This is a genomic window from Pseudomonas sp. Q1-7 (assembly GCF_028010285.1).
Classification (GTDB): Bacteria; Pseudomonadota; Gammaproteobacteria; order Pseudomonadales; family Pseudomonadaceae; genus Metapseudomonas.
The window spans coordinates 3,028,022-3,081,609 of sequence record NZ_CP116304.1; the positions used below are offsets into that span (position 1 = coordinate 3,028,022).

Here is a 53,588-nt window from a genome sequence, read left to right on the forward strand (position 1 = left end):
GACCCAGATCGTCGGCGGCGTGCTGACCGCCACCAACAACAACTACGCCGTGCTCTTCACCATGATCCCGGCCATGTACTTCATCGCCCTCACCTGGCTGTACTTCATGGCCCCGCGCAAGATCGAACAGGCCCAGGGCTGATCCACCCTCGCGGAGGTCCGGCCGGGCCTCCGCCTCCCCTTCTCCGCTTGCCCCTTTTCTCCAACCCACGCCCCGAAGCTCAACCCCTGCGCTGCAACCACGCCGCGCCCAGGCCGCTCAGGCAGATGATGGCAATGCCCACCAGGCTGGTGGCATCCGGTCGCTGGGAAAAGAGCACGAAGCCCAACAGCCCGGCGAAGACGATCTGGCAGTAGCCAAAAGGCGCCAGCAAGGCCGGTGCCGCCACGCGGAAAGCCTGGGTCAGCAGCAGGTGCGCGGTCATGCCGGCCCCGCCGAGAAGCAGCATCAGCACGCCATGCTCCAGGCTTGGCAGTTGCCAGAAGAACGGCACCATCGCGCTCATCGCCAGGGTGTTGCACAGCCCCGCGAAGAAGTTGCTGGTGGTCGGGCTGTCGTGGGCCGCGACCTTGCGCGTGAGCAACTGGTAGAAGCAGAAGCCCAAGGCCGAGCAGAAGGGAAACAGGATGGCCGGCGTGAAGAGTTCGCCGCCGGGGTGCACCACCACCAACACACCCAGGAAACCCAGCACAACGGCCAGCCACTGGCCAGGACTGACCTTTTCCTTCAGCAAGGGTACCGACAGTGCCGTGACCAGCACCGGAGCGAGGAAGTTGACTGCCGTGGCTTCCGCCAGAGGGATGTATTGCAGGCCGGCGGTGAACAGCAGGCTGGTACTCAGCAGACTCAGGGCCCGCAGCAACTGAAGCCCTGGCCGCCCGGTGCGCAGCACGCGCAAACCGGCCTGGGGCAGGAAGATCCCGGCCATCAGCAAGGTATGCACCAGGTAACGGGCCCAGACGATCATGACGACCGGATAGAGGCCACCGAGGAACTTGGACAGGGCGTCATGCCCCGCGAAGAGAAAGGTCGCCAGCACCACCAGCAGGATGCCCCGCAGCGGTTGGTTAACTCCGGACAAAGGGGCATTAGTGGTCATGGGGCACTCGAAGAAAGCTCGCGGCCCAGCCGACCGCGCGAAAGTTGAGGGCAAGGGTTCAGTGGCGACTCAGCGGCAACCGAGCCTTACCCAGGGCCATCCGCACCCGCTCACGGGGGCCGACGCCCTGCCCCAGCAAATACCACGAGGCAATTTCCAGACTCAGGGGCAGTTTCGCCGGCAACGTCCGCAGCCAGCCGGAGAGGTCGCACGGTCGGGCGTTACCCGGGCGAGTAGGTGCGGGGGTCGTCAGGGCGGCAAGGAAGAGAACGTGCTCAGTCATGCTCTTCTCGGAATCCAGTTCCAGAATTGAATTTGCGATATTTAGAACGTGGTTCCACATTAGCGCAAGTGGAAAATGCGCCACGTCGACAGCGAGGCTGATTCATCGCCGGGCAGGACAGTGTTCAAGGGTGCTGAGGGAACTCTTTCACTCGTGAAGCAGGCCACAGGCCCGCGCTATCGCGCGTCCAGCGTCAATCACGAAGGAGTCCGCGCCCTCGAGGCAGAGCGCGGGGACCGGCAGAAAGTCGTCTTCCTGGTTCAGACGAAGAATTCGGACGCCTGGCTGGCTGCCGATAGTTCGTCCACCGCCGCCAGCAATTGCGGCGCCACTTCGTGCAGGCGCGCTTCGGGCAGGCGCGCGCTGGGACCGGCGACACTGAGTACGCCTATCGCCTTGCCGGTGCGTGGAGCACGCACCACGGCGGCCAACGCCGACATGCCGACCGACGAACTTTCCATCACCCAGGCATAGCCGTGCTCCCGCGCCAGACGCAGGCGCTCGAGCAGTTCGATGTTGGAACGCGGCGCGTTGGGGCCGAAGTCCCGCGGATCGGCGATGCCCTGGCGCTCCACCAGCACCAGGGCCTCGGCATCACTCAGGCTGGCCAGCCAGGCATGCCCGGAGGCGGTGTAGAACAGCGGCGCGTCGCGCCCCATGTCGGGGTCGTAGCGCAAGCCGGAACGCGCGCCCTGGGATTTTGCGATCCAGGTCAGGCGGTCGTCTTCGATCACGCCCAAGCGCACCAGCTCACCGGTTTCCTGGGCCAGGCGATCAAGGATCGGCTGGACGATGTCCGCGCCGCTGCTGGCCAGATAGCGGAACGCCATGGCCACCAGGCGGGTGGACAACTGGTAGCGGCTGTTCTCCGGGTTCTGCCGCACATAACCAAGACGGATCAGCTCGGCCAGCATGCGGTGGGTAGCGCTCTTGGGAATCTGCAGCTCATCCGCCAGCACCTGCATCGGCAGTCCGCGCGGGTCGGCGGTCAGGCGTTCCAGGAGATTGAAGGCACGTTCGATCTGGCTACCGGCCATGGGCATGGGTCCTCTTCGCTGTGGGGCGATTCTAGAAGACAACGCCTGCCCCATGAAACCTGGAACGGGAAGATGACAGGCTGCAGATTCGCCGGAAGAAATGTACGAAATGGTTAGTTCTGTTCGATGATCGAACGGAAGCGTCCCCCGTCGATTGAACCCGGCGCCCACCGATTTCACTATCGCCCCAGGTGCGAGGCGTTGCCGCAACCCGCCTGCGATCCCCGCAATGCCTTGCCTGTTACCTGCATAAATACAAGAAAGGTCGATCACCATGCCCACCCCCTACGCCTCGCCGCCCGACGCGGCACCGTTGCCTGGCCACGTCCCCGAATGCGCCTTCTTCCTTCGCCTGAGCGGGTGCCGCAAAGCGCGCTGACACCCACGCCATCCAAAGCCTGACGCGTATTCGTGCAACAGCCGCGAAGGGCTTCCTGCGCCCCGACAACCATGAACACAGAGGCTAGACCCACCATGAAATCCACTCGCCGTCCATGCTTCGCCCCCTGCGCCCTTGCTGCCGCCGTCTTCCTTGTCGCCCAGCCCCTTCAGGCTGCGGACGGGGGCGGCTTCGCCGAAGACGCCAAGGTCGGCCTGAACCTGCGCAACTTCTACATCAACCGCAACTTCGTGAACCCGACCAACCCCCAGGGCAAGGCCGAGGAATGGACCCAGAGCTTCATCCTCGACGCCCGCTCCGGCTTCACCGAAGGGCCGGTGGGGTTTGGCGTGGACCTGCTCGGCCTGCTCGCGGTCAAACTCGACGGCGGCAAGGGCACCCGCGGCACCCAGTTGCTGCCGGTGCATGACGACGGTCGCCCGGCCGACGACTTCGGCCGCCTGGCCGCGGCCGGCAAGATGCGCGTGTCGAAGACCGAGTTGAAAGTCGGCGAATGGATGCCGGTGCTGCCGATCCTCCGCGCCGACGACGGCCGCTCCCTGCCGCAGACCTTCCAGGGCGGCCAGGTCACCTCCCAGGAGCTCGACGGCCTGACCCTGTACGGCGGCCAGTTCCGCCAGAACAGCCCGCGCAACGACGCCAGCCTGGAAGATATGTCGATGAACGGCCGCGCCGCCTTCACCTCCGACCGCTTCAACTTCGCCGGCGGCGAGTACGCCTTCAACGAGAAGCGCACCCTGGTCGGCCTGTGGTACGCCGAGCTGGACGACATCTACCAGCAGCAGTACCTGCAACTGACGCACAGCCAGCCCGTGGGCGACTGGACCCTGAGCGCCAACCTCGGCTACTTCGACGGCAAGGAGAACGGCAGCGCCCTGGCCGGCGACCTGGACAACCGCACCTGGTCCGCCCTGCTCTCCGCCAAATACGGTGGCAACACCTTCTCCCTCGGCCTGCAGAAGGTCAGCGGCGACAACGCCTGGATGCGCGTCAACGGCACCAGCGGCGGCACCCTGGCCAACGACAGCTACAACTCCAGCTTCGACAACGCCAAGGAAGAGTCCTGGCAACTGCGCCACGACTACAACTTCGCCGCCCTCGGCGTGCCCGGGCTGACCCTGATGAACCGCTACATCAGCGGCGAGGACGCCCACATCGGCACGGTGACCGACGGCAAGGAATGGGTGCGCGAGACCGAGCTGGCCTATGTCGTGCAGTCCGGGGTGTTCAAGGCGCTCAGCGTGAAGTGGCGCAACGCGAGCGTCCGCCGCGACTTCAGCAACAACGAGTTCGACGAGAACCGTCTGATCATCAACTACCCGCTGTCGATTCTCTGACCCCGACAGGGCCGGCCGATGGGTTGGCGTAGAGCGCAGCGAAACCCAACGCCACAAAACGATGGGTTTCGTACCTCTACCCATCCTACGTCTACCCCCCAGCGCCGAGCGCACCGAGGCCCAACGCGGCGAGGCCTACATCGCGGGGATGCAGGTGACGGGCGCTTGAACGGCTGTTGGGCGAGTCTACCCCCAATGAAAACGCCGCCCGGATGCGTGGTCCGGGCGGCGTTCGGGTGTTGCTCGTTCAGGTCAGCCCTGGAGCGATTCCACGCCCAGTTCGTCCCACACGGCCTCGGCCAGGTGGAACGTGGCGTTGGCCGCCGGGATACCGCAGTAGATCGCGCTCTGCATGATCACTTCCTTGATCTCGTCGCGGGTCACGCCATTGTTCTTCGCCGCCCGCAGGTGCAGCTTCAGCTCGCCTTCGCGGTTCATGCCGATCAGCATGGCGATGGTCACCAGACTGCGGGTGTGGCGCGGCAGGCCCGGGCGGGTCCAGATATCACCCCAGGCATGGCGGGTGATCATGTCCTGGAACTCTTCATTGAACGGCGTGAGGTTCTGCAGGCTGCGGTCCACATGGGCATCGCCCAGCACCTCGCGACGCACCTGCATGCCAGCTTCGTAGCGCTCTTTCTCGTCCATTGGGAACTCCGGCTTCAGGCGGTCAGGAAAGCCAGCACGCGCTCACTGAACGCATCGGCGGCCTGCACGTTGGACAGGTGCGCGGCATGGAACTCCACCAATTCGGCAACGGCGATGCGTTCCTGCATGAAGCGGCCGTGCTCGGTGGTGGTCACCGGATCGCCACTGCCACAGACGATCAGGGTCGGTGCGCGAATACCCGCGATCTGCTCGCGGTAGTCAGCGTCACGCACGGCGGCGCAGTTGGCGGCGTACCCCTCGGGCGAGGTCTGCGCCAGCATGCCGACGATGGGCTCGACCTTGGTCGGCTGGGATTCGGCGAAATCCGCGGTGAACCAGCGGGAAATGGAGGCATCGCGCAGGTCGCGCATGGCTTGGGCGCCACCGGACAACACGGTGTCGATGCGCGGGTTCCAGACTTCCGGGGCGCCGATCTTCGCGGCGGTGTTGCACAGCACCAGTCGCTGGATGCGTTCGGGGGCGTTGATGGCCAGCCACTGGCCGATCAGGCCGCCCATGGACAGGCCGCAGAAGCTGGCCTTCTGGATGTCCAGGGCGTCCAGCAGGGCCAGCACGTCGCGCCCCAGTTGCTCGATGCTGTAGGGGCCTTCGCTGACCAGGGATTGGCCGTGGCCACGGGTGTCATAGCGCAGCACCTGGAAGTGCTGGGTGAAGGCCGGGATCTGTGCGTCCCACATGTGCAGGTCGGTGCCCAGGGAGTTGGACAGCACCAGCACCGGCGCACCAGCCGGGCCTTCGAGGAGGTAGTTCAGGTCGCCATCGGCGAGACGTACGGCAGGCATGGAAAACTCCTAGCGCGAGAAATGCTTGTGTTCAGCCAGGGCCTGGTCCACCCAGCGGCGGGCCTGGCCCAGGTAATGGGCGGGATCGAGCAGGCGATCCAGTTCATCGGAAGAAAGCTGTGCCCTGACCTCGGCATTGGCGCCGAGCACGCTACGCAGGTGGGCGCCCTCCTGCGCCGCCTGGCGGCAACACTGCTCCACCAGGTGATGGGCGGCGTCGCGGCCGATGCGCTGGGCCAGGGCGATGCTCACCGCCTCGGCCAGCACCAGGCCCCGGCTCAGGTCGAGGTTCTCGCGCATGCGCGCGACGTCCACTTCAAGGCCCGGAACCACCAGTAACGCCTGCTGCAAGGCACCGGAAACCAGGCAGCACAACTCCGGCAAGGTTTCCCATTCGGCGTGCCACAGGCCGAGGCTGCGCTCGTGCTCCTGGGGCATCGCGGCGAACATGGTGGACACCAGGCCCGGCGCGCGGGTGGCGGCGCCGATCAGCACGGCGGCACTGACCGGATTGCGCTTGTGCGGCATGGTGGAAGACCCACCCTTGCCCGGCGCGGATGGCTCGAAGACTTCGCCTGCTTCGGTCTGCATCAACAGGCTCAGGTCGCGCCCCAGCTTGCCCAGGCTGCCGGCGATCAGGCCCAGCAGGCCGGCGAACTCCACCAGCCGGTCGCGCTGGGTGTGCCAAGGCTGTTCAGGGAGATTCAGGCCCAGTTCGCGAGCCAGGGCTTCGCTCACCGGCCAGGCCTGCTCGCCCAGCGCGGCCAGGCTGCCGGAGGCGCCGCCGAACTGCAGGCAGAACAGACGCGGCTCGAGTTCGGCCAGACGCTGGCGATGGCGAGTGACCGCGCCCAGCACGCCGGCCAGCTTCATGCCGAGGGTGACCGGGGTGGCTTGCTGCAGCCAGGTGCGGCCGGCCAGGGGCGTGTCGGCATGGCGCTCGGCCTGCAGCGCAAGGGCATGGGCGAGCGCTGCCAGGTCCCGCTCCAACAGCGCGGCGGCGGCGCGCAATTGCAGCACCAGGCCAGTGTCCATGGCGTCCTGGCTGGTGGCGCCAAGGTGCACGTAGCGTTCGGCATCCGGGTTCTGGGCGGCGATTCGCTTGCCCAGGGCCTTCACCAGCGGAATGGCGGAGTTGCCGGCGGTGGCGATGGCCTGGGCCAGGGTAGCGGGGTCGTAGAGTTCGGCCTTGCACGCCGCCTCTATGGCGACGACGGCCTCGGTGGGAATCAGCCCGACGCGGGACTCGGCGCGCGCCAGGGCCGCCTCGAAGTCGAGCATGCCCTGCACCCGCCCCCGGTCGGAGAAGACCGCACGCATGGCAGGTGCCGTGAAGTAGGCATCGAAAAGTTGGTTGCTCGGGCTGTTCAAGCCAGTGCTCCAAAATGCGGTTTGGTGTTTTCTTTTATCGCAGCTGGCCCTTGCGAGCCAGTGGTGACAGGACTAGCCGTAGGATGGGTAGAGCGGAGCGAAACCCATGCGGTGTCGAATTGATGGGTTTCGCAGGCTCTACCCATCCTACGCAGTTTGGCCTGTCATACCTTCTCGATGGCCAGGGCCAGGCCCTGCCCCACGCCCACGCACATGGTCGCCAGGCCCAGCTTGCCGCCGGATTTCTCCAGTTGGTGCAGGGCGGTCTGGACCAGGCGCGCGCCGCTGGCACCCAGGGGGTGGCCGAGGGCGATGGCGCCGCCGTTGGGATTGACCTTGTCGCTGTCGTCAGCGATGCCGAGGTCGCGCATTACGGCCAGGCCCTGGGCGGCGAAGGCTTCGTTCAGTTCGATGACATCGAAGTCGCCAATGGCCAGGTTCAGGCGCTCCAGCAGCTTGCGCACCGCCGGCACCGGGCCGATGCCCATGACGCGCGGCGCCACGCCGGCGCTGGCCATGCCGAGCACTTTCGCGCGCGGGGTCAGGCCGTGCTTCTTCACCGCGTCAGCCGAGGCCAGGAGCAGCGCCACGGCCCCATCGTTGACGCCCGAGGCGTTGCCGGCGGTGACGGTCTTGCCTTCGCCGTTGACCGGCTTCAGCTTGGCCAGGGCTTCGAGGGTGGTGTCGGGACGCAGGTGCTCGTCCTGGTCGACCACGGTCTCGCCCTTCTTGCCCTTGATCACCACGGGGACGATCTCTTCGGCGAAGAAGCCTTCGGCCTGGGCACGGCCAGCGCGCTGCTGGCTGCGCAGGGCGAACAGGTCCTGGTCCGCGCGGGAAACCTGATAGTCGTCGGCGACGTTGTCGGCGGTCTGCGGCATGGCGTCGACGCCGTACTGGGCCTTCATCAGCGGATTGATGAAGCGCCAGCCGATGGTGGTGTCCTCGATCTTCTGAGAACGACCGAAGGCGCTATCGGCCTTGCCCATCACATAGGGCGCGCGGGACATGGACTCCACGCCACCGGCGATGGCCAGCTCTAGTTCACCCGCGGCGATGGCGCGGAAGGCACTGCCCACCGCATCCATGCCCGAGGCGCAGAGACGGTTCAGGGTCACGCCCGGAACGCTCTCCGGCAGGCCGGCCAGCAGCAGCGCCATGCGCGCCACGTTGCGGTTGTCCTCGCCGGCCTGGTTGGCACAGCCGAGGAAGACCTCATCCAGCGCGTCCCATTTCACCTGCGGGTTGCGTTCCACCAGGGCCTTGATCGGGATGGCGGCCAGGTCGTCGGCACGCACCGGGGCCAGGGCGCCGCCGAAGCGGCCGATGGGCGTGCGGATGGCGTCGCAAATATAGACCTCGCGGCTCATTCCTCACCCCCTTGCTGGCCGTGGGCGGCGGCGGTGCGGGCTTCGAGGGCGCGCAGCGCGGTGAGTTCGGTCTCGTTGGGCGCCAGGGTCTCGCTCACGTTCGGCGCGAAGCGGATGGCCCAGCCGGTGTTCTCGATGACCTGCTCGCGGGTCACGCCCGGATGCAGCGAGGTGACGATGAATTCATGGGTGCCGGCTTCCGGCTCCATGATGCAGAGGTCGGTGATGATGGCCACCGGCCCCTTGCCGGGCAGGCCCAGCTGTTGGCGGTGGTCGCCGCCTTCGCCGTGGCCCACGGAGGTGATGAAGGCCAGCTTGTCGACGAAGGTGCGGTGGGACTGCTTGAGGATGATCAGCACTTCCTTGGCGGAACCGGCGATCTCCGGAGCACCGCCGGCGCCCGGCAGGCGTACTTTCGGGCTGTTGTAGTCGCCGATCACGGTGGTGTTGATGTTGCCGAAGCGGTCCACCTGGGCCGCGCCGAGGAAACCGACGTCGATACGGCCGCCCTGCAGCCAGTAGCGGAAGATTTCGCCGGTGGGCACCACGGTGTCGGCGGTTTCGGCCAGTTCGCCGTCGCCGATGGACAGCGGCAGTACGCTCGGCTTGGCACCGATGGGGCCGGACTCATAGATCAGCACCACGTCCGGCGACGAAGTCAGGCGCGCCAGGTTGGCGGCCTTGGACGGCAGGCCGATGCCGACGAAGCAGACGGCGCCGTTCTGCAGGCGGCGGGCGGCCGCCACGGTCATCATTTCATTGGTGCTGTAGTCACGGGGAGATTGAGCGCTCATCACTTGGCCTCCGCAATCTTCTTCTGAAATTCGGCGAAATCGGCAGTGCCACGGATGTACTCATCGATCCACGCAGTGAAGGTTTCGCGGTCGCGGGCGATCGGGTCCCAGGCCTGGTAGAAGCGGTTGTCGCGCTCGTAGTAGCCGTGGGCATAGGACGGGTGGGCGCCACCGGGAACGTGGCAGACAGCGGTCAGGGCCCAGGTGGGCAGGACACAGGCGTTCATCGGCGCGTTCAGGTCGTCGACGACTTCCTCAACGGTGACGATGCAGCGCTTGGCCGCCAGGGCCGCTTCCTTCTGCACGCCGAGAATGCCCCAGAGCAGCACGTTGCCCTTGCGGTCGGCCTTCTGCGCGTGGATCACGGTGACGTCCGGACGCACCGAGGGTACGGCGGCCAGTTGCTCGCCAGTGAAGGGGCACTGGATGAACTTGATGTTCGGGTTGACCTTCGGCAGGTCGGAGCCGGCATAGGCGCGCAGAACCGCAAAGGGCAGTCCCGAGGCGCCGGCCACGTAGGAGTTGGCCAGGTCGGCGTGGCTGTGCTCGTCGATTTCCAGGGCGTTCGGCCAGTGTTTTTCCACCGCGTCGCGCAGGCGGTGCAGCGAACCCACGCCGGGGTTGCCGCCCCAGGAGAAGGTCAGCTTGCGGGCGCAGCCGGCGCCGATCAGCAGGTCGTAGACCAGGTCGGGGGTCATGCGCACCAGGTGCAGGTCTTTCTTGCCCTGGCGGATGATCTCGTGGGACGCGGCAGTGGGAATCAGGTGGGTGAAGCCTTCGAGGGCTACTTTGTCGCCGTCGTTGATGAAACGTTCGACGGCTTCGCGGAGGGAAAGGATTTCAGCCATGGTCGATCTCGTGTTGTTATCCAGGGCGTTTGGGGCGCCGGGTGAGGAAAAAGTACTCCCCGGCCCCACCCCGAACAATCCGATAATCGACTATTGGTGCGGTTATCGAACAGATGTGTATCCTGCTATCGATTCACCGCAGCCGGCCTCCGTCAGCCCTCGTAGGCCTTCCTGAGGGCGGCGATATCCAGCTTGCGCATCGTCAGCATCGCCGCGAAGGCACGCTGCGAGGCCGCGTGGTCCGGGTCCACCAGCATGTCCATCATGATGCGCGGCACCACCTGCCAGGACAGGCCGAAGCGGTCTTTCAGCCAGCCACACTGCTGGGCGTTCGGGTCGCCGCCTTCGGCAAGCCGCGCCCAGAAGTGGTCGACCTCTTCCTGGGTCTCGCAGGCGACCATGAAGGAAACCGCCTCGCTGAAGGTGAAGACCGGGCCGCCATTGAGGGCGGTGAAGCCCTGCCCATCCAGCTCGAAGCCCACGGTCAGCACCGAACCGGGCGCCTTGCCATGGACTTCCTTGCCGGCCTCGCCGTAGCGGCTGACGGCGGTGATCCTGGAGTTGGGAAAGATGCCGACGTAGAAGTTGGCGGCGGCTTCTGCCTGGTCATCGAACCACAGGCATGGGGTGATGGTGTGGATTCGCTTGCTCATGCTGCACCTCCTGGCGACGTCGGAAGACGATAGCCAATCAGTGCTGAGTCGCCCAACAGACCGACAGACCGACATCCCGTCGCAATCCATTGCCCCGGGTATCAATCGTGCGGCCGGGCAGCGAAGCTGGCGCCTCGGATCAGCCGTGCATTTCTTCCACCAGCGTCCTGACCAACTCCGCCGCCGGCATTTCCCGCGCCAGGGGCGCGCCCTGCCCGGCCCATTGCACGGCGAAATCGTTGCATCCCCGGGCACTGGCGGCGGCATGCAGAGCCTTGGCTGCGTCGTAGGTGGTCGGATAGTCCGGCAGCGGCGGCGCATCCGGGGTGTCGAGATCGGACCAGAGGCGGTTCGGCAAGCCCCGTGCCGGGCGCCCGGAGATCGCAGCGGTGATGCCGGTTCGATGGGCGCGTTCACCCTTGAGGGCGGCGCGGTAGGCGGCATTGGCGGCAGACTCCGGACAGGCCACGAAGGCAGTGCCCAACTGCGCGCCAGCGGCGCCCAGCGCCATGGCAGCCTGGATGCCCTGCCCGTCCATGATGCCGCCGGCGGCGATCACCGGCAGGCGCGACGTGCGCGCGATGAGCCGCACCAACGCCAGGGTTCCGAGACCGGCATCACCCTTCTCCGGCTCGAACACACCGCGATGGCCGCCCGCCTCCACGCCCTGGGCAACGATGGCATCGACGCCGGCCGCCTCCACCCGGCGCGCCTCGTCCAGCGTGGTGGCGCTGGCCAGCAGTCGGATGCCGGCGCTCTTCAGCGCATCGATCCACGCCTGGGGCGGCAGACCGAAGTGGAAACTGACCACGGCCGGGCGCTCATCCAGCAGCATCTGCGCCATTTCCGGATCGTCGAGAAAGCTCTTGTAGATCTCTCGGATGGCCGCTGGCGGCTCGGCGCCGAACTCGGCGAACAGTGGCCGCAGGTGCTCCAGCCAGGCGGCCTCCCGCGGTGCGTCGGCCACGGCCCGCCGATGGCAGAACAGGTTGACGTTAAAGGGCCGGCGGGTCAGCGCGCGGGTTTCCGCGAGCATGGCGCGGGCCTGGGCCGGGGTGCTGGCACCGATGCCGATCGAGCCCAGGGCACCCGCATTGGATACGGCGGCGGCCAGGGCCGGGGTGGAGACGCCCACCATGGGGGCCTGGATGATGGGGTGGTCGATACCGAGAAGCTCAGCGAGGGACATGGTGCGGCAACTCCAGACAGGGGAAAGCCTGGCCAATCTATCTCAATTAGAGAATAATTTTAAGTAATCATTCTCCAAAAGAGATGCAAATCCATGGATCTATCCAGCCTGGAGATCTTCCGTGCCGTGGCCCTGGAATGCAGCGTCACCCGCGCGGCCCAGCGTCTTCAGCGTGCCCAGTCGAACGTCACCACGCGAATCCGCCAGTTGGAAGACGAGCTGGGTACCCCGCTCTTCCTCCGCGACGGCAAGCGCATGACCTTGACCGACCGCGGCCAGGCCTTCCTCGCCTACAGCGAACGGTTGCTGGCCCTGGCGGACGAGGCGCGCCAGGCCATGCACCCCGGACAACCCGCTGGCCGTCTGCGCCTGGGCAGCATGGAAAGCACCGCCGCGAGCCGTCTGCCCGGTCCGCTGGCGAACTTCCATGGGCGCTGTCCGGAGGTGGAACTGGAAGTGCGCACCGGTACCAGCCAGGCACTGGTGGAAGCGGTGCAGGCAGGCCGCCTGGACTGCGCACTGGTGGCCTGGCCTAGGGGTCAGGAGGACATCGCGGACCTGGGTCTGGACGCGCAGCCGGTATTCAAGGAGGAACTCGTGCTGGTACTGCCCGCCGGCCATCCGCCGGTGGAGACCCCGGCGGACGTCCAGGTCCGTGGGCTGGCGGGCTTCGCCGAGGGCTGCACCTATCGGCAGATCGCCGAGAACTGGTTGTCCGCCGACGGACGCCCGCTGCCGAACGTGCAGCAGGTGGGTTCCTATCACGCCATTCTCGCCTGCGTGGCGGCCGGCTCCTGCGTCGGCATCCTGCCGCGCTCAGTCCTGGAACTGCTGCGCGAGCCCCCGCGCCTCCGCCAGCGCTCGCTGCAGTGGCTGGATACCCTGCTGGTCTGGCGCCAGGGCTACGCCACGGCATCCTTCGAGGCCTTCCGCGCGGCGCTGGCAACCGCGTAGATCGAGCCGGATCAGGCCGCTACCGGCTCGCCACTGTTGGCCCAGCCCGGGTGACGCGGCAGGCCGTCGTCCGGCAGGGTCAGAAGCGGGTGCTTGGAACGCACGAACACATAGCGGTCGGGCTTGCCGCCGACGTCGGTGTCACGGTCCAGGGTAGGCACGTGCACCAGTTCGAAGTCCGGAAAGCTGTCCACATGCAGGTACAGGTGGCAACCGCACTCGGAGCAGAAATAACGGTGGCAGGTGGATTTGGAGTGGTAGCACTTCAGCTTGTCGGCATTGGCCGTGAGCTTGAAGGCGCCACGGTCCACCACAGCGATGATCGCCATGGCGCCGCCACAGATGTCGGTGCAGTCGGTACACAGGCAGTAGTGCACCTCCGCCGGTCGGGCGGTGTACTCGTAGCGCACCGGATTGTCGTCGCAGCGGCAGCCACCGACCGCCTTGAATGACTCGGTCATGTCCGTTCTCCCATCGAGGTTGAACCCACAGCCAGTGCCGGCCCGCGCCGGCGTGCATCGGCGAGGGCCTGGTTCGTGGGTGTTGGAAGAACGCCGGGGCATCGCCCCTGGAGCGGGCCAGGGCCCGCGTGGGCACGGATCAGGTGAACCTCACCGCTGCATTGATCAGATTAGTTCAGAGCCGGCCATGCAGTGCCTTCTCGAAGAGCCGGCTGTAGGCCTGGGCGTCGTAGCGGACCGGGTTGGTGGCGGCGGACGGGTCCACCTCGGCCATGCGCCCCACCTGCTCGATGCGCGCATCGTCGATGCCGATCTCGCCCAGGCTGTGGGGAATGTCCAGTTCGCCGCGCAGGCTCACCACCCAGTCCAGCACCCCGGCGAACCCCGCCTTGGGCAGTCCCAGGTAGCGTGCCAGGCGCACCATGGGGCCCTCGATATAGGCACGGTTGGCCTGCAGGACATAGGGCATCAGCACAGCGTTGAGCAGCCCGTGATGGGCGTCGTACAGCGCGCCCAGGGGGTGGGCCAGCGCGTGCATGGCCCCCAGCCCCCGCTGGAAGGCGGTGGCCCCCATGCTGGACGCCACCAGCATCTGCAACCGGGCTTCGAGGTCGCCGCCCCGGGCGGTGGCGCGCGGCAGGTAGTCCTTGACCAGGCGCATGCCTTCCAGGGCGATCCCCTCGGCCATCGGGTGGTACAGCGGCGAGCAGTAGGCTTCCAGGCTGTGGGACAGCGCATCCATGCCGGTCGCCGCGGTGATCAGCGCGGGCAGGCCCACGGTCAGTTCGGGGTCGAGGATGACGATGGCCGGCAGCATCCGGGCATGAAAGATGATGCGTTTGACCTGCGCCTGGTCATCGCTGATGACCGCCGCGCGGCCCACCTCGGAGCCGGTGCCGGCGGTGGTGGGCACCGCGACCACGGGCGCCATGCCGGCCACGTTGACCCGGCTGGCGTTGTCGCCGACGTCTTCGAAGTCCCAGAGCGGGCGGTCCTGCCCGACCATCAGGGCGATGGCCTTGCCGGCATCCAGCGCCGAGCCGCCGCCGAAGGCGATCACCCCGTCATGGTTGCCGGCCTTGAAAGCAGCCACGCCGTCCGTCACGTTTGCCCCGGTGGGGTTGCCCTTGATCCCATGGAACAGTCCCGCGTTCAACCCGGCATCGCGGCACTGGCGCAGGGCGGCCTCGACCATCGGCAACGGCGCCAGGCCGGGGTCGGTCACCAACAGCGGCGCCTGCATGCCCAGCTCGCGGCAGGCCGCGGCCAGTTCGGCGATGCGACCGATGCCCACGCGCACCGATGTCGGGTAGTTCCAGTTCATGCGGAAACGGCTCGGGTCCATAGGGGCACCTCAAAGGCGGGTCTTGAAGTGGAAGGACTTGGGACGGGTCAGGTGCTCGTAACCCACCCGCGACAACGTGCAGCCACGCCCGGACTGCTTGACCCCGGTCCAGGCCAGGGCCGGGTCCAGGTAATCGCAACGGTTGAGGAACACCGTCCCCGCCTCCACCCGGTCGGCCAGGGCCAGCGCGGCCGCCTCGTCCCGGCTGAAGATCGCGGCGGTCAGGCCGTAGGCGCTGTCGTTCATCAGCGCCAGCGCTTCTTCGTCATCGCGCACTTTCTGGATGCCCACCACCGGGCCGAAGGATTCCTCGCTCATCACCCGCATCCCGTGGTGGACGCCGGTCAGCACCTGGGGCGCTAGGTACGCGCTGCCCGCGCGATCCAGCGGAAACGCCGCCGCGTCCAGGTGCGCCCTGGCCCCCTGCCCCACGGCCTCGCGCACCTGGCTGCGGACGAACTCCGCAGCTTCGGCACGCACCAGGGGACCGAGGGTGGTTTCAGGGTCGTCGGAGCGGCCCAGGCGGTACTGCCCGACCAGCGCCACCGCCTGTTCGACGAAGGCGTCATGCAGCTCGGCATGCACGTAAATGCGCTCGATGCCGCAGCAGGACTGGCCGGAATTGAAGAAGGCACCGTCGACGGCGGTTTCCACGGCATGGCCGAGATCGGCGTCGGCACGCACGTAGGCCGGGTCCTTGCCACCCAGTTCCAGCCCGGAGCTGATGAAGCGCCCGGCCACGGCGCGCTCGACCATCGCGCCGCCGGCCACCGAGCCGGTGAAGGCCACATGCCGTACGGGATCGGCCTGGATCAGCCGCTCGGTGTCGCCGTGGCTCAGGTGCAGGTACTGCAGCACGCCCGTCGGCAACCCGGCGTCGGCGAAGGCTTCCACCATGCGCTCGGCGCACAGCGGTGTCTGCGCCGAGTGCTTGAGCAACACGCAGTTGCCCGCCAGGAGGGCCGGCACCACGGCATTCACCGCCGTCAGGTAGGGGTAGTTCCAGGGCGCGATGACCAGCGCCAGCCCCAGCGGCTCGCGGCGGATCAGCCGGGTGAAGCCGGGCTTGTCCGGCAGATGGATGTCGCTCAGGGCCTCTTCGGCGATCTCCGCCATGTAGGTGGCCCGCTCGACGAAACCGCGAATCTCCCCCGGCGCATAGCGGATCGGTCGCCCCATCATCCAGCAGAGTTCCTCGGCCAGTTGCGCCTCGCGGGCGGCGAAGGCGGCGATGGCGCGCCGCGCAATGGCCACGCGCTCGGCCACCGGGGTGGCCTTCCAGAGCGTCCGCGCGGCCTCCGCGCGCGCCAGCGCTGCAGCGATTTCGGCGGAGGTCGCCAGGGGGCGCTCGACATAGGTGGCGCCGTCGATGGGCGATACGCAACGCAACAGGTCCATGGGTGATTCCTCGTGGTCGAACGCCCGGCCCGCGCGCAGCGGACCGGGCCGGTGCATCAGGAGCGGTACGGCGGGCCGGCCTTGGCCATCAGCGCGTTGTACTGCTTGAAGATCTCGACGACCTTGGCACAGCGCGGGCTGGTCTTGGCGATCTCATCCCAGAACTTGTGGGCTTCCTCTTCCACGGTCTTCCATTCCGCATCGGGGATGGAGGTCAGCTGCAGCTTGGTGCCGTCCACCCGCAGCTTGGCCTCGCCGCCCCAGTACCAGTGCTGGCGGTAGTAGTGGGAACTGTCCATGCACAGGCGGAACAGGGTCTTGAGGTGCTCGGGCACCTCGGCCCAGCGCTTGGCATTGGCGAAATAGGAGCCGATCCAGGCACCGGAGATGTTGTTGCTGAGGAAGTACTTGGTGACGTTGGCCCAGCCCACCGTGTAGTCCTCGGTGATGCCCGACCAGGCGATGCCGTCCAGTTCGCCGGTCTGCACCGCCACTTCCACATCCTCCCAGGGCAAGGTCACCGGGATCACGCCAAAGCGCGTGAGGAACTTGCCCGCCGTGGGAAAGGTGAAGACGCGCTTGCCCTTGAGGTCCGCCAGGCTGCGGATGGGCTCGACCGTGGCGAAGTTGCACGGGTCCCAGGAGCCCGCGCCGAGCCAGACCACGTCCTTGACCTCGGCATAGGCCTCTTCCCAGATCTTGTTCAGCCCCCACTGGTGGAACAGGGTGGGGACGTCCAGGCTGTAGCGCGTGGCGAAGGGGAAATAGCCGCCGAACACCGCGACGTCCACGGGCGCCGCGATGGAGTCGTCATCGCTTTGCACCGCGTCTATGGTGCCCTTCTGCATGGCGCGGAACAGCTCGCCGGTGGGCACCAGCTGGTCGGCGAAATACAGCTGGATCTCCATCTCGCCATTGGCCGCCTGGTTGAAGGCGTCGATGGAGGGCTTGATCACGTGCTCGGCCAGCGCCGGCCCGGCGTAGGTCTGCAGGCGCCAGGTGATCTTCTTGCCGGATTGGGCATGCACGAAGGGCGCACCCAGCGTCGCACCCACCGCGCCGGTGGCGACGGCGGCGCCTTTGAGGAACGTACGTCTGCTACTCATGAGTTACCTCCAGGAGAGTCGAAGGGGGTGCCTGGCACCCGCCCAGCCCTGCGCCGTCACTGACGACGCAGCGTTCTCAGGTCGGCATGGCCCCTGCTGTACTCCGCCTGTTCCATTGCGCCGCCAACCGCGCGACGCAGAGTGCCGCTCCTGACGAATCAACCTCCCCCGCCGCCGTAGTGCCACTGGGGCAGCCAGAGGGCGATCTGGGGAAAGATCATCACCAGCGCCAGGGTGATGACCATGATGAACACGAAGGGCGTCACCGAGCGGTAGATATCGCCCAGCGACACCTCCGGGGGCGCCATGGCCCGCATGAGAAACAGGTTGTAGCCGAAGGGCGGCGTCATGTACGCCATCTGGCAGGTGACGGTGTAGAGCACGCCATACCACACCAGGTCGAAGCCCAGCGCGCCCACCAGGGGAATATAGAGCGGCGCGACGATCACCAGCATGGCGGTGTCGTCGAGGAACATGCCCATGATGATGAAAGAGGCCTGCATCAGGATCAGGATCTGCCAGGGGCTCAGGCCCATCTGCTCCACGAATATCCCTTCGATGGCCTTCACCGCGCCCAGGCCGTCGAACACCGCGCCGAAGCACAGCGCGGCGAGGATGATCCACATGAACATGCAAGTGATGCCCAGCGTCTTGCGCAGGGTGTCTTCCATCACCCGTCGCGTCAGGCGGCGCTGGAACAGGGCGGCCAGGGTGGCCGCCAGGGCGCCGACGGCGGAGCTTTCCACCAGACTGGTGTAGCCGAGCAGGAACAGCCCGGTCATGGCCAGAAAGATGAACAGCGGAACCAGCCCCGCGCGGAGCACGCGAATGCGTTCGCCCCAGGTGATCCGCTCGCGCTCCTCGCGGCTCAGCGGCGGACCGAGCCGGGGTTGCAGGCGACAGCGGATGACGATGTAAAGGACGAACAGGCTCGCCATCAGCACGCCCGGAAACACCCCAGCCAGCCACAACTGCCCCACCGGCTGGCGGGCGATCATGCCGTAGAGCACCAACACCACGCTCGGCGGAATCAGGATACCGAGGGAGCTGCCGGCCTGGATCACCCCGGTGACCATGATCTTGTCGTAGCCGCGCTTGAGCAATTCCGGAAGGGCGATGGTCGCGCCGATGGCCATGCCGGCGACACTGAGGCCGTTCATGGCCGAGATCACCACCATCAGCAGGATGGTGCCGATGGCCAGGCCGCCGGGCAGCGGCCCCATCCAGACGTGGAACATGCGGTAGAGGTCGTCGGCGACGCGCGACTCGGAAAGCATGTAGCCCATGAACACGAACATGGGCAGGGTCAGCAGCGGGTACCACTTCATCAGTTTCATGGCGGCACTGAAGGCCATTTCCGACCCACCGTCCCCCCACAGCGCCAGCGACGCCGCCACGGCGACAAAGCCAATGGCGCCGAACACCCGCTTGCCGGTGAGCAGGAGCAGCATCATTGAACTGAACATCAGCAAGGCGATGAGCTCGTAGCTCATGGCAACTCCTTGCCGAGGACGATGGCCAGATCGCGGAACAGGCACGCAATGGCCTGCAGCAGCATCAGCAGGACGCCGAAGGTCATCAGCACCTTGATCGGAGCCATCTGCGGTGACCAGGCCGAATAGCTGGTTTCCTTGTACTCCAGGGCGTACTGGGTCGAGGAGATGCCGCCATAGAGCAACAACGCCAGGTAGAACAGCAGAAAGCCCACCGTCATCACGTCGATCAAGGCACGCGCACGCGGACCGAAGCGGCCGTAGACCAGGTCCATGCGCACATGGGCATCGAGCTGCATCGAGTAGGCGCCGCCCAGCAGGAAATAGGCGACCATCAGGAACTGCGCCGACTCCAGGGTCCAGATCGACGGTTGGAAAAAGGTCTTGGAAATCGACGAGTACAGCAGGACGGCCAGCATCACGAAGATCAGGTACATGGCGAAACGGCCAACCGCGCGGTTGAACCACTCCACTGCCCGGACATAGGCGCCTATGGCACTGAACATGCCGCTAACCCTGAGAAAGTTGCCGTCCTCCGAAACGATAGACGATGAGCGGCGAATGCCAAGGAAGCCCGCGACCGGCACGGGCTTCACGTGGATCAGGGCTGGGCGAACACTTCCTCGAACAGCGCCTGCATGTCGGTCCAGGAGTTCTCGTCGGCGACCTGGCTATAGCCCAGGTCCGGGCCCTTCTCGCTGCCATGCCCGGCATGGCTGAGGCGATCGGCATCGGGGTTGGTGAAACTGTGCTTGGCCTTGGGCTGGATCACGACGCGATAGTCCGCCTTGGCCTCGTCGAACTCCTGCTTGAAGGCCTTGACCGATGCCATCGGTACCAGGGTGTCCTTCTCGCCATGCTCCACCAGCACCCTGGCCTTGATGGCACCGGGCTTGGCCGGGTTGGCGGCGGCCAGTACGCCATGGAAACTGACCACGGCAGCCAGGGGCACGCCCTGGCGCGCCATGTCGAGCACCACCTTGCCGCCGAAGCAGTAGCCGATGGCGGCGAGTTTTTTGGGGTCGGTCTGCGGCTGTGCCTTGAGCAGATCGAGCCCGGCGAGGAAGCGCGCCTTGGCCGCGGGCGCACTGGCCAGGGCCGCCTGCATGAAGGCCTGGGCGTCGGCCGGATGCTCGGTGTTCTTGCCGTCGCCGTACATGTCGATGGCGAGGGCGCTGTAGCCGAGCGCGGCGAGGTCACGCGCGCGGCGTTTGGCGTAGTCGTTCAAGCCCCACCATTCGTGGACCACCACGACCCCGGGCCGCTGGCCAGCAATGGCGTCGTCATAGGCGTAGTAGCCGACCAGCGCGGTTCCGTCCGGCCCCTTGTAGGGAATCTCGGTGGTCTTGATCTCGGCGCGGGCAAGGCCAGCGCCGAGGAGCAGCGCAAGCAGCAGCGCGAATCTGGACATACGGATTTCCTCCAATCTGCAAAGGCGAATATTGACTGCATCCAGTGTCGCGGGTTTGACGGATTTCGCCAGCGTAGGACCTGAAAACCTACTCGGGATATCGACTGATTTCGATCAGGTTACCGTCCGGATCGCGGAAGTAGACCGACTCGATCGGGCCCAGGGCGCCCGTGCGCGCCACCGGCCCCTCCTCCACCTCGACACCCTGCCGGGCCAGATGCTCCATCACCCGCTGCAAGGGCCAACGGGTGATCAGGCAGAGGTCGATGGCGCCGGGCACGGGGCGCGCGGCCTTTGGCTCGAACTCGCGACCAGCCTCATGCAGGTTGAACTTCTGCTGGCCGAACGCCAGGGCGTGGCGGCCGGCGCCGAAGGTCTCGTGGCGCATACCCAGTACCCGCTGATAGAAAGCCAGGGTACGGGGAATGTCGGCGACGGTGAGCACCAGGTGGTCGATACGTTCAAGCATGGCGTCAATCCCGGTCCAGTAGATGGAAGCGCGGCAGCGACAGCTTCCAGTGGATGGCCGCGAGGCGGATCAGCAGCACCACCAGCATGGCCGCCAGGGTCACCAGCCAGCCCGGCAGCGCCAGTTCGCGCAGACCGATGAACACCAGGGAACCGGCGATGCAGGCGATGGCGTAGATCTCCTTCTGGAAGATCAGCGGCACCTCGTTGCAGATGATGTCGCGCAGCACGCCGCCGCCCACGCCGGTGATCACCCCCATGATCACCGCGGTGCCTGGCTGCAGGTTGTTCTGCAGCGCGACCTCGGTACCGTAGACAGTGAACACGGCCAGGCCGAAGGCGTCCGCCCAGAGCAGGCCGGTCTCATTGATGGGCCGGGTCAGGCGCACCCAGGCCACCGTGCCGACGGCGGCCAGGGAGGCGATCAGGATGTAGGTGTCGTCCCTGATCCAGCTCACCGGATGGTTGCCGAGGATGACGTCGCGCAGGGTGCCGCCCCCCAGGGCGGTGATGATGGCGATCACCAGCACGCCGAACAGATCCATGGATTTACGCCCAGCCATCAGGGCGCCGGTGATGGCGAAGACCGCCACGCCGAACAGGTCGGAGAGGTAGAAGAGCGGCTCCATTCAGGTTCAGACACCCACCGGGGTACGCAGGGTGACGAACTCTTCGGCCGCCGTGGGGTGCACGCCGATGGTTTCGTCGAAGATGCGCTTGGTGGCGCCGGCCTTGAGCGCAACGGCCAGGCCCTGGACGATCTCGCCGGCCTCCGGGCCGACCATGTGGCAGCCGAGCACGCGATCGGTCTCGGCATCCACCACCAACTTCATCAGGGTGCGCTCCTGGTTGTCGCTCAGGGTCAGCTTCATCGGACGGAAGCGGCTCTCGAAGACCTTCACCTCGTAGCCCTCGGCGCGCGCCTGCTGCTCGCTCAGGCCGACGGTGCCGATATTCGGCAGGCTGAACACCGCAGTGGGGATGTGCGTGTAGTCCAGTGGGCGGTATTCCTCGGGCTTGAACAGGCGGCGCGCCACGGCCATGCCTTCGGCGAGGGCCACCGGTGTGAGCTGCACACGGCCGATCACGTCACCCAGGGCGAGAATCGACGGCTCGGTGGTCTGGAACTGCTCGTCCACCTTGATGAAGCCACGCTCGTCCAGCTCGACGCGGGTGTTCTCCAGGCCGAGGTTATCGAGCATCGGGCGGCGGCCAGTGGCGTAGAAGACACAGTCGGTCTCCAGCTGGCGGCCGTCCTTGAGGGTGGCGAGCAGGCTGCCATCAGCCTGCTTCTCGATGCGGTCGATGTCGGTATTGAACTGCAGGTTGAGGCCCTTCTTGCCCAGTTCGTCGCGCAGGTGGATGCGCACGGCGTCGTCGAAGCCGCGCAGGAACAGCTCGCGGCGATAGAGCAAGGACGTCTGGGCGCCCAGCCCATGGAAGATCGACGCGAACTCGACGGCGATATAGCCGCCGCCCACCACCAGCACGCGCTTGGGCAGTTGTTCGAGGAAGAAGGCTTCGTTGGAACTGATGGCCAGCTCGCGGCCGGGAATATCCGGGATCTGTGGCCAGCCGCCGGTGGCGATGAGGATGTGCCGGGCAGTGCAGCGCTGGCCGGCGACGTCCACGGTGTGCGCGTCGACCAGCCTGGCGTGGCCTTCCAGCAGAGTAACGCCACTGTTGACCAGCAGGTTGCGGTAGATGCCGTTGAGGCGATGGATTTCGCGGTTCTTGTTGGCGATCAGCGTGGGCCAGTCGAAGCCGGCCTCATCGAGGCTCCAGCCGAATCCCCGGGCCTGCTCGAAGTCTTCGGCGAAGTGAGCACCGTAGACCAGCAGCTTCTTCGGCACGCAGCCGACGTTGACGCAGGTGCCGCCCAGGTAGCGGCTTTCGGCGATGCCCACACGGGCCCCGAAACCGGCCGCGAAGCGCGCCGCACGCACGCCGCCGGAACCGGCACCGATAACGAAGAGATCGAAGTCGTAAGCCATGGCAAGTCTCCAGAAACAAGCCGCCAGCATACCGGAAGATCTGTCTCTGGCCAGTTGCCGGGCCTATTCTTGAGGCATCGAGAAGGAGATTCCCATGCGCCCTACCCTCACCCACCTGGCCCTGCATGTACCGGAACTCGAACCCTGCATCCGCTTCTACACGGACTTCTGTGGCATGCGCGTGATCCACGAGCGCGCCGGCAAGGGATCGAAGATCGTCTGGATGGCCGAGCCCGGCAGGGAGCATCAGTTCATCATCGTCATCATGCCCGGTGGCCAGGATCGCCACCTGGCGGCCACCGACTACAGCCACTTCGGCTTCGCCGTGGAAAGCCGCGAGCAGGTCGATGCCATCGCCGCGCGAGCCGAAATGGCCGGCTGCTTGATCTGGCCACCGCGCGACGAACCCTACCCCGTCGGTTATTACTGCGGCCTGCGCGACCCGGCGGGCAATTATGTGGAGTTCAGCTATGGCCAGCCGCTGGGGCCGGGCTCCGAGGCCTTGCCGATTCCCTGACCACCCGGGTAGCCAATGTCTAGTCCTGAAATAGGTTTACACCTATCAGGCCAGGATCCAGACCTCAAAACGCCCGATGCACCGCATCGGGCGTTTTGTATTTCAGGGCTTGGTGAGGGCGTTCCCGGTTATAGATGTCCACGGCCTCGCGCACCATCCGGCGGGCCTGTACCAGGTTCGCTGGAGTCTGGGTCAGCAGTTCGTTCTTCAGGATGCCGTTGACCCGCTCGGCCAGGGCGTTTTGGTAGCAGTCATAACCATCGGTCATCGAGCAGGTAATGCCGTGCTGGGCATGCAGGCGTTGGTAATGCGCCGAGCAGTACTGGATGCCACGGTCCGAGTGATGCACCAGGGGCTGGCGCGTCCGGCGCCGCTGCAAGGCCAGGCTAAAAGCCCGGGCAACCGACTCGGCATGCAGCCCTTCATGGACATGGTGCCCCACGATCTTGCGCGAGTAGGCATCGGTGACCAGGCTCAGGTACAACGGGCCGCTTTGGCTGGGCAGGTAGGTGATGTCGGCGACCCAGACCCGTTCCGGCGCGTCGGGCTGCACTTGCTGCGGGCCGGGCTTGAGCAGATTGGGGTGGCGATAGAAGCGGTGAAAGCTTTGAGTGGTCTTGTGATACGCCCGCTTGGGCAAGATCAGCAGCCGGTGCTCGGCCAGCACGCGAAACAGGCGATCCCGCCCGACCCGCAGCCTCGGGTCGGCCTGACGCTGAAGCACGAAATGCAGTTTCCGTGTGCCCAGGCGCGGCTGACGCATCCGCAGGTGCCGCACGAACTGGGCGACCTGTCGATCCTGATGGCCGCGGCGATCCGCCGTCCGGTTGCGCTGGTAATAGGCCTGGCGACTGATGCCCATGAACTGGCAAGCCCTGCTAACGCTCAGCCCTTGGACTTGCCTTTGCGTGAGGACTTGCCGGTACGCTTTTTTACGATGGAAACGCCGTAGTCGTTCTTCAGCACATCCACCACGGCCTCAAAGAACTGGGCCTTCTGGTTGGCCAGCTCCAGCTGCTGCTCCAGTTCCTTGATGCGCTGCTCGGAGGTCAAGGGTCGATAGGGCTCGGACACGGAAAGGCTCCTTGCGGTACGGATGGACGCCCCCTGGCTCCAATCCTGCCGACCGTGCTTGCGTAACCACACCAACACCGTCGACCGACCCTGGATGCCATAACGGGCCTGAGCCTCCTTGTAACTCATTTCGCCTTTTTCGACCTGGTCGACGACCGCCAATTTAAAAGCCAGCGTGTAATCGCGCTGGCTACGTCGTACACCTTGCGCCATGGGACGCTCCTGAAAACAAAGGCCAAGGTGTAAACCTTATTCAGGACGGGACACAAACATGAAAAAGGCCGCCCGAATGCGGCCTCTCTCGTGGTTCGGCCCGATCAGAAGGCCTTGCCGGTCTTGTACAGGTTTTCGAAGCAGTAGTTGGTGGCTTCGATGTAGCCTTCCGCGCCACCGCAGTCGAAGCGCTTGCCCTTGAATTTGTAGGCCAGTACGCAACCGTCCTGGGCCTGTTTCATCAGGGCGTCGGTGATCTGGATCTCACCGCCCTTGCCCGGCTCGGTTTTCTCGATGAGCTCGAAGATGTCCGGGGTCAGGATGTAGCGGCCGATGATCGCCAGGTTGGACGGCGCGTCTTCGGGCTTGGGCTTTTCCACCATGCTGTTCACGCGGAAGATGTCGTCACGGATCATCTCCCCGGAAATCACACCGTACTTGGAAGTTTCCTCGCGCGGCACTTCCTGGATGGCAACGATGGAGCAGCGGAACTGGTTGTACAGCTTGACCATCTGGGTCAGTACGCCATCGCCTTCCAGGTGCATGCAGAGGTCGTCCGCCAGCACGACGGCGAAGGGTTCGTCGCCGATCAACGGACGGCCGCTGAGGATCGCGTGGCCCAGCCCCTTCATCTCGACCTGGCGGGTGTAGGAGAAGCTGCATTCGTCGATCAGGCGACGGATGCCAACCAGGTACTTCTCCTTATCGGTCCCCTTGATCTGGTGCTCCAGCTCGTAGCTGATGTCGAAGTGGTCTTCGAGGGCGCGCTTGCCGCGGCCGGTAACGATGGAGATTTCGTTCAGGCCAGCGTCCAGGGCCTCTTCAACGCCGTACTGGATCAGTGGCTTGTTGACCACTGGCAGCATTTCCTTGGGCATCGCCTTGGTAGCCGGCAGGAATCGGGTACCGTAACCAGCAGCGGGGAAAAGGCATTTCTTGATCATTTCGATCCTTGGGGGGTGGGTGTTATGGCGAATTGCCGCGCAGTCTAATCACGCCGCACTCGCCTTACAATGCCCGCTCGCGGGCCTTCCTATGCCCCGGTGGAGGAACCCCGCTTCGGCCAGTTGTGCCGGTTCGTAGAGGTTGCGTCCATCGAAGATGACGGGCATGCGCATAAGACCGCGAATGCGCTCGAAGTTCGGCTGGCGGAACTGCTTCCACTCCGTCACCAGGACCAGCGCATCGGCGCCTTCGACCGCGCGGTAAGGTGACTCCGCCAAACGCAGCTGCCCCGACTCAACGGCTTTCGGGTAACGCGCAGCAACACCGGCATTGGCGGCCGGGTCATGGGCCTGGACCCGCGCACCAGCCTGCAGCAGCGCCTCCAGCAGAACCAGGCTCGGTGCTTCGCGCAGATCATCGGTACCCGGCTTGAAGGCCAGTCCCCAGAGCGCCACCACCCTGCCCTGCAGGACGCCATTGAAATGCTCGCGCAGCGCCTGGAACAGCAAGGTCTTCTGCAGTGCATTGCGGGCCTCCACGGCGCGCAGGATGCCGGGTTCCATGCCCTCCTGCTCGGCGGTGCGGATCAGCGCCCGCACATCCTTGGGGAAACATGAGCCGCCGTAGCCACAGCCCGCATAGATGAAGTGGGTGCCAATGCGCTTGTCGCTGCCGACGCCACGGCGTACTTCTTCGATGTCCACACCCAACCGGGCACAGATGCCGGCCATTTCGTTCATGAAGGAGATCTTGGTGGCGAGGAAGGCGTTCGCGGCGTACTTGGTGAACTCCGCGGCACGTACCCCCATGGTCAGCACCCGTTCGTGATTGCGCACGAACGGCGCGTAGAGACGACGCAGCTGCTCTGTGGCCTCGGGGTGGTCGCAACCAATGATGACGCGGTCCGGCCGCATGAAATCATCGATCGCAGACCCTTCCTTGAGGAATTCGGGATTACTCGCCACCTGCACCCTGAACGCCAGGCCGCGTGCCGCCAGGCCGTCATGGATGCGCCGGGCCACCCGTTCGGCCGTTCCCACCGGCACGGTCGACTTGTCCACCACCAGGCAGGGACGTCGGAGGCAGGCGCCCAACTCGTCGGCCACCGCCAGCACGTGACTCAGGTCGGCGGAGCCGTCCTCGCCACTGGGCGTGCCGACGGCGATGAACACGATGTCGGCCTGCTCGATGCCCTCCTCAATGCGCGCAGTGAACGTTATCTGGCCATTGGCGAGGTGCGTCTGGAGCATGGGTTCGAGGCCGGGCTCGTAGATCGGCACCTGCCCGCGGGACAGGCGCGCCAGTCGGAATGGATCACGCTCCACGCAACTCACCTGGTTGCCCATCTCGGCGAAACAGGTCGCCGTCACCAACCCCACATAACCCGCACCGATCACGCATAGCCGCATGGATAGCACCTCCGCCTGTGATAGGCGGATTCCATCCAAGCCTCGTGGCAAGCCAGTGACGGCGACGTGACAGTACGGAGAAACAACAACGCCTCGATTGGGGCGGTTGGGCTCAGGATTCCTGCGGAAGTTCGTTGAGTTCCATTTCCACCAGGGCTTCGGTGCCCTCGTAGGGGATCGGCATATCGCTGTAGGCCGCCAATGCCTCCCAGTGCTGATCGAGGCCAGCCCCTATCGCCGCCAGATGATCGATCATGCGCCGTCCCGCGCTCTTCACGGCGCTGTCCTCGCTGCGCATCATTTCGAAGGACATTTCGCTCATCGCTGCCGTCAGGTGCGTAAGGCTGCGCGTGGTGAGACTGAGCAGGCGCACCAGTTGTTGTTCTTTCGATTCCATTCGATTCCCCTCTTTCGCCCGATCCATTCAGGCACTCCTGAAGCTGGCCGAATCACGCAACGGATCGCGCTGCCGTTTCTGCCTTGACCCACATACACGAGAGAAAAGTCCTAGGCATCAATCAGACCAATCCTTCGCCGAACGGCACACGATGACATAGGAATGAAGCCTGCGCACCTGTTGCCGGAAACGAACAGGCCCGCACATGGCGGGCCTGGTGTTCGTAGTAGGTGGCCGGTGCTGGTTTCCGGCTTACGAGGTTTTTCAGGCATCTGACAGAAGCACGTCAACTCTTCTGCTTCACACGGCGTAAGGGCTGGATCTCATCGGGGAGATCTTTCTAACCGTGTACCCTTCGGAACGCGCCCCACGTTTCCTCGCTATCCGCTTGCGCATCAGTCTGCGTATCCACCTACTGATATTGAGGCTAGCAAAGGCCCCGGTTTTCGGTAGCGCGTTTTTAGACCGTTTTCTTACAGCCTGGCGACGCGCAGAAACCGAGCGCGCTGGGCTTGTGCCGAAACCACGTGAACAAAAGCGTGCAGGTGATTGATTCGAATGGTGCCGGAGCGGGACTCAAATAGCACCAATCAAACGCCCATGAAATATGGATTTAACAGATAACGAAAACCCGCCATATACCAAAGCGTATACCTAAACCCCAAGGTACTGATCTATCTCCGCCTTATAGCCCGGGCGATCATCACAGTGGCAGAATGCCTGAACTTTCTGACAAGGAGGTCGCCATGCGCACCATCACCCTGATCCTCGCCGCTGGCGCACTGGCCGGCTGCACCCTCCCCTTCGACGACCTGCGCAACAACGACTTTGTGCAGGTTCAGCCGCAGCCGGCGCCGAGCGATATCGCCGGGGTCTGGACAGGCACTGCAGGCCCTTACCTGATGACCCTGGCCATCAACCCGGATGGCACGGGTTCGCATTGCTACACATGGGGCGAAAGCAATGTGCTGGAGCGCATCAAATTCGATGGCAAGCAGGTGCGAATCCAGGACGGCAGCAGGCTCAAGGTCTATCGATCTGGCGACCAGTTGGTTGGCCAGGCGCCGTACACCGGTAGTCAGCCCATCAAGCTCGTGCAGGACAGCAACCTGGCCAACGCCTCTATCTATTGCGCTCAGAATCTATAAGCCTGAAAGGAGTCAGTTATGCGTGCCATCCCCCTCGCTCTGCTCGCCCTCGCGACGGTAGTCGCCGTCACTGGCTGCGCCACCAAGAAGGATTTCTATGCCATGGGCGGCAGCCGCGCCGATGGCACGGTGGACATGGCCTACGACTTCGCCCCATTTGAGCAACCGGTCGTCAACAGGAGCCAGGCCCAGAGCATCGCCAAGTCGAAGTGCCAGGTCTGGGGCTATCAGGACGCCGAGTCGTTCGGCGGTCAGCAGCAGAACTGTCACCAGTTCAACGGCTATGGCTCCTGTGTCGCCGGCCAGATCGTGATCAAGTACCAGTGCATCGGCGACGGCGCTCAAGCGGCCCCCGTTAGCTCATTCGCTCCTGCGGCGGCCTCAGCCGCCACCCCTCCAGGCGCCCTCTCCCGCGACCAGTGGAAGCAGCAGCAACTCGACCAGCTCAGCCGAGAAACCGGCCTGAGCTACGAGGAGTACCAGCGGCGGTATCAGAAAATAGTGGGTCAATAATATTTAGGGCCAATAAAGGCGCAGCCGGATTATGATTACCATTGGAATCAGGGCAGAGCCCAAAAAGGTAACATTCGCAATCTTTGACAGCGAAAAGAACAAAATCAAGAACCTTGAAGAGATTGTAATACCAACAACCTTCAGCCTTCCGGAACAGCTTAAGTTTCTCAGAAATACCCTTCTAGATATCGCCCGAGAATATGGCGTCGAGGCGGCGGGAGTACGAATCGCCGAATCATCCTCGCAAAATCAGAGCAATGAGCGACTTTACCTTGAAGCGGTAGCCATGGAGTCGTTTGCCAGTAGCACCATCAAAAGCTACTACGCCGGTAGAAAGACAGGAATTTGCTCAAGACTAGAAATCACAACCAAGCTCTTTGATGAAATTGTTGGAGGCCGAGACCCCTTTGCTGACGTCAAAGGATGGCCATCCAATAAATCAGTTGTTTCTAGGGAAGCGATTTTGATAGCCATGGCGGCCTGCGCATGAAACTTTCATACCAAACAGCAAATGTAACATTTAAGAAGATCAAGGATATCGGCCAAAACGGACGGAACTCCAATGTCTTTTTAGTGCACGACAAGCACCTAAATTCCCACCTAGCCATCAAGGAAATAAAGACAGACGGCTTCAACGAAGAGGCGTTCCTAGAAGAAGCCCAGATGCTTTACTCAAGCAGTCACCCGAATGTCGTGCAAGTCCAGTACGCATGCAATGATGGCGAAAACATATATATTGCAATGCCGTACTATGCAAACGGCTCCCTAAAAGATCTAGCGGAGAAAGGCAACCTCACTGCGCGAGAAATAATACGCTATGCAATTCAGTTTCTATCCGGACTAAACAATGTCCACTCAAAGGGGCTTTTGCACTTTGATATTAAGCCTGACAACATACTTATCTCGGACCGAAACGAAGCCCTGATTTCGGATTTCGGTCTATCAAAGAACATGGACGAATATGGCTTTGCTACTCCAGACGGCAGCTATGCAGACCATGCACCCCCAGAATCCGTCAGCACTTCCGACCTTGATGTCCGCTCCGACATCTATCAGGTAGGCCTAACCTTATACAGACTATGCGTCGGAATGGACTCTCTTTCTGAGCAGAAGGATGGATTCGAAAACGGAGCAGCATTTGCAGCAGCAATGCGGAAGGAAACCTACCCGGACCGAAGCATCTATCCACCCCATATCCCCATGGGGCTACGAAAGATAGTAAATAAGTGCATCAAGAAAGATCCTGATGACCGGTATGACTCAGTAATAGATCTGCTAAACGCCCTTTGCTCTGTGGAGGCAACAGGACTCGACTGGGTCTATTCGGAAACCGCTGATCGGCAGGAGTGGACGGACACCTCTTGCGACGGGTACAAATATCAGTTCTTCGTCTACGCTGACGGAAAGTACGAAGGACTCAAAACTAAAGGAGCCGGCGCCCCACGGCGGGTCGGGGACTTCTGCGGCAAAGGAATCGACGCAAAACAGATCTCTCAAATCCTTTCATCTGAATGGTAACCCTATGAGCGAAAAGGATTATTTGAAGAGAAGTGATCTCTCGAAGGGGCAGAAACGTCCTCCGCGAGAACGGTCAAAAAAGCCGCTGGCCACCTATGACCAGTTGCTAGAAACCAAGAAATACATCTCCTTCAAGTGAGAAAGCCCCGCCACCGAGCGGGGCTTTTTGTTTCTGGCCTATCCTCCAACCACTGCCCGGAGGTTGCCATGACCGATCCCGATCTGCTCACTGCTGTGATCAATCGCCTGAGTGCGGCCGTTGAAGGGCTCACAACTCAGATCCAGCTCACCGACGTGAGCACCTACATGGAGTTTCTGTCGGAGGAGGAGCTGGCGGCCATGATCGGTGCCAAACGTGCCAGCAAGCAGATCGAGTGGCTGAGAAGTCGCCGCTGGAAATACGAACTGAACGCGGCCGGGAAGCCGGTCGTGGGGCGCATCTATGCTCGCGAGAAACTTGGCGGCAGAGAACCAAAAGCCGCACTGCCAGCGTCAGAGCCCTGGGTACTTGATCTCTCGAATGTGGGATGACTTTCTCGGCGAGACCTCGCAACCGCCTAGGCGATGTCCAACACCGGGCCGAAGCGCTTTCCACCATGGTGAGCAACGCCTGTAACGTTGCCGCGCCGTTACTCCACCGTTAGCGCCGGCTGGTAAACTTTACCGGTACAGCTCCGATCTAGGTCCAGGGGTTAACTGTTAACTCGTTTTCAGCAAATCAAATGGTGTTAACAAATGAACGAAACCCTAGAGCCGCAAGGGTTCCAGGGCGTTTGCTGATTTGATTTGCTGATTAACAGGGGTGTTAACCGGAGGCTGTAGGGGGGATTTTTTCTGTGCGTGGGGTGGCGGGCGGTTTCCCAAGGGAAGGGGATGAAGTATCCAACCGCCCCCCCCTGGCCCGGGCTGAGTTTTCAGGAAAATTCTTCCGATTAATGATCGAAGAAGGATGGGCACGGTTTCCCCGGAGACGGTCTGGAGAAATTGGCAGTCCCCCCTCACTCGGTCGGCCAGCCATCTACTCCGATCCTTCGCTTCTGGGTGTATCCGAGGTCAATGCTGGTCTTCTTGGCGTGGCAGCCGTCAGTACCGGAACACAACACCTGGCAGTTGTCTTCGGTGTCGCTGCCGCCTTGGTACAGGGGCACCTTGTGATCCAGCTCAAACCCACCAGGGAAGTCGCACAGGCGACCGCAATGGGCACAACATGGATTGCGGGACCAGACCTTCAGGCGTCGATCCTGGAGCTTCCGGCCCGTCAGCCTGCGCTCCTTGGTGGTGGGAAGTGATTGAACGGGCCTGCCCTTGACCTCCTGCAGACGGGGCTTGAGCGTTCTAAGCCGCGCCATAGTCGTCGCCCTCGGAATACTTCTCGGACACGAGACGAAGGATGATATCTAGCGCGCGCTGATGTCTTTGAAGTGAAATGGCGTTGTGCCGTTCAAACGCCTCCGTCACCGCTTCATCGATCAGGCGCATGTCCTCCTGACTGACATTGATATCTGGCAGAGAGAACGTGGTGCCCTCTTGGCTATCACAAGCGAGGAAGTATCTCCGCATTTCCCCCAAAGCCACATCGACATGCTCAGGCGCTACACCATCCTCTAGCATCAGCTCCCTGAAGCTGGGCTCCGCAATCCTCCAGCGTCGTGTTGAGGGTTCCGGCATCTTGATTAGATTACCCATCAGTCGTACCTCGTTGAGCCGCGCACACCACGAGCCACTGCGCGCTGAATGGAAGCGCTGGCTTCGCGTGCCTCGCGAGCGTTGGTCATGCTTGGGAAGTTGTTCGTGATCTGGATTGGCCGCTCGGTTTTGCCGCTTCTTCCGGACATGCCAGCCTGAACTTCGGCCAAGGTCCTATCGAGCTTGGCGCTGGTCTCCGCGGTGGTAACCCGCTCCCCTTTCTCCAGCAACCAGGTTCCGGTTGCAGGAACCGAGTCGATACCGTCGTGCGCCATGCCGGCGATGGTCTGGGCGCCGATAATGCCCGCCGAGGCGTAACCCATGCCCCTGATGAATTGGGCGTAGACCGCACCTTCCTTCGGCCCCAGGCCAATCGGTGGAGGCGCCATGGCTGCGGCGGCCGCCGCTTCGGTGTTCATGATGGTTTGAGCGATGGCCAGGGCCTGCTGTGCGGCGAAGGTGGCCTGATAAAGTCCTGACTGTTCGCCGTAGAAGGTCTTCGCCAGGTTGGAGAGGTTGCCGAAGAAGCTGGAGGTGCCGGCCAGCGTGGCGATCTGCCGGGCGGATTCCAGGTCCGCCAGGGCCTGCTCATGCTGCGCCTTGAGCTCCAACTCCTTGGCGTCCCATTCCTCGTTGAGTTCAGCCTTGTCCTTGCGGCTCTGCTCCAGGATTTCCAACTGCTTGGAGTACCAGGTTTCAAGCTCTGCCGTGGCTGTGTCGACCTTCATGATCTCGCCGATGGGACCGCCTACGGATGGGTCCAGGCCGGCGAACTGGGGCGCCGGGGCAAACGCTGCGTCGATTGCGCGATCAGTCTGTTTGCGGCGCTCACCCTCGGGCAAGTCGGGCATGGCCTCGATCAGGCGCAGGCGTTCCTTCAACTGGTCGGTTAGCTGTTCCTCTTCGGTGCGCAGGTCGCTGACGACGGCCTTGTAGTCTTCCTGCTGCTTCTTGGCCTTCTCGAAAGCGTCCACCGCATCCAGCGCGGCGGCTGCTTGGTCAAGCTGCGATTGGGTGGCGCCGTCCAGCGCCAGCTTGAACAGGGTTTCTTCCTTGGTGGTCATGCCCAGGGTGGCGGCCTGAAGCTCCAACGCCTTGATTTGCGAGGCGATTGCGGCGGCGGTCTGCTTGGCGGCCTTGGTCTTCTTATCTTCGCTCGCGACGAAGGCCAGCCCGGTAGCAGCGGCAGCTTCCCGGCCGGCGACGGTTGCGCTTGCAGCGGCTTCTGCGGCCGCCTGGGCGTCGGCATAGAACTGCTTGAACGCCTGGCCCGCCAACGGCCGGTTGAGGGTTTCCTCGATGTTGTTCACCGCCTCGCGGGCGATGCCGTTGGACTCGGTAGCGAACTGGCGCAGGCTGGCCACGGTGTCCGAGTAATCCACGCCCGGCAGGTAGCTGATGGTGTCGAGAATGCCGGCGGCGTTGTTGGCAACGAACGATGAGGCTTCGGAAAAGCCGGCGATGATGCCGTCTGCGACGACCTCAAAGACCCGTTTCACACCATCGGCGGCATCCACGACAAAAGACAGCGCCTCGACGATGTCGCCGGTCGTGTCCTGGACTACAGTGCCCAGGCCGCCCGCCTCTTCGGCGGCCTTCAGGAACTCGTCGCCTACGGCTTTCAGGATCGGCGCCAGCTCAACCGTCAGTTGCTTGGCGATGCCGTCACCGAGCAGGCCGAAAGTCGACAAGGCGTCGTTGGCCATCTCGACTTTCGCAGCATCTACGTCCGACAGGTTAAGGCCGAAGATCTCGACCTGTCGGGCCGCTTCAGCAATGGTTCCGGGGTCAAGTGCCTGGATGGCAGTCGCACCCTCTTCACCAAACAGTTTGCCGGCGACAGCGGCGCGCTCGGAGGCCTGGACGTTATCCCGAAGCGCTTGGTTGATCTGCGAGATTCGCTTGTCGAGTGGCAGCTTGGCGATATCTTCGGCGCTCAGCCCGAGTCGCTCAAAGGCCGCTGCCTGCTCCTTGGAGCCTTGAATCGCCAGGCCCAAGCGCTGCTCCAGGGCGCGGCTGGCGCCCTCGATCTTATCCATGCCCACGCCAGCCAATTCGCCGGCCCGTCCCAAGGTTTCCAGGCTTTCGTAGCTGGTGCGCAGGCGTTGGGCCATCTTGGCTTGCGAATCAATGACCTCGCGTTGCTTCTCCACCATGAACACCAGGGCCGCAGCCGCCGAGGCAGCACCGACTCCTATCGTCGCGCCAATGGCCTTGCCGGCGTCGGTCGCGGCTTTTTTGATATCAGTCATCCGCTTCTGAGAGTCGCGGGCGGCCTTGTCCAGGGGGCCGGTGAAGCCCCCGGTCTTGGCGATCAGGTCGAGCGTGAGTTGTCCAAGTGAACGACTGGCCATTCGGGTCTCCTACTGAGCCAGCTTGTCGAGCGCCTTGTTCAGCTCGACAGCCATGGTATCGGTGACGTTGTCGGTGTTCTCTTCCAGGGCGGGACGCATGAAGGGCTGGGCGGCCTGCTGCTCGGTACCGAACTCCAGGAATCGCCAGTACCAGGTGTCGCCGCCGGGGTTGTCCTTCAGGTTCTTCACCCCCACCAGGCCGCCGAGATTGGTGTCACGGGCACCACCCAGCACGCCGACGCGCATCACCACGCCGCCCACGGTCTTGCTGCGCCGGCTGGATTCCTGAACCACGATGTTCTTGGCGATGTTCTCGGCGGTCGCCGGGTCGTCGGCGGTCTTGACCTTGGCGCGGGCAGCGTCGCGAACGATGTTCATGGCCTTGCGGGAGGCCCGGCGAAGCGCGGAGCGCTCCACCTTCGGCCCGAGTTCGCGGAGCTTCTTCACGATCTTGTCGAGGCCTTTCAGGTCCACTTCAAATGCTGTCGGCATGATGACCTCCAGAGGAGAAAGGGTTGCCTGCCGCCGAGCGTGCGATATCGCGCTTGATATCTCCGGAGGGCTGCCCGCGCAGGCTGTCGCGGTTGTTGTGGACACTCACGACTTGTCCCGTGGATCGCTATTCCGTTGCCGCCTTGATGGCGATTTCTGCGGCCTTGGCGAAGGCCGCCCGCAGGTCGTCGAAGGTGCCGTAGTCGTCCAGGTCATCCTCTTCGAAGTACCCACGGGCAGCTGCGAGGGCCAGGCGCTGGAAGGTGCGGCCGTCAAGCCAATCGGCGTGCTGGGCAATGATTCGGCTCATGGCTTCGAGCACGTCTTGCTTGTTCTCGTGGTCGCTCATCGTTGCGCTCCCTTGGCCGAAAGCTGCCAGTCAGAAGCGGCTTCGTCGGGTGCCTTGTTGGTGGCCTTCACCGCGGTCCAAAGGCTGCCCTTATGGGTGACGCAATCGCCGCGGCGGTAGTCCAGGGCCCGCTGCCAGGTACCACAGTATTTGAGGCCGCGGTCTGCTAGCAGTGCCTGCTCCGACTCCAGCTTCTCGATACGCTCAAGTACCTTCGCGATCTGGGCGGACAGAACGGCGCCGGCAGCCAATCCGAATGCCTCGGACTTCATGCCTTGATCGGCGAACTCCTTTGCCCGCTCACTGATCCGCTTAACCAGCGACTCAGCACGGTCTGCAGTGGTGGCCATCATTCACCCCACTGAACGCCGGAAAGCCAGGCGACAGAGCCAGCGCGCGCGACTTCCCAGTTCAGGAAACGCTCGGCCAGAGCGGCGGTCAGGTTGTTCTGCCAGAGGGAGAGGAACTGCGGGCCATCGGGGCCGCCAGATATCCCGATGGTGGAGAGGGAGGAATGTTTGATCTGCACACCTTCATCGGTGAGCAGAATTCCGGCGGGATCAATCAATGCGACGACAGCTCCATTGGAGTCCACCGGTACCGAATCGCTAGTTACCACCGGCACGCCGAAGAAGTCGCCACCGCGCACCGTCAGGCCGGTTTCACCAAGCGCTGCCTGCATGAGCGACAGGGACAGGGCAGTCTCCGGGTGCATCACCATAACCGCAGTTTCAAGCGAGCCCTCAAAAGCTGCGAACAGGGCCCGGATGTCTGCCCGCACCGCTTCGGCATCGGCACCCGAGGACGGCACAGGCGTCACTCCGTTGGTGACCGATGCCGGAGATTGATTGGGAATTCCGCCGTTACTGGGGTCGAGGAAAGAGATCCCCTCAAGACTGGCAATCGGATTCACCAGGTCGTTGGTCACTGCCGACTCGAAGGCCGCGCCCTGCCCGTCCAGGAGTTCCTTGGTCAGCACCAGCAGGCCGGTGATCTTCTTGGATTCGAGGCTCTTCTGCTCGAAGGCGGTATGCGTGGCAACCTTCTGCGCACCTTCAGCAGTCCAGTAAGCAGCCGGCCTTTCGGTCTGAGCCAGTACCCGCGTGTGGGCGGGGACATAGCGGAAGGGCGAGATGGCGTTGATCTTCCCGATCAGGGATCGAATCTGAACCAGTTCGATGAAGCCCCGGCCTGCCGAACGGAAATCCGGGTCGGCATGGAGATCTCCCGTGCCGACAGTGCTCTTCTCCAAAAACCTCACCGCAGGATTGGCGTAACCGTACTGGTTCTTGGACAAATTGAGCGCTTCGCCGGGTCTTCCGCCGGCGCTGAGCAACGCCTTCACATATTGGGCAAATGCAAGTTCGCGCATTGTTTTCTCCAACGAGATTGAGTTGGAGAAATGGTCACAACCTGGCGGCCGGGAAACCATGCCGCCAGGTGACATCCAATGATGCCTGGTGCTATTCGGTGCCGATCTCTATCCAGATCGCGATATCGCGAAGCCTGTAACTCACCTGGCAGCCGGCCATTGGGATCCGGTAGTGCCGTGGGGCACTACCATCTCCCGTTCGCATATTTTTCAGATGCCCAGCGGAGATATTGAGCAGAGCTGCTGCATCCGTTTCGTTCACTCGGAGATCGCCAGTAAGGGCGATCCCCTGCTCCCGGCAAGCCACCAGCAACATCCTCGCAGTCGCCTCAACACGCTGCTCGAACGTCTCAGCCATGATCGACCTCCACATCTGGCCAGCGCCAGCGCGCAGCCTCCAGGGCCTCGGTGCGGGTCATGGGTTCGCCGATCATCGTGGCAATGGACTTGCCATCCCGCAGGACTTTCCAATTGCTGCGGCGCTCCTGACCATCGTTGGCCGCGAGCTCCGCCAGCAACTCCAGACGGTGGGACTTGATGTAGCAGCGAACGTCGTCGGTCAGTTTCGAGGCTGGGGAGACCACCAGGCGCCTGCCGTTCACCTTCGCGGTAAGCCCATGTTCGTGGAGGAAGTCGATAGCGGCGCCCATCAGAATTCCTCCTTGTCGTTCTCATCCCAGAGCTGCTCCCCCTTCACGTCCTCTTTCCCGTGCAGGGGTGATTTATCCGTCACATCGTCACACCCCTCGCCAGCCGTGACTTCCAGCGTTTTTTCATCCGTCACAGCGGGGGCGTGTGTGACGCTTCCAGAAACGCTGGAAGCCGCGTGGTTATTGGTTTGTGACGGTGTGACGCTTGTGGCGGGGGTGTCGGTGGAAAGGTACCGGCCGAAGGCATCGCGGAACTGATCCAGCGAGTACCCTTTTTTGGTGTCGAAGCCCTGGCGAACGGTGCCAGATTTGATCCCGAAGTCCGCCAGCTTGTGCGACAGCTGCCGAGCCGACATGGGCTTGCCGCGATTCCAGGTCGCCCAGGGTGCTTCCTCGTCGGCGACCAGGGCGTCCAGCAGTTCGGCGCTGAAGATCTTGGCTGTCGCCTTGGCATCAAATACCGCCTTCACATCGGCCAGCAGCTCGGCGCCGATGCTGGGCGCCTCACCTTCCAGTCCGTGAAGAGCGATCGCAGCATGACGGGCAGACTTGGGCCAGTGACTACCCGCCAGGTCGGCAATGGCCAGCAGCGGCTCCCAGGCATCGTTGGCGCGATCGTTCAGCCCTGTGATCGGCGTGGGCCTGGCCTTGCCGATAGCATCGGCACTGTCCTGGGCGAAACGGGCCAGACGCGAACGCAGCTTTTCCCAGAGGGCCGGATCGGAGTGGCGCAGGCTTTCCACGCTCTCCCCTGGGGTACGTCGGCGCAGGCGTAGCGGCACGCTGCGGTCGGCCAGGGTGTCGGCGATCTTGCCGATTCCGCACAGCGCCTTGGCGCCCCAGACGTTGAACGGCGTCGGCAGGTGATCGTCACCCACGCAGCGAATCACGATGGCGCTGTCCCGGGTGAAGCCGGCATTGAGGATGCCGCGGGCGTCCTCATGCGCCGCCAGGAAGGCGTCCACCTCATCAATCAGCAGGGTTGGCGACCACAGCTCAATGGAGCGGAACAACGCGGCAGGCCCGATGTTCGCCACCTGCAACGAGCGGTTGGCCAGCTTGCCCAGGGCGGTCAGCAGAATGGACTTGCCGCAACGCTTCTCCGGCGCGGTGATGTTGGCGATGGGCGCTACCTGCACCACATCAATCAACCAGGTGAAGGCCACCCACAAGGCAGCAGCGCGCAGCGTTTCCTTGTCGGCAATCACGTGACGCGCCAGGGTGTGGGTGATGTCGTCTAGCAGGTCGGCGCCGTCCACCAGAGCGGGCCAAGGCTCCACCTCGGCGAAGATGCTGATACTGGGCGCGGTGTCGTCGTTGCTGCTGGCCGTGATCCGGTCGAACTCCACCATGCTCAGCTGCTTGGTTTCCTTCACCTGGATGCGCAGCCGGGCGAAGGCCGCCGGGTCCTTGCCGCGCATGGCCTTGAGTTGCTCGAGGATCTTTGGCTCGTACAGGGCACCGGCATCGCTGGAGAGGTTGCGGATCGCCTCCTGGACGGGGCTCTTCGCCTCGAGGGTGAGGGGGTTACTCATGGGCAGCCCTCCAGTTGGCCAGGTCGTTGAAGTCCGAGAGGTGATCCGGCACGCCAGGCGGCCAGTCGGGGAAGGTCACCAGCCCCCCCACCGCGAGGGCGGCAGCGGTCGCCGCGGTGCGCCCGGGATTGCCTGCGGTCTGGCGGTCGTCGTCGCCGGCGATCACCAGCTCGATCAGCTCGCCGTACTTCGCCCGCAGACTCCGCGCCACCGGGTCAAGGTTACCGGCGTTCATTCCCGCAGCGACCGGGCAGCCACTGTGCTGGTGGAGCGTGGCGGCGGTTGCCCAGCCTTCGCAGATGTACAGCCGCCGGCCGAGCTCGATGCGCCCCAGGGCCGAATAGGCGCCCTTGACCTGGCCACCCGAGAGGAAGCGCTTGCTGCCGTCCGGGCCGATGCGCTGCAGGTTCACCAGTTGGCCGCCGTGGTACAGCGGCACCAGCAACTGGTCGCCGTGCTGGCGCAAGGCATGGGCGCGAACCTGCTTGGCCACCAGGTACGGATGCTCGGGATCCGCGCGACGGGCATCACGCCAGAGGCGATTACCGTACTCGGCTGCCGCCTTCTGACGCTGGCGCAGCTCCGCCTCCCGCTGCCGGCGGGCCTGCTCGATGCGCTTGCGCACCTGCTCGGCCTCGACCGGGTTCGCCGGCTCCCGGCTGCTCCAGCTATGCGAACTGCCGGCCTTCCAGCTGCCGAAGCAACCGGACGCGATGCCGTCGGCGAACACCACATACCATCCGTTGTTGGTGCCAGTACGGTCGCCCGGCACGTGGAAGCGATGGATCGCACCATCAGCGACAGGCACAAAGCTCAATTGCCCGAAGCTATCCTGCAGTGCTTTGAGGAACGACTGTTCAACGCCCATAGCGACCTCCCCGACCGTCCAGTACCGTCAGGGATTTGCCCAGGAAAACCGGGGCTTCGGCGCTGACCCCACAGAGCAGATCAGTAACTTCCTCTCCCCCGATGATCCCCTTCAGCTGGAGCTGATCTGCCAGGGCCGATACCAAGTGCCAATGCTGGCGAATGAGCACCCGAGCTCGACGGACAGCTACACGCTCCACCTTGGCGCGCTGGCTCTCCGGGAGAAACGCCAGCAGGCACCGGGCATCGGAAAGATCCAACGATCCGGAGCCGACCATGATTGAGAGCAGTGACGCTCGCCGATAGATGGACTCAGCCACGGGACCGGCAAAACAGCCAATCAGATCGCGATACACAAGCTCCTCAAGACGAGGATTGCCGTCATGCAGTCCGAACTCCAGCGCAAGCTCCGGCGCGACAATGCAGGGGGAGTGCCATACACGACCTGACATTCCATCGCCGGCTTTCACCACCTCCTCGCGGGTGCGGGCGACACACTGCTTGATGTGGAGGCCATTCCACCAGTAGGCAACAGCGTGGCCTGCCTCGTGGACACAGACCTGGCGGCGAACTGGCTTTTCTTTGGGCAAGCCGATCCCGTTCGGCGCGATGGCGCCGTTTTTCATGGTCATGGTGTTACTCCTTGGCCGAGTTCAGACCGGCGTTGGCCCGCGTGAGCAGCTGCTTGATGTCCAAGTCATCCACAGCGTGACAGCCGTGGTGCGCGGCACCGACGATGCAGGGCGCTATCTGGCGCATGAAGCCGAGTACTTGTCGGCTCAGCGAGGCGAACTGCTCGTCGTTGGAGACACGGGCCTTGTCCAACATGGCAAGCACCACGCCTTCCACCAACCAGGCGGATTCCTGGGACTTCTCGTCCTGTTGGCGAAGATGGATCAGCAGCATCTGAGCCAGGGCGATCCCGGTGTCATAGCCGCCATGCCCGCCCTGCAGTGGCACGTCCCACAAACTCCAGCCGCCGCGACTCTCACCCACAAACGGCAGTCGGTGGCTGGCGTATTGCCGATTCGGCTTGTAGCGAAGGGATACGCGGCTCATGGACGGTCCTCCTCGGCAAGCTGTTCGACCTCAAGGCCCTTATCCGAGAGCACGGTGCCCAGGACCTTCAGGCCACTCAACAGGCCGCCCAGCTGAGGGGCAGTCAGGAACTCGGTGCCGTCGTGGCTCTCTCGGCGGATCTGGTCTTCTTCCAACAGCTTGGCGATGGAGTTGACCGCCAGGCCGGCATGCATGATGGTCTCGCCGAGCGCTTCGGCTCGGAACTTGAGCATGGCGTTCATTGCTGCTCCTCCTCGCTCATTTCGCACAGACGGAGGCCGATTTCGTTCATCAGCTCGCCGATGACCAGGACGGCGCTGGCAACTCCGTAGTTCAGTTCGTCGGTCATGTGGTGCTCACAGCCATCAGCGCCCAGCAGCTCGGCCAGGGCGCACAGGCCGATGCCGGCTTGTTGAACCACTACGGAGCGGCGGTTTACCTCGCGACGGAGGTCCAGGTCGACAGCGGTATTTTGATTGCTCATTGCTGACCCCCTTGCGCTTCGAGAGCACGGGCGCGGGCCATGGCTTCGTTGTAACGGGAGAGGCGAACAGAGAGGGAAGAGTTGCTGCGCAGGGCGGCGAAGGCACGGGCCTTCCAGGCGGCAGCGTGAGAAATGGACGAACTAGGGCTAGGGGTATGCATGGGTGGAGCTCCTAACGTTGGGTCGGAGCTGCCACGAATCGCCGCGACGCGATTAGGGGTGGCAGCCGTGCGCGGGTTCGCGGACCGGGACGTTAGGAACCCGGCACACCCGAAGGTGTCCCACGCACGGCCACCATAGAGCGGCATTGCGAGCACAAAAAAAGCGCCTGCAATGGTCTTGGGGGCGCTTGTGCGCCTAACGTTCAACGGGCCGCGACGCCCGGCCACGGGATTGACCGTGACGGGCAAACCATACCGCCGACTCAAAGGAAGCGCAAGTACGATCATGCTGCGTCCCTCGCGGCGATCTTCGATTGCAGCCAAGCCTCCACCTCGGCTGCGACGTAGTAAGCAGCGGCCTGCCGGCTGTCACTGAACTTGATCGGTTTCGGGAAGGTGGGGTCTTTCTTCTTGAGCTTGTCGAGGCCAGAGCGGGACTGTCCGAGCTTTTTGCACAGGTCAGGCTGGGGGATCAGGGCCTGGTCAATGTCAGGGTGATTTGGGTGCATTTGAGCGCCTCCGTATGGGTGACGCTCATAACGATATGAGCCAACAATCGATAGCTAGCGATAGTAACGACTGGCTATTTTTTGCTCTCGCCTCTGGCGATGCTCAGTTGCTTTTTGAAGGTGGAAAACTGCATTCCGCCTGGATTACCTTCCCAAGTGATTCGTGAAGAGTTAGTCGTGTCTTCCGTTCCATGTTCTTCAGGCGCCATTCCGAGCCGATCGAGTCCGGAGTAAAACTCTGGCCACAGTTCCTTCGCGCTGAGGTTTGATCCCCAGCGATCTGTGTATGCTGCCAAGCTAGCAATCAATCCGAGAGCACTCTCAATGGAGTTCTCTTCTCGTTTTCCCCAGCGCGCGTCGGCTCCAGCCTTGCCTGCCGCTGAGCGGGCCTCGGCTTGTTTTAGTCTCTCGAGATAGAGCTCAAGCTTCGCGTCATGTAACTCCTGCGAGATTCGCCTAAAGGCTTGCTGGCCTTGAGCACGAAGTATCGGGTCATCGCTGAGGTACATACGCGCATGCGAACCCAGCAGCTGCGTTTCTTGGTCTACCCAACTGATTCGATGGTCGGTCCCATCATTAAATTTATATACGACGAAGATCTGAGGCTTGGCGTTCATGCTCGCTTGATCTCCACGACATTACCGCCCTGCTCCACCGGATGCGCGAAATCGTAGGGCGTCACATGTCGTCCCCGGTTGGCATCCAGGTAGTCCGCCCACCACTGAACCATGAGCCGGCGCTCTTCCAGGTGCTCGGCCTTGTGGATGTAGGCGGCCCGTACCGAATTGCGCTCCTGGTGGCTCATCTGCCGCTCCACCGCCTCCCGACTCCACAGCCCCGACTCCACCAGGGCGGAGCAAGCCATCGCGCGGAAACCGTGGCCACACACCTCGGTCTTGGTGTCATAGCCCAGGCGCCGGAGGGCTGCGTTCACGGTGTTCTCGCTCATCGGCTTGTGATGGTAGTGGTCGCCGGGGAACACCAGTTCGAAGCGCCCCGACAGCATGTGTACCTGGCCCAGCAACCCGAGTGCCTGACGGCTCAGCGGAACCAGATGCGGGGTGCGCATCTTGGCGCCGCGCTCGGAGTGCTTCACACCCTCGATGACATCGCGCTCGCCCGGGATCGTCCAGAGGCTGCGCTCCATATCGATCTCTCCCCAACGGGCGAAGCGCAGTTCACTGGAGCGAATGAACACCTGTAAGGTCAGAGAGACCGCCAGGCGGGTCAGGGGACGTCCCTTGTAGGCCTCGAGGCGCTGCAGCAGTTCGGGCAGGCGCTCCAGCGGGAGCGCCGGCCGGTGCTGGGCCTTGCGAGTAGCGGTGGCGCCCACCAGGTCGTTGGCCGGGTTGGTCTCGAGGTGCCCATGCTGGACGGCGAACCGCATCACTCCGCTGATGTACTGGCGGAGACGGCTGGCAAGATCCAGATGGCCGTTCTTTTCAGCGCTCTTCAGCGGCACCAGCAGGTCGCGCACCTTCAAATCGGCGACACCCCGATCCCCCAGGATCGGGAACAGGTGCTGCTCCATCCTCGTCAGGATCTTCGCTGCATGGTCCTTCGACCACTTGCGCGCGCCCGCGGCGTGCCACTCGAGGCCGATCGCCTTGAACGTGTTGGTCGCTGCGGCCAGCACCTCGGCCTTCTCGCGCTTGGCGTGCTCGATGGGGTCGATCCCGTGGGCTAGGAGCTCCTGGGCCTCGGCGCGCCGGTTGCGGGCGGATTTTAGCCCCAGGGCGGGATAGCTGCCGAACGTGGCAAGACCGCCTTTCCCGTTCGGTCGGGTGTACTTGAAGCGCCAGACCTTACTGCCATTGGCTTTCACCAGCAGGAACAGGCCCTGGCCATCGAACAGGGTGTAATCCTTCTCGCGTGGCTTGGCGGCCTCGCACTTGGTGTCTGAGAGCGGGGTTACGGTACGCGCCATAGGTATACGACTCCTTGCCGAACCGGCGTATACCTAAACATATACCTAAAATGGGTATATGTGTGGAAGCATGCGGAAACGTGCAGGAACAAAAAACCGGCCAAGATGGCCGGTTTTTCTGGGCTTCAGACTCATATGGAGGCATCTGAAACCATCTCAATGGTGCCCGGAGCGGGACTCGAACCCGCAAGCCCAAAGGGCGAAGCATTTTAAGTGCTCTGCGTATACCGATTTCGCCATCCGGGCTGGAGGGGCATTGGTGCAGGGCGCTGATTTAAGCCCAAATAAAATTCCGAATCAATCACTTAGGCGCAGAACAATCACGTTGCAACTGCGCCTTTCCGGCCCTGGCGACGCAATGTGCCCCCACTGTCGCTTCCGTTGCCGCGACGTTACAACCCCAGCTCGGACAGACCTGGGTGGTCATCGGGGCGACGCCCGAGCGGCCAGCGGAACTTTCGCTCCGCCTCGGTAATGGGCAGGTCGTTGATGCAAGCGAATCGATGCGCCATCAAGCCGTTCTCGGCGAATTCCCAGTTCTCGTTACCGTACGAACGGAACCAATTGCCGGAGTCATCATGCCATTCGTAGGCATAACGGACCGCAATGCGATTTTCCGTGAAAGCCCACAGTTCCTTGATCAGGCGGTATTCAAGCTCCTTGTCCCACTTGCGCGCGAGAAATGCCTCGGCCTCGGCCCGGCTGGTGACGAACTCTGCACGGTTGCGCCACTGGGTGTCCGGGGTATAAGCGAGCGCCACCTTGGTGGCATCGCGGCTGTTCCAGCCGTCTTCAGCCAGCCGGACTTTGAGGATGGCGGTCTCACGGGTAAAGGGTGGAACCGGTTGACGCACTTCGGACGTAGACATGGCGATTGCTCCTGATGGCAAAGGTGTGTGGGGGTGACGCGGCTCAGTTGGCCGATAGAACGCGACTCCAGCGAGTGGATTGGCGGGTGGTCGTTCGCAAGACATGCCACAAGCTGGAGAGGCGGCCGACCAACTCATAGGTCGATTCCTTGGCAACACCCGCCGGGCGCTCGAGCCCGTCGACCAGCTGTGGCAACAGAAGGCTCGTATCCCACTCCATGGCGTCGGCGCCCGAGGCCATGGGCGAATCGCCCCATGCCAGAAGCTGGTCCTCTTCCCAGCGACGAAAATCTGTTCTGTTCATCTCACGGCCTCCTCGTTAAAGGTCAAGGACCAGGGGGCGTGGGGTGCCCTCGGTTTGCGCCGGGACGGCGCAGCAGATCAGCACGTTGTCGCCGTCCGGCAACTGCGCGGGTGGATGGGTGTAATGCACGGAGCCACTGATCAACCGGGCTGCGCAGGTTCCGCAGGAGCCGCCACGACAACTGAACTCGGGCGTCAGGCCGCGGCTTTCGGCCAGCTCCAGCAGGCTTCCGCCATCGGGCTTCCAGCGCGCTTCAGTGGCAGATGCGGAGAAATACACAGGCACCGGCACGTCGGCAGCGGGCGGCTGAGCCAAGGTGGGTGGCTGTTCGGTTTCCGAACGGCGCAGCGTAGAGGGGCCGAATGCCTCGGCGTGGATGCGATGGTCCGGTATGTTTACCCCGCGCAGTCCGTCGTACATGTTCTGAATGAACCCGCCGGGACCGCACAGGTAGAAATCGTAATCATCCAGCGGCAGTCGTGCCTTGACCTGGGCAAAAGCCAGGCGGCCCGCCACCTGATAATCGCGGTCGAGTAACGCCTCGGCGCCGGGGCTGCTCAGGGCACGGTGGATATGCAGCCACCCGGCCGAGCCCTGCAGCAACTCCGCCAACTCCAGCTGAAATGGCAGGTCTTGCAAGGTTCTTGCGCTCTGGAACAGATGGATCTGGCGTGCCCGCCGGTGCTGCTGGTTTTGCGCCACCAGCTCGCGGACCATCGAAATCATTGGGGTGATGCCGACGCCGGCACCGATCAGCACCACCGGTCGTTCGTCTTCATCGACCAGGGTGAAGCTGCCCAGCGGCGCCCGGACCTCCAACAGATCGCCCACCTGCACGTTCTCGTGCAGGTGGCGCGAGGCCTTGCCCTGCAGTTTCACGCTGATGCGGATATGCCCATCGGATGGCGCGCTGGAGACGCTGTAGGTCCTGACCAGAGCTTCTTGGTCCGCCGTCACGATGCGCATCGGCAGGTGTTGCCCTGGGGAAAATGGCACGGCGACGCTGTCCTGTGGCTCGAGGTAGAAGGAGCGGATATCGCTGCTTTCCTGCTGCACCCGTGCAACTCGCCATTGCTGCCACTGCCGACGTTGTTCGTAGCGCCGCACACGCTCGTCGGCCTCCTCCCAGGTGCCGGTCGCCAGGCTGGTGGGGGCGTAGTCGTGAAATTGCCAGCGAATGGCCACGGCGGCCGGGCGCAGAACCACGCGTTCGACCTCGACGGTCCAGAGGCGCTCGGCGCCTTCGAAGGTCTTGATCAAGGGGCTGTCCAGCAGCAGCTCGCTCCGTCCGCTGAGTTGCAACATGTCGCCGGTCGCAAAGTCGATGAAGAGCAATCCGGCGACAGGGTTGGCTTGCAGGTTCCCCAAGGTGTTGAAGAACAGGTTGCCGGCGTAGTCGGGAATGGTCAGCCGGTTGCCTTCGACCTTGACGAAACCGGCCCGTCCGCCGCGATGGGAGACGTCCACGGAGCGGTGGTGCGCATCATGATCGACATAGCTGGCGATGAAGAAGGTATCGGCCGCGCGAATCAGTGCGCTGGTGTAGTCGTCCAGGGCATTGAAATCCTGGCGCGGCGCCTTGCCGCTTGCAGCCTCAGAAACGCGTGCATAGGAGCGCTCCTGAATGTATTTGGGGCAATTGCCGTAGGAGTGTTCGACCGAAACCTCGAAGCCCTCTGCCGAAACCTGCTGGATCACGCCATTGATGCGATTGCGCCGGCGCGTGTGCAGCTCGATCCCCAGCATGGCAATGGCACTGCCTGCCTGCAGGCCGGAGGCGGCCGGGTCTTGCGGGTCGGGTTGTGCGGCCAGCAGCAGGCGCCGCGGGTCAGGGGACGTGACGAAGCCTTCGGTCCCTTCGAGCAGGGTGGCCCAGGGGAGACCGTCCGCATCTACCGCGCCAACCACCATGAATGGCAACTGGTGATAGAACTCCCGGTGCTGGTCGGGCATGTAGTCGCGAATGACCTTCTGCCCGATCACCTCCATCCGCTCGGAGGCGTGGACGATTTCCTGAAGCTCCCTCTCGCCAGCGTGCCAGGGGGATTTACGGTGCTTGGGCAGGTGCTCCATGGCTGGCGCTCCTCGGGCGAGCTGCCGGGGCACCCGGCAGCATGGTGGGTACTCAGCTGGCGTGCAGGCCGACGGCGGTGCGCTGCATGGGTACGAAGCCCGGCAGCGCTTCGATACGTTGCAGCCAGGCGCGCACATTCGGGTACGCCTCCAGCGATACGTTGCCTTCCGGCGCGTGAGCGATGTAGCTGTAGTTGGCCACATCGGCGATGCTGGGCTCGGCCCCCACCAGGAAAGGGCGGTCGCTGAGTTCGGCGTCCATCACCTTGAGCAGGGAATGGGCGCGGGTGATGACCTCGTCGGCATTGAATGCCGCACCGAATACCGTGATCAGCCGCGCGGCGGCCGGACCATAGGCCACCTGCCCGGCGGCCACCGACAACCAGCGCTGGATTCGCGCCTCGGTGAGCGGATCTTGTAGCTGCCAGCTACCGCTGCCGTACTTCTTCGCCAGGTAGACCAGGATCGCGTTGGAGTCACTGATCAGGGTGCCGTTGTCGTCGATCACGGGCACTTGGCCGAAGGCGTTGATCGCCAGGAACTCGGCTTTTTTGTGGGCGCCGTTTGCCAGGTCGACAAACACCAGTTCGGTGGGCAGGTTCAGCAGCGAGAGAAACAGCTCGACGCGGTGGGAATGGCCGGACAGTGGGTGGCGATACAGCGTGATGGCGTTAGGCATGGCGATGGCTCCGTCGTGGGGCGTGGGAATCAACGCAGCGGCGAACCCGGCTGGCGGTTGTTGCGTTGGTGGAGCCATGCTGCACCCATGGCGACTCAAGCAGAATCACCACGCAGAGCAATCCATAATTTCGTTTTCCGAAATAAAACGTGGGGCGAAGACGTCGTAGCCTCAGCCCATGAAGGCTGGATGGGCGCGCAGCAGGGGGGTAGCGAAGTCGATAAAGGTCCGCACCCGTGCCTCGGCGTGGCGCCCATGGCGGTAGATCAACTGCGCCGGCACACCCGGGCTGGCGAAGTCCTCAAGTACCGGTACGAGCAGCCCGCCGGCCAGCTCATCATGGGCTTCAAAGCTCAGGCAGCGAATCAGGCCCGCACCCAGTGTCGCCGCACGGATGGCCGCACGCTGCGTCGTGCAGGTCAGTACCTGTGTGGGTTTCACGAGGCGGGTGGTGCGCGCACAAGGAAAACGCCAGTCCGTCTCGTAGCCGGGAGACGCGCTCACCACGGCGCGATGAACGTTGAGATCGTCCGGTGTCTCGGGGCAGCCCCATGCGGCCAGATAGTCGGGGGAACCACAGACAATCGGCCGGACCATGCCCAGTGAAGCAGCGAACTCGGACGAGTTGGGCAATTGGCCGAGGACCAGCGCAATGTCGATGCCATCCCGGAGGAGTTTGGGTGCTCCATGGCTGCCCTGGATGACCAGATTCACGTCAGGGTAGGCGTCCAGGTAGGACAGGACTATCGGCGTCAAGACCTGCAAGTCCATCTGTCGCGGCACTGCAACCGTCAGTTGGCCATCGGGCCGAGCGTGCCGGCCGGCCGCAGAACGATCGGCACGCTCGATCTGCTCCAGGATTTGCCGGCAGCTTTGCGCGAACTGCTCACCCGCCGGACTCAGCACCACGCCGCGCGGACTGCGAAACAGCAGGGTGTTGTGCAGGCGCGCCTCCAGGGACGCAATGGTGCGCATGATGGTCGCCGGCGAAAGCTCGAGATGCCGCGCTGCGGCGGCCAGACTGCCGGTCTGCGCCACCGCTTCGAATGCCTTCATCTCGCGAAAGCGGCTCATGCTTACGCCACCGAAACCGCTTGCAGTGCTGGATCTGCGACAAGTCGAGCGGAGCAGTAGTCGACAAAGGTACGCACCTTCGCCGAGATCCGCTCGCCCCCCTGATACAACACATGCACCGGCAGGGCGGGGGTCTGATACGCCTTGAGAAGGATCTCCAGCTCGCCTTTGGCCACTGACTCGACCACTTGGTAGGACAGAACTCTTGTAAGGCCCCCGCCCATCCGCGCGGCATTGATCGATGCCTGGTTGGAACTGACTGTCAGGCGCGGCTTGGGATGCAGAACGATCGTGCGTTCGCCTACCCTGAATTGCCAGTCGGTAAGCAAAGAACTCGCCGACGACATCACAATCGGCAGCCCCAGCACATCACGGGGTTCCACGGGCCTGCCGACGCGATCAAGAAATGTCGGCGCGGCACATACGACGGTAGAGACCTGCCCTACCCTCACGGCCTGCAAGCCGCTGTCCGGCGGCTCACCGATGCGAATGGCGACGTCCACCCCCTCATCGACCATGCTCACGAGGCGGTCCACCAGGAGGGCGTTGACGGTCACCTCCGGGTGCTCGGCCAGGTACTGTGTGATCAAAGGCACCAGGTATTGTTCGCCGAACATAACCGGCGCAGTCACCGTCAGGTTGCCACGGGCGCGAACACTGCTGCCGGTGGCCAGCTCTTCGGCTTCCTCCAGGTCGAGAAGGATGCGCTTGCAGTCATCCACATAGCGCCGCCCCGCTTCGGTCAGGCGTAGGCTCCTGGTGCTGCGTGCGAGCAACAGCGTGCCCAGGCGGCTTTCCAGGCCCGCGATCACTCGCGTTACGCTTGGCGGCGACATCCCCATCAACTTGGCACCGCCGGCAAAACTCTCCGCTTCCGCGACGGCCAGCAACACCTTCATTTCCTGAAACCTGTCCACAATCACCGCCCGTCTGCCAAGTGGATTCAGCCGTCAACAACGTAGCGTTTGACGGTAGCCCAATAAAGTTTGCGAATGAAAGTCGATTCTCCCATTCGAGCCGATCTCAAGGCCGGGGTTGGTTCGACAAGAGCACATTGAGCAGGTTGTCCTGAAAATTGATGTTGCTGGTCAGGTCGGTGTGGTTCTCGCACAGGAAAAATGCGTACGCCACCGGCAGAAAGCTGTCCTCGTTCTGCGGTACGCCCGGATCCAGCGTCTCGCGGGCCAACAGCGACGGCTTGGTCACACGCCCATCACCTGGTTCGATCATCAACTGGTCGTAGGGCACGCCGGGCCGGGGTTCAGCGATATCCGCCGGAGTCAGGCGGACCGCCTCACCCCCGTCGAGCGGTTCCACCAGCAGCCGTGCGGGCGTCATGTGGCAGCCGCCACCAAACAGCACGTAGCGGACCGGCGATACCGGCTCGGCTACGGAGAGCATCCAGGCCAAACGCCGTGCGCGCTCCAGGTTGAAGGCGAAATAGCGCTGCATCTCCACGGCGTCGACAGCGGCGGCCAGACTGGGGGCATAGATCGACCACGCCATGGCCTGCCAGGTCCTGGGATCGAACAAATCGTCGTGGCGTGGCTTGCCGTCGATGTCCACCAACCAGGTATTGAGCGGGTGGGGAAACAGCTGGTAGCCGCTGGGAAAGGTGGCCAGGGTGCGTGGTGCGATACGTCCCAGGCCGACCTTCTCGCCCCCTATGAAGGCGTGCAACGAGCTGACCGATCCCCCATTGGGTGTGCCCAGCAACACCAGATTACGCACCTGCGGCGCACCATCCATGGTCACCGGATGAGGCTCGCCGTCCAGCACGTCGCGGGTGCCAAAGCGCAGGTAATAACGTGCGATAAGCCCCCCCATGCTGTGCGCTACGAGGTTGACCTGTAGCGCAGGATCGCCGTAGTCGCGACGCACCGCTTCGATCAGCCGATCCAGTTCCTGAACGCTGTGCAAGGTGTCCTGGCGCCAGTCGTAGGACAGGACGTAGTAGCGGCGCTCACCCTTGCGCGCCGGCGTCCCGGGCTGAGTGCGCACGTAACCACCGAATTGCGTCAACGTTTGCAGGATCGGCCGGTAGAAGTCACGCCGTAGCGCCTGCTCGGCAATGCCCGCGGGCTCCAGCCTCGAGGGGAGCGGCCTATTCGTTCGCGGGTCGAATTCGAGGGCCAGTTCCGGATAGGACGAGAACAGAATTCGCCACCAGGATCCCGGCCAGATTTCTTCCCCGCTGACCCGGTCGCGCAAGCGCGTGCCAAAGGCACCTGGAATCAGGATGACCGGAACGGTTTCGGTCTGGGGACTACTGAGCTGGTAGAGCCTCTTCAAGTCGGGACGCGGTGACTCGTTGCAGCCCAACAAGCCGGCGGCGAGTACGAGCACGGCAAGCCGTTGCGGGAAAGCGTGCATCAACGAAGCCCTGAATTGCGTGCAGCTGATCATGAGATCAATAGGGTGTCACAGGCATGCGGTGAGTCTAGCAACTGCTGCTCAGTCCCAGCCCGGGTCGTTCCGACTCGATGGTTTCCTGTCCATGGCCGATGAGCAGTCATGCCGGCCGGCCCGTCCGATCCTGGTGGGCGCGGCGCAAAATCCCGGGCGTACTAACCGCTTCCGTTTACCCGGTCTGCTCGCTCAGACCTTGAAGTGATTTCGTTTGCGGAACTGCCCCGGAGCCATATCGAACATCGCGCGGAAGCAGCGCTGGAAATGTGGGAGAGTCACGAACCCGCTCGCCACTGCGATTTCGATCAGCGATTTGTTGGTGTGTTGCAGCAGCTGACGCGCCCGGGTAAGACGAAGCTCGAGGTAATAGCGCGGAGGCGTCGCCTTCACGTAGCGCCGAAAGAGACGCTCCAGATGTCGTCTGGATATCCCCACATAGCGCGCGATATCGTCGATCTCGATGGGATCTTCGATGTTGCTGTGCATCAGCTCCAACGCGAGCTTGATGGTCTCCGGCAAGGTTGGATCGAAATCGATCGAGACGACGGACACATCGACGACTTCTTGCATCTTGTCGCAGCTAAGCACCTCTTCCACAGCGCTCACCAGTTCATCGCCAGCGCTGTGGCGAACCACTTCCAACATCATGCCGAGAGAGCTGTTTGCCCCTGCGCAACTGATCCGCTTGCGGTCCAGCACGTGCGAGTGGCTGGTCACATGCACCTTGGGGAAAAGCTCGGTCATCATTGCCCGGCAATCCGGGTGAAAGGCGCATTCATAGCCATCCATCAGGCCGGCCTCAGCCAGAAAATAGGCGCCGTTCCAAAGTCCGCCCAAGACCGCCCCAGCCGCCTCGGCTGAACGCAGCTTCGTTCGTAGCAAAGGCTCTCCTTCGAGACGAACCCTGTACCCGCCGCACACCACGACGATGTCTTGGCGCTTCTCGTCCAGCTCGACCAGGGTGAGATCAGTGGAAATGGAAATTCCCAGATCGCTCACGATGAGGTTGCTGTCCCCGCCGACGACCTGAACGTCGAACACTGGCGTAGAACTCATGAGGTTGGCCGTTACCAACGCATCCACCGCCCCGGTGAAGGCCATCATCGAGAAATGCTCGCGCAGGATGAAGGACACACGACGAACCAGGGGCGTCAGCCCTTCGCGGCGCGCCTTGTCCAGATGGGCCAGATTCTTGCTCTTCAACACGCTCTCGAAGGAGGTCCTCATTGCCCGGCTCCCAGGTCCCACGGAGTCAAATCATCGGTTGCTCTGCAGCGGATTGCGTCCCTTGTACGAACTCGAAACTCGAGGTTCCGCGACGCCCCTCGAACGCCCTCAGGATGACGTCTTGCAGGACAGGTTTCCAACCCCGACTTCATCGGACAGCAGCGCAAACAACTTCTCACGGTAAGTACTACCCAGCACAGTGCAGCAGATGGTTGAGATCAATATGAAGGGGCGCTGCGACAGGGTTCCGCGCCTTCATTCCTTTCACGCTATCAGGAATCCGCGCGCCAACCACGCTCAGCCCGTCCACCAGCGCTGAAGTTCCAGTACCACCAAGCGCCTGGTCAATGGCCTTGTCGCCGCAAGAACGCACATTGGCCATCGGAACGACCGCTGTGCCCAACATCGCACCCGCTCAGGTGATGGACACCGCGAATCCTTCCGCCCTCCGAATCGAGCTGTAGCGGGCTCTCGTGCCTCAATGCCAACCTGAGGGGCTACTCGGCGGGGTACTGGTGCTGTATCACGGCCCGACCTGACAGAGGGCACCAATGGACGTGTTCCTGTTCCATCAGTGCCACGTCTGTTTGCGTTACTGCCGACCTTCACCAAACCCGAGGCGCTTCAGGGTGTCTCTGGCTCGGCGCGACCGTGCCGCTCATGGGCCGATTACGGAAAAATCCGGTCCCCTTCCACCCTCCTCCGTTGCCACTCATGACCAAAGACGCGGCGCGTGTGATGGTGGATCGTGTCCATGTGAGCCGGCTTCATCTGTTATCGTGTCAGTTCGACCCAACGGTGGGTCGACTTTACTTGAGGAGGGCAAACCGTCCTGTTCACGCTTGTTCAGCGCGTCAAACGCATCAAGGAGTACGCCACATATGGGAAACGTGCCTTCGCATGACATGACCCCGCCACCCGTAGCGGAAACCCCCGACGGAATTCCGGCCCCGAGCGGCGCCGCCAACCTGATCGACACCGACTACGTCATCGGTCAGGACAACATCCAGGGCAAATTCATCTTCTCGATGGATATCCACGGCAAGGTCTTCACCATCTCCGCGCTGGTCGCGGTGATCTTCGTGGTGCTGGCCCTGGCCCTGCAGAACCAGGTCGAGCCGCTGTTCAGCGCGCTGCGCGACTGGCTCACCCACCACATGGCCTGGTTCTTCATCGGAGCCGCCAACGTCTTCGTCCTGCTCTGCCTCGGCCTGATCGTCTCGCCGCTGGGCAAGGTGCGCATCGGCGGCAAAGACGCCACGCCCGACTACAGCTACCTGGGCTGGTTCTCCATGCTGTTCGCCGCCGGCA

At 63.5% G+C, this 53,588-nt stretch carries 62 protein-coding genes and 1 tRNA gene (2 of these 63 running past the window's edge); 10 read left to right on the top strand and 53 right to left on the bottom strand.

Features of this window, described 5'->3' with window-relative positions; all coding sequences use genetic code 11:
- On the top strand, positions 1-142 hold the final stretch of the coding sequence (locus tag PJW05_RS13900) for an MFS transporter (protein WP_271407604.1). The gene continues 1,196 nt to the left of window position 1, outside the view; only the last 142 of its 1,338 coding nucleotides appear in the window; its start codon lies off the left edge, out of view; it ends in the stop codon at positions 140-142.
- A 79-nt stretch (positions 143-221) separates the two neighbouring features.
- Here the strand turns inward: PJW05_RS13900 and PJW05_RS13905 are convergent, their stop codons facing one another.
- From PJW05_RS13905 to PJW05_RS13915, 3 genes are all read right to left on the bottom strand, one after another.
- Positions 222-1,100 carry a DMT family transporter gene (locus PJW05_RS13905; RefSeq protein ID WP_271407605.1) on the bottom strand — a complete coding sequence of 293 codons (879 nt, stop codon included), beginning with the start codon at positions 1,098-1,100 and terminating at the stop codon, positions 222-224.
- 58 nt (positions 1,101-1,158) lie between these two features.
- A complete protein-coding gene (locus PJW05_RS13910) occupies positions 1,159-1,383 on the bottom strand; it encodes a hypothetical protein (RefSeq protein ID WP_333908704.1) in 225 nt (74 codons plus the stop codon).
- 260 nt (positions 1,384-1,643) lie between these two features.
- Positions 1,644-2,420: an IclR family transcriptional regulator gene (locus PJW05_RS13915; protein WP_271407606.1), complete on the bottom strand. Its 777-nt coding sequence runs from the start codon at positions 2,418-2,420 to the stop codon at positions 1,644-1,646.
- A 474-nt stretch (positions 2,421-2,894) separates the two neighbouring features.
- Between PJW05_RS13915 and PJW05_RS13920 the strand changes: the two genes are divergently transcribed.
- Entirely contained in the window at positions 2,895-4,157 is a 1,263-nt protein-coding gene (locus PJW05_RS13920) for an OprD family porin (protein WP_271407607.1), read from the top strand.
- Between the two features lie 252 nt (positions 4,158-4,409).
- Here the strand turns inward: PJW05_RS13920 and pcaC are convergent, their stop codons facing one another.
- From pcaC to PJW05_RS13960, 8 genes are all read right to left on the bottom strand, one after another.
- Positions 4,410-4,805 carry a 4-carboxymuconolactone decarboxylase gene (gene pcaC, locus PJW05_RS13925; protein WP_271407608.1) on the bottom strand — a complete coding sequence of 132 codons (396 nt, stop codon included), beginning with the start codon at positions 4,803-4,805 and terminating at the stop codon, positions 4,410-4,412.
- 14 nt (positions 4,806-4,819) lie between these two features.
- The gene (gene pcaD / locus PJW05_RS13930) at positions 4,820-5,608 is read right to left on the bottom strand and encodes a 3-oxoadipate enol-lactonase (protein WP_271407609.1); all 789 of its coding nucleotides are present in this window, start codon (positions 5,606-5,608) and stop codon (positions 4,820-4,822) included.
- Positions 5,609-5,617: 9 nt separating this feature from the next.
- Positions 5,618-6,928, bottom strand: a complete 1,311-nt coding sequence (locus PJW05_RS13935) for a 3-carboxy-cis,cis-muconate cycloisomerase (RefSeq protein WP_271412223.1) — start codon at positions 6,926-6,928, stop codon at positions 5,618-5,620.
- A gap of 215 nt (positions 6,929-7,143) precedes the next feature.
- Positions 7,144-8,349, bottom strand: a complete 1,206-nt coding sequence (pcaF, locus tag PJW05_RS13940; protein ID WP_271407610.1) for a 3-oxoadipyl-CoA thiolase — start codon at positions 8,347-8,349, stop codon at positions 7,144-7,146.
- Positions 8,346-9,143: a CoA-transferase subunit beta gene (locus tag PJW05_RS13945; protein WP_271407611.1), complete on the bottom strand. Its 798-nt coding sequence runs from the start codon at positions 9,141-9,143 to the stop codon at positions 8,346-8,348. The genes pcaF and PJW05_RS13945 overlap by 4 nt, the downstream gene beginning before the upstream one ends.
- A complete protein-coding gene (locus tag PJW05_RS13950) occupies positions 9,143-9,991 on the bottom strand; it encodes a CoA transferase subunit A (protein WP_271407612.1) in 849 nt (282 codons plus the stop codon). Before PJW05_RS13950 ends, PJW05_RS13945 begins: the two co-directional genes overlap by 1 nt.
- A 152-nt stretch (positions 9,992-10,143) precedes the next feature.
- Complete coding sequence (locus tag PJW05_RS13955) at positions 10,144-10,644, bottom strand: VOC family protein (protein ID WP_271407613.1); 501 nt, start codon at positions 10,642-10,644, stop codon at positions 10,144-10,146.
- A gap of 139 nt (positions 10,645-10,783) precedes the next feature.
- The gene (locus PJW05_RS13960; RefSeq protein WP_271407614.1) at positions 10,784-11,833 is read right to left on the bottom strand and encodes an NAD(P)H-dependent flavin oxidoreductase; all 1,050 of its coding nucleotides are present in this window, start codon (positions 11,831-11,833) and stop codon (positions 10,784-10,786) included.
- Between the two features lie 93 nt (positions 11,834-11,926).
- Between PJW05_RS13960 and PJW05_RS13965 the strand changes: the two genes are divergently transcribed.
- Positions 11,927-12,787: a LysR family transcriptional regulator gene (locus PJW05_RS13965; RefSeq protein ID WP_271407615.1), complete on the top strand. Its 861-nt coding sequence runs from the start codon at positions 11,927-11,929 to the stop codon at positions 12,785-12,787.
- A gap of 11 nt (positions 12,788-12,798) precedes the next feature.
- Here the strand turns inward: PJW05_RS13965 and PJW05_RS13970 are convergent, their stop codons facing one another.
- From PJW05_RS13970 to gorA, 10 genes are all read right to left on the bottom strand, one after another.
- Positions 12,799-13,248, bottom strand: coding sequence for a GFA family protein (locus PJW05_RS13970; protein ID WP_271407616.1), 450 nt, complete (start codon positions 13,246-13,248; stop codon positions 12,799-12,801).
- A gap of 175 nt (positions 13,249-13,423) precedes the next feature.
- The gene (locus PJW05_RS13975) at positions 13,424-14,593 is read right to left on the bottom strand and encodes an iron-containing alcohol dehydrogenase (RefSeq protein ID WP_271407617.1); all 1,170 of its coding nucleotides are present in this window, start codon (positions 14,591-14,593) and stop codon (positions 13,424-13,426) included.
- A 9-nt stretch (positions 14,594-14,602) separates the two neighbouring features.
- A complete protein-coding gene (locus PJW05_RS13980; RefSeq protein WP_271407618.1) occupies positions 14,603-15,991 on the bottom strand; it encodes an aldehyde dehydrogenase family protein in 1,389 nt (462 codons plus the stop codon).
- 56 nt (positions 15,992-16,047) lie between these two features.
- Positions 16,048-17,097, bottom strand: a complete 1,050-nt coding sequence (locus PJW05_RS13985; RefSeq protein ID WP_271407619.1) for a TRAP transporter substrate-binding protein — start codon at positions 17,095-17,097, stop codon at positions 16,048-16,050.
- Positions 17,098-17,255: 158 nt separating this feature from the next.
- Entirely contained in the window at positions 17,256-18,590 is a 1,335-nt protein-coding gene (locus PJW05_RS13990; RefSeq protein WP_271407620.1) for a TRAP transporter large permease, read from the bottom strand.
- Positions 18,587-19,096 carry a TRAP transporter small permease subunit gene (locus PJW05_RS13995; RefSeq protein ID WP_271407621.1) on the bottom strand — a complete coding sequence of 170 codons (510 nt, stop codon included), beginning with the start codon at positions 19,094-19,096 and terminating at the stop codon, positions 18,587-18,589. Before PJW05_RS13995 ends, PJW05_RS13990 begins: the two co-directional genes overlap by 4 nt.
- Before the next feature lie 95 nt (positions 19,097-19,191).
- Positions 19,192-20,001: a dienelactone hydrolase family protein gene (locus PJW05_RS14000; protein WP_271407622.1), complete on the bottom strand. Its 810-nt coding sequence runs from the start codon at positions 19,999-20,001 to the stop codon at positions 19,192-19,194.
- A gap of 88 nt (positions 20,002-20,089) precedes the next feature.
- Positions 20,090-20,470, bottom strand: a complete 381-nt coding sequence (locus PJW05_RS14005; RefSeq protein ID WP_271407623.1) for a VOC family protein — start codon at positions 20,468-20,470, stop codon at positions 20,090-20,092.
- 4 nt (positions 20,471-20,474) lie between these two features.
- Entirely contained in the window at positions 20,475-21,098 is a 624-nt protein-coding gene (locus tag PJW05_RS14010) for a trimeric intracellular cation channel family protein (RefSeq protein ID WP_271407624.1), read from the bottom strand.
- 6 nt (positions 21,099-21,104) lie between these two features.
- A complete protein-coding gene (gorA, locus tag PJW05_RS14015) occupies positions 21,105-22,463 on the bottom strand; it encodes a glutathione-disulfide reductase (RefSeq protein ID WP_271407625.1) in 1,359 nt (452 codons plus the stop codon).
- Positions 22,464-22,557: 94 nt separating this feature from the next.
- Between gorA and PJW05_RS14020 the strand changes: the two genes are divergently transcribed.
- Positions 22,558-22,980 carry a VOC family protein gene (locus tag PJW05_RS14020; protein WP_271407626.1) on the top strand — a complete coding sequence of 141 codons (423 nt, stop codon included), beginning with the start codon at positions 22,558-22,560 and terminating at the stop codon, positions 22,978-22,980.
- A 64-nt stretch (positions 22,981-23,044) separates the two neighbouring features.
- Here PJW05_RS14020 and PJW05_RS14025 read toward each other — a convergent pair.
- The 4 genes from PJW05_RS14025 to PJW05_RS14040 all read right to left on the bottom strand — a co-directional run bounded on the left by PJW05_RS14025 (position 23,045) and on the right by PJW05_RS14040 (position 27,018).
- Positions 23,045-24,267, bottom strand: a protein-coding gene (locus PJW05_RS14025; protein ID WP_271407627.1) for an IS3 family transposase whose coding sequence is annotated in 2 segments (ribosomal slippage) — positions 23,045-23,916 and positions 23,916-24,267 — 1,224 coding nt in all. Because the reading frame shifts where the segments join, the coding sequence is not laid out codon by codon here.
- Between the two features lie 104 nt (positions 24,268-24,371).
- Positions 24,372-25,211 carry a UTP--glucose-1-phosphate uridylyltransferase GalU gene (galU, locus tag PJW05_RS14030; protein WP_271407628.1) on the bottom strand — a complete coding sequence of 280 codons (840 nt, stop codon included), beginning with the start codon at positions 25,209-25,211 and terminating at the stop codon, positions 24,372-24,374.
- 48 nt (positions 25,212-25,259) lie between these two features.
- Positions 25,260-26,621, bottom strand: coding sequence for a UDP-glucose dehydrogenase family protein (locus PJW05_RS14035; RefSeq protein WP_271407629.1), 1,362 nt, complete (start codon positions 26,619-26,621; stop codon positions 25,260-25,262).
- Positions 26,622-26,733: 112 nt separating this feature from the next.
- Positions 26,734-27,018, bottom strand: a complete 285-nt coding sequence (locus PJW05_RS14040) for a hypothetical protein (protein ID WP_271407630.1) — start codon at positions 27,016-27,018, stop codon at positions 26,734-26,736.
- Between the two features lie 746 nt (positions 27,019-27,764).
- Between PJW05_RS14040 and PJW05_RS14045 the strand changes: the two genes are divergently transcribed.
- The 5 genes from PJW05_RS14045 (at position 27,765) to PJW05_RS14065 (ending at position 30,728) form a co-directional block, all read left to right on the top strand.
- Complete coding sequence (locus PJW05_RS14045) at positions 27,765-28,166, top strand: J517_1871 family lipoprotein (RefSeq protein ID WP_271407631.1); 402 nt, start codon at positions 27,765-27,767, stop codon at positions 28,164-28,166.
- Positions 28,167-28,184: 18 nt separating this feature from the next.
- A complete protein-coding gene (yecR, locus tag PJW05_RS14050) occupies positions 28,185-28,679 on the top strand; it encodes a YecR family lipoprotein (protein WP_271407632.1) in 495 nt (164 codons plus the stop codon).
- Positions 28,680-28,710: 31 nt separating this feature from the next.
- On the top strand, positions 28,711-29,169 hold the full coding sequence (locus PJW05_RS14055; RefSeq protein WP_271407633.1) for a hypothetical protein: 459 nt from the start codon (positions 28,711-28,713) through the stop codon (positions 29,167-29,169).
- The gene (locus tag PJW05_RS14060) at positions 29,166-30,197 is read left to right on the top strand and encodes a serine/threonine-protein kinase (protein WP_271407634.1); all 1,032 of its coding nucleotides are present in this window, start codon (positions 29,166-29,168) and stop codon (positions 30,195-30,197) included. Before PJW05_RS14055 ends, PJW05_RS14060 begins: the two co-directional genes overlap by 4 nt.
- A 207-nt stretch (positions 30,198-30,404) precedes the next feature.
- On the top strand, positions 30,405-30,728 hold the full coding sequence (locus PJW05_RS14065; protein WP_333908705.1) for a DUF4224 domain-containing protein: 324 nt from the start codon (positions 30,405-30,407) through the stop codon (positions 30,726-30,728).
- 467 nt (positions 30,729-31,195) lie between these two features.
- Here PJW05_RS14065 and PJW05_RS14070 read toward each other — a convergent pair whose 3' ends face one another.
- From PJW05_RS14070 to PJW05_RS14205, 28 genes are all read right to left on the bottom strand, one after another.
- Positions 31,196-31,546, bottom strand: coding sequence for an HNH endonuclease (locus PJW05_RS14070; protein ID WP_271407635.1), 351 nt, complete (start codon positions 31,544-31,546; stop codon positions 31,196-31,198).
- Positions 31,533-31,883 (bottom strand): hypothetical protein, encoded by a 351-nt coding sequence (locus PJW05_RS14075; RefSeq protein ID WP_271407636.1) that lies wholly within the window; start codon positions 31,881-31,883, stop codon positions 31,533-31,535. The genes PJW05_RS14070 and PJW05_RS14075 overlap by 14 nt, the downstream gene beginning before the upstream one ends.
- Positions 31,883-34,237: a hypothetical protein gene (locus tag PJW05_RS14080; RefSeq protein ID WP_271407637.1), complete on the bottom strand. Its 2,355-nt coding sequence runs from the start codon at positions 34,235-34,237 to the stop codon at positions 31,883-31,885. Before PJW05_RS14080 ends, PJW05_RS14075 begins: the two co-directional genes overlap by 1 nt.
- 9 nt (positions 34,238-34,246) lie before the next feature.
- The gene (locus PJW05_RS14085; protein ID WP_271407638.1) at positions 34,247-34,729 is read right to left on the bottom strand and encodes an HK97-gp10 family putative phage morphogenesis protein; all 483 of its coding nucleotides are present in this window, start codon (positions 34,727-34,729) and stop codon (positions 34,247-34,249) included.
- 127 nt (positions 34,730-34,856) lie between these two features.
- Entirely contained in the window at positions 34,857-35,078 is a 222-nt protein-coding gene (locus PJW05_RS14090; RefSeq protein WP_271407639.1) for a hypothetical protein, read from the bottom strand.
- Positions 35,075-35,428: a hypothetical protein gene (locus PJW05_RS14095; RefSeq protein ID WP_271407640.1), complete on the bottom strand. Its 354-nt coding sequence runs from the start codon at positions 35,426-35,428 to the stop codon at positions 35,075-35,077. The genes PJW05_RS14090 and PJW05_RS14095 overlap by 4 nt, the downstream gene beginning before the upstream one ends.
- On the bottom strand, positions 35,428-36,450 hold the full coding sequence (locus PJW05_RS14100; protein ID WP_271407641.1) for a phage major capsid protein: 1,023 nt from the start codon (positions 36,448-36,450) through the stop codon (positions 35,428-35,430). The genes PJW05_RS14095 and PJW05_RS14100 overlap by 1 nt, the downstream gene beginning before the upstream one ends.
- Before the next feature lie 91 nt (positions 36,451-36,541).
- A complete protein-coding gene (locus PJW05_RS14105; protein ID WP_271407642.1) occupies positions 36,542-36,808 on the bottom strand; it encodes a hypothetical protein in 267 nt (88 codons plus the stop codon).
- On the bottom strand, positions 36,801-37,100 hold the full coding sequence (locus tag PJW05_RS14110; RefSeq protein WP_271407643.1) for a hypothetical protein: 300 nt from the start codon (positions 37,098-37,100) through the stop codon (positions 36,801-36,803). Before PJW05_RS14110 ends, PJW05_RS14105 begins: the two co-directional genes overlap by 8 nt.
- A complete protein-coding gene (locus tag PJW05_RS14115; protein WP_271407644.1) occupies positions 37,100-38,635 on the bottom strand; it encodes a DUF3631 domain-containing protein in 1,536 nt (511 codons plus the stop codon). Before PJW05_RS14115 ends, PJW05_RS14110 begins: the two co-directional genes overlap by 1 nt.
- The gene (locus PJW05_RS14120) at positions 38,628-39,503 is read right to left on the bottom strand and encodes a toprim domain-containing protein (protein WP_271407645.1); all 876 of its coding nucleotides are present in this window, start codon (positions 39,501-39,503) and stop codon (positions 38,628-38,630) included. The genes PJW05_RS14115 and PJW05_RS14120 overlap by 8 nt, the downstream gene beginning before the upstream one ends.
- On the bottom strand, positions 39,493-40,134 hold the full coding sequence (locus PJW05_RS14125) for a hypothetical protein (protein ID WP_271407646.1): 642 nt from the start codon (positions 40,132-40,134) through the stop codon (positions 39,493-39,495). Before PJW05_RS14125 ends, PJW05_RS14120 begins: the two co-directional genes overlap by 11 nt.
- Before the next feature lie 4 nt (positions 40,135-40,138).
- Positions 40,139-40,561, bottom strand: a complete 423-nt coding sequence (locus PJW05_RS14130) for a hypothetical protein (protein WP_271407647.1) — start codon at positions 40,559-40,561, stop codon at positions 40,139-40,141.
- The gene (locus PJW05_RS14135; protein WP_271407648.1) at positions 40,558-40,803 is read right to left on the bottom strand and encodes a hypothetical protein; all 246 of its coding nucleotides are present in this window, start codon (positions 40,801-40,803) and stop codon (positions 40,558-40,560) included. Before PJW05_RS14135 ends, PJW05_RS14130 begins: the two co-directional genes overlap by 4 nt.
- On the bottom strand, positions 40,800-41,045 hold the full coding sequence (locus PJW05_RS14140) for a hypothetical protein (RefSeq protein ID WP_271407649.1): 246 nt from the start codon (positions 41,043-41,045) through the stop codon (positions 40,800-40,802). The genes PJW05_RS14135 and PJW05_RS14140 overlap by 4 nt, the downstream gene beginning before the upstream one ends.
- The gene (locus PJW05_RS14145) at positions 41,042-41,206 is read right to left on the bottom strand and encodes a hypothetical protein (RefSeq protein WP_271407650.1); all 165 of its coding nucleotides are present in this window, start codon (positions 41,204-41,206) and stop codon (positions 41,042-41,044) included. The genes PJW05_RS14140 and PJW05_RS14145 overlap by 4 nt, the downstream gene beginning before the upstream one ends.
- Positions 41,207-41,490: 284 nt before the next feature.
- Positions 41,491-41,715, bottom strand: coding sequence for a transcriptional regulator (locus tag PJW05_RS14150; protein ID WP_271407651.1), 225 nt, complete (start codon positions 41,713-41,715; stop codon positions 41,491-41,493).
- Positions 41,716-41,789: 74 nt separating this feature from the next.
- Positions 41,790-42,332 (bottom strand): hypothetical protein, encoded by a 543-nt coding sequence (locus PJW05_RS14155; protein ID WP_271407652.1) that lies wholly within the window; start codon positions 42,330-42,332, stop codon positions 41,790-41,792.
- Positions 42,329-43,642: a tyrosine-type recombinase/integrase gene (locus PJW05_RS14160; protein ID WP_271407653.1), complete on the bottom strand. Its 1,314-nt coding sequence runs from the start codon at positions 43,640-43,642 to the stop codon at positions 42,329-42,331. Before PJW05_RS14160 ends, PJW05_RS14155 begins: the two co-directional genes overlap by 4 nt.
- Positions 43,643-43,802: 160 nt before the next feature.
- A tRNA-Leu gene (locus tag PJW05_RS14165) sits at positions 43,803-43,888 on the bottom strand.
- Positions 43,889-44,034: 146 nt separating this feature from the next.
- Positions 44,035-44,511 (bottom strand): nuclear transport factor 2 family protein, encoded by a 477-nt coding sequence (locus PJW05_RS14170; protein ID WP_271407654.1) that lies wholly within the window; start codon positions 44,509-44,511, stop codon positions 44,035-44,037.
- 43 nt (positions 44,512-44,554) lie between these two features.
- Positions 44,555-44,815 (bottom strand): hypothetical protein, encoded by a 261-nt coding sequence (locus PJW05_RS14175; RefSeq protein ID WP_271407655.1) that lies wholly within the window; start codon positions 44,813-44,815, stop codon positions 44,555-44,557.
- A gap of 15 nt (positions 44,816-44,830) precedes the next feature.
- Positions 44,831-46,888 carry a pyridoxamine 5'-phosphate oxidase family protein gene (locus PJW05_RS14180; protein ID WP_271407656.1) on the bottom strand — a complete coding sequence of 686 codons (2,058 nt, stop codon included), beginning with the start codon at positions 46,886-46,888 and terminating at the stop codon, positions 44,831-44,833.
- Between the two features lie 52 nt (positions 46,889-46,940).
- Positions 46,941-47,567 carry a glutathione S-transferase family protein gene (locus PJW05_RS14185; RefSeq protein WP_271407657.1) on the bottom strand — a complete coding sequence of 209 codons (627 nt, stop codon included), beginning with the start codon at positions 47,565-47,567 and terminating at the stop codon, positions 46,941-46,943.
- A 171-nt stretch (positions 47,568-47,738) separates the two neighbouring features.
- Positions 47,739-48,641 (bottom strand): LysR family transcriptional regulator, encoded by a 903-nt coding sequence (locus tag PJW05_RS14190; protein WP_271407658.1) that lies wholly within the window; start codon positions 48,639-48,641, stop codon positions 47,739-47,741.
- Between the two features lie 2 nt (positions 48,642-48,643).
- Positions 48,644-49,540 carry a LysR family transcriptional regulator gene (locus PJW05_RS14195; RefSeq protein WP_271407659.1) on the bottom strand — a complete coding sequence of 299 codons (897 nt, stop codon included), beginning with the start codon at positions 49,538-49,540 and terminating at the stop codon, positions 48,644-48,646.
- A 124-nt stretch (positions 49,541-49,664) separates the two neighbouring features.
- Positions 49,665-51,014, bottom strand: a complete 1,350-nt coding sequence (locus PJW05_RS14200) for a lipase/acyltransferase domain-containing protein (RefSeq protein WP_271407660.1) — start codon at positions 51,012-51,014, stop codon at positions 49,665-49,667.
- A gap of 225 nt (positions 51,015-51,239) precedes the next feature.
- Positions 51,240-52,277 carry a GlxA family transcriptional regulator gene (locus PJW05_RS14205; RefSeq protein ID WP_271407661.1) on the bottom strand — a complete coding sequence of 346 codons (1,038 nt, stop codon included), beginning with the start codon at positions 52,275-52,277 and terminating at the stop codon, positions 51,240-51,242.
- A gap of 881 nt (positions 52,278-53,158) precedes the next feature.
- On the opposite strand from PJW05_RS14205, the gene PJW05_RS14210 reads away from it, so the two are divergent.
- Positions 53,159-53,588 carry the start of a BCCT family transporter gene (locus PJW05_RS14210; protein ID WP_271407662.1) on the top strand. It continues 1,238 nt past the right edge of the window, so 430 of the gene's 1,668 nt are visible here — the first part of the coding sequence; its start codon is at positions 53,159-53,161; its stop codon lies beyond the right edge, outside the window.

What these genes read in the sequence shown, in the direction of transcription:
- PJW05_RS14160 (WP_271407653.1), bottom strand. Translation starts at nt 43,642, where the DNA reads ATGGCGCGTACCGTAACCCCGCTCTCAGACACCAAGTGCGAGGCCGCC.
- PJW05_RS13970 (WP_271407616.1), bottom strand. Translation starts at nt 13,248, where the DNA reads ATGACCGAGTCATTCAAGGCGGTCGGTGGCTGCCGCTGCGACGACAAT.
- PJW05_RS13910 (WP_333908704.1), bottom strand. Translation starts at nt 1,383, where the DNA reads ATGACTGAGCACGTTCTCTTCCTTGCCGCCCTGACGACCCCCGCACCT.
- PJW05_RS13960 (WP_271407614.1), bottom strand. Translation starts at nt 11,833, where the DNA reads ATGTCCCTCGCTGAGCTTCTCGGTATCGACCACCCCATCATCCAGGCC.
- PJW05_RS14020 (WP_271407626.1), top strand. Translation starts at nt 22,558, where the DNA reads ATGCGCCCTACCCTCACCCACCTGGCCCTGCATGTACCGGAACTCGAA.
- PJW05_RS14150 (WP_271407651.1), bottom strand. Translation starts at nt 41,715, where the DNA reads ATGCACCCAAATCACCCTGACATTGACCAGGCCCTGATCCCCCAGCCT.
- PJW05_RS14175 (WP_271407655.1), bottom strand. Translation starts at nt 44,815, where the DNA reads ATGAACAGAACAGATTTTCGTCGCTGGGAAGAGGACCAGCTTCTGGCA.
- pcaD (WP_271407609.1), bottom strand. Translation starts at nt 5,608, where the DNA reads ATGCCTGCCGTACGTCTCGCCGATGGCGACCTGAACTACCTCCTCGAA.
- PJW05_RS14080 (WP_271407637.1), bottom strand. Translation starts at nt 34,237, where the DNA reads ATGGCCAGTCGTTCACTTGGACAACTCACGCTCGACCTGATCGCCAAG.
- PJW05_RS13980 (WP_271407618.1), bottom strand. Translation starts at nt 15,991, where the DNA reads ATGGACCTGTTGCGTTGCGTATCGCCCATCGACGGCGCCACCTATGTC.
- pcaC (WP_271407608.1), bottom strand. Translation starts at nt 4,805, where the DNA reads ATGGACGAGAAAGAGCGCTACGAAGCTGGCATGCAGGTGCGTCGCGAG.
- PJW05_RS14055 (WP_271407633.1), top strand. Translation starts at nt 28,711, where the DNA reads ATGATTACCATTGGAATCAGGGCAGAGCCCAAAAAGGTAACATTCGCA.
- pcaF (WP_271407610.1), bottom strand. Translation starts at nt 8,349, where the DNA reads ATGAGCCGCGAGGTCTATATTTGCGACGCCATCCGCACGCCCATCGGC.
- PJW05_RS13965 (WP_271407615.1), top strand. Translation starts at nt 11,927, where the DNA reads ATGGATCTATCCAGCCTGGAGATCTTCCGTGCCGTGGCCCTGGAATGC.
- PJW05_RS14110 (WP_271407643.1), bottom strand. Translation starts at nt 37,100, where the DNA reads ATGGGCGCCGCTATCGACTTCCTCCACGAACATGGGCTTACCGCGAAG.
- PJW05_RS14100 (WP_271407641.1), bottom strand. Translation starts at nt 36,450, where the DNA reads ATGCGCGAACTTGCATTTGCCCAATATGTGAAGGCGTTGCTCAGCGCC.
- PJW05_RS13920 (WP_271407607.1), top strand. Translation starts at nt 2,895, where the DNA reads ATGAAATCCACTCGCCGTCCATGCTTCGCCCCCTGCGCCCTTGCTGCC.
- PJW05_RS14170 (WP_271407654.1), bottom strand. Translation starts at nt 44,511, where the DNA reads ATGTCTACGTCCGAAGTGCGTCAACCGGTTCCACCCTTTACCCGTGAG.
- PJW05_RS14120 (WP_271407645.1), bottom strand. Translation starts at nt 39,503, where the DNA reads ATGGGCGTTGAACAGTCGTTCCTCAAAGCACTGCAGGATAGCTTCGGG.
- PJW05_RS14205 (WP_271407661.1), bottom strand. Translation starts at nt 52,277, where the DNA reads ATGAGGACCTCCTTCGAGAGCGTGTTGAAGAGCAAGAATCTGGCCCAT.
- PJW05_RS14115 (WP_271407644.1), bottom strand. Translation starts at nt 38,635, where the DNA reads ATGAGTAACCCCCTCACCCTCGAGGCGAAGAGCCCCGTCCAGGAGGCG.
- PJW05_RS13915 (WP_271407606.1), bottom strand. Translation starts at nt 2,420, where the DNA reads ATGGCCGGTAGCCAGATCGAACGTGCCTTCAATCTCCTGGAACGCCTG.
- PJW05_RS14130 (WP_271407647.1), bottom strand. Translation starts at nt 40,561, where the DNA reads ATGAGCCGCGTATCCCTTCGCTACAAGCCGAATCGGCAATACGCCAGC.
- PJW05_RS14180 (WP_271407656.1), bottom strand. Translation starts at nt 46,888, where the DNA reads ATGGAGCACCTGCCCAAGCACCGTAAATCCCCCTGGCACGCTGGCGAG.
- PJW05_RS14070 (WP_271407635.1), bottom strand. Translation starts at nt 31,546, where the DNA reads ATGGCGCGGCTTAGAACGCTCAAGCCCCGTCTGCAGGAGGTCAAGGGC.
- PJW05_RS13990 (WP_271407620.1), bottom strand. Translation starts at nt 18,590, where the DNA reads ATGAGCTACGAGCTCATCGCCTTGCTGATGTTCAGTTCAATGATGCTG.
- PJW05_RS14005 (WP_271407623.1), bottom strand. Translation starts at nt 20,470, where the DNA reads ATGCTTGAACGTATCGACCACCTGGTGCTCACCGTCGCCGACATTCCC.
- PJW05_RS13935 (WP_271412223.1), bottom strand. Translation starts at nt 6,928, where the DNA reads ATGCGTGCGGTCTTCTCCGACCGGGGGCGGGTGCAGGGCATGCTCGAC.
- PJW05_RS14035 (WP_271407629.1), bottom strand. Translation starts at nt 26,621, where the DNA reads ATGCGGCTATGCGTGATCGGTGCGGGTTATGTGGGGTTGGTGACGGCG.
- PJW05_RS13955 (WP_271407613.1), bottom strand. Translation starts at nt 10,644, where the DNA reads ATGAGCAAGCGAATCCACACCATCACCCCATGCCTGTGGTTCGATGAC.
- PJW05_RS14090 (WP_271407639.1), bottom strand. Translation starts at nt 35,078, where the DNA reads ATGAGCGACCACGAGAACAAGCAAGACGTGCTCGAAGCCATGAGCCGA.
- PJW05_RS14105 (WP_271407642.1), bottom strand. Translation starts at nt 36,808, where the DNA reads ATGGCTGAGACGTTCGAGCAGCGTGTTGAGGCGACTGCGAGGATGTTG.
- PJW05_RS14155 (WP_271407652.1), bottom strand. Translation starts at nt 42,332, where the DNA reads ATGAACGCCAAGCCTCAGATCTTCGTCGTATATAAATTTAATGATGGG.
- PJW05_RS14065 (WP_333908705.1), top strand. Translation starts at nt 30,405, where the DNA reads ATGACCGATCCCGATCTGCTCACTGCTGTGATCAATCGCCTGAGTGCG.
- PJW05_RS14200 (WP_271407660.1), bottom strand. Translation starts at nt 51,014, where the DNA reads ATGCACGCTTTCCCGCAACGGCTTGCCGTGCTCGTACTCGCCGCCGGC.
- PJW05_RS13975 (WP_271407617.1), bottom strand. Translation starts at nt 14,593, where the DNA reads ATGGACCCGAGCCGTTTCCGCATGAACTGGAACTACCCGACATCGGTG.
- PJW05_RS13950 (WP_271407612.1), bottom strand. Translation starts at nt 9,991, where the DNA reads ATGGCTGAAATCCTTTCCCTCCGCGAAGCCGTCGAACGTTTCATCAAC.
- PJW05_RS14085 (WP_271407638.1), bottom strand. Translation starts at nt 34,729, where the DNA reads ATGCCGACAGCATTTGAAGTGGACCTGAAAGGCCTCGACAAGATCGTG.
- galU (WP_271407628.1), bottom strand. Translation starts at nt 25,211, where the DNA reads ATGATCAAGAAATGCCTTTTCCCCGCTGCTGGTTACGGTACCCGATTC.
- PJW05_RS13905 (WP_271407605.1), bottom strand. Translation starts at nt 1,100, where the DNA reads ATGACCACTAATGCCCCTTTGTCCGGAGTTAACCAACCGCTGCGGGGC.
- PJW05_RS14195 (WP_271407659.1), bottom strand. Translation starts at nt 49,540, where the DNA reads ATGAAGGTGTTGCTGGCCGTCGCGGAAGCGGAGAGTTTTGCCGGCGGT.
- gorA (WP_271407625.1), bottom strand. Translation starts at nt 22,463, where the DNA reads ATGGCTTACGACTTCGATCTCTTCGTTATCGGTGCCGGTTCCGGCGGC.
- PJW05_RS14140 (WP_271407649.1), bottom strand. Translation starts at nt 41,045, where the DNA reads ATGAGCAATCAAAATACCGCTGTCGACCTGGACCTCCGTCGCGAGGTA.
- PJW05_RS14190 (WP_271407658.1), bottom strand. Translation starts at nt 48,641, where the DNA reads ATGAGCCGCTTTCGCGAGATGAAGGCATTCGAAGCGGTGGCGCAGACC.
- PJW05_RS14040 (WP_271407630.1), bottom strand. Translation starts at nt 27,018, where the DNA reads ATGGAATCGAAAGAACAACAACTGGTGCGCCTGCTCAGTCTCACCACG.
- PJW05_RS14185 (WP_271407657.1), bottom strand. Translation starts at nt 47,567, where the DNA reads ATGCCTAACGCCATCACGCTGTATCGCCACCCACTGTCCGGCCATTCC.
- PJW05_RS14145 (WP_271407650.1), bottom strand. Translation starts at nt 41,206, where the DNA reads ATGCATACCCCTAGCCCTAGTTCGTCCATTTCTCACGCTGCCGCCTGG.
- PJW05_RS14045 (WP_271407631.1), top strand. Translation starts at nt 27,765, where the DNA reads ATGCGCACCATCACCCTGATCCTCGCCGCTGGCGCACTGGCCGGCTGC.
- PJW05_RS14135 (WP_271407648.1), bottom strand. Translation starts at nt 40,803, where the DNA reads ATGAACGCCATGCTCAAGTTCCGAGCCGAAGCGCTCGGCGAGACCATC.
- PJW05_RS14060 (WP_271407634.1), top strand. Translation starts at nt 29,166, where the DNA reads ATGAAACTTTCATACCAAACAGCAAATGTAACATTTAAGAAGATCAAG.
- PJW05_RS14125 (WP_271407646.1), bottom strand. Translation starts at nt 40,134, where the DNA reads ATGACCATGAAAAACGGCGCCATCGCGCCGAACGGGATCGGCTTGCCC.
- PJW05_RS14000 (WP_271407622.1), bottom strand. Translation starts at nt 20,001, where the DNA reads ATGTCCAGATTCGCGCTGCTGCTTGCGCTGCTCCTCGGCGCTGGCCTT.
- PJW05_RS13945 (WP_271407611.1), bottom strand. Translation starts at nt 9,143, where the DNA reads ATGAGCGCTCAATCTCCCCGTGACTACAGCACCAATGAAATGATGACC.
- yecR (WP_271407632.1), top strand. Translation starts at nt 28,185, where the DNA reads ATGCGTGCCATCCCCCTCGCTCTGCTCGCCCTCGCGACGGTAGTCGCC.
- PJW05_RS14075 (WP_271407636.1), bottom strand. Translation starts at nt 31,883, where the DNA reads ATGGGTAATCTAATCAAGATGCCGGAACCCTCAACACGACGCTGGAGG.
- PJW05_RS14010 (WP_271407624.1), bottom strand. Translation starts at nt 21,098, where the DNA reads ATGGAGCCGCTCTTCTACCTCTCCGACCTGTTCGGCGTGGCGGTCTTC.
- PJW05_RS14095 (WP_271407640.1), bottom strand. Translation starts at nt 35,428, where the DNA reads ATGGCCACCACTGCAGACCGTGCTGAGTCGCTGGTTAAGCGGATCAGT.
- PJW05_RS13985 (WP_271407619.1), bottom strand. Translation starts at nt 17,097, where the DNA reads ATGAGTAGCAGACGTACGTTCCTCAAAGGCGCCGCCGTCGCCACCGGC.
- PJW05_RS13995 (WP_271407621.1), bottom strand. Translation starts at nt 19,096, where the DNA reads ATGTTCAGTGCCATAGGCGCCTATGTCCGGGCAGTGGAGTGGTTCAAC.